The organism is Chitinophagales bacterium, from assembly GCA_020636535.1.
In the GTDB taxonomy this organism is placed as follows: Bacteria; Bacteroidota; Bacteroidia; order Chitinophagales; family JADIYW01; genus JADJSS01.
Genome location: JACJXT010000012.1, coordinates 519,042 through 567,995 on the forward strand (window position 1 = coordinate 519,042; position 48,954 = coordinate 567,995).

Consider the following 48,954-nt stretch of genomic DNA (forward strand, 5'->3'; position numbering starts at 1 on the left):
TACTTAGTACAATAATACAAGTACCATCATTCAACTTTCTATTAAACACACTATTAAAACTATGCCACCAACCATTATGATAAATTAGTCGAGTTCCATTGTCTTGCTCATTCATACGCCAACCAAGACCATAATTCTGATTGCCAGGTTTTTCAAAACTTTGTGGTGTATAAGCCATGCCTAAAATTTTGCTATCAACCAGCTTTCCACTATACAGTGCTAAATTCCATTTATATAAATCATCAACGGTAGAGTAAATGCCTTTGTCGCCAACAACACCATCAGTAGCTACAATTTTATCTTCTGTATAATTGCTGCCTTTATATCCAAGCACTGTTTTTGCAGGAACATTTAATGGATCATACACAAAAGTGTTTTTCATACCAAGTGGCTTAAAAAAGTAAGTGTCCATAAAATCTGCATACGATAAACCACTTATTTGCTCTATAATTGAAGCTAGCAAAACAAAATTACTATTGTTGTACTTAAAACAGGTATTCGGAACTGCTAGTCGAGCTGGTTTGTATTTAACCATTAAATCAATAACATCTTGGTTGCTCATAAACGATTTACTTTTCCAAAGTGTTTCTGTAAAATCTAAATAATCAGGCAAGCCAGAACGATGGCTCAATAACATTCTAATAGTAATGCCTTTATAAGGTAAATTTGGAAAAAAACGGTCGATGCTTTCATCAATATCTAAATATTTATACTGATGTAAAAGCAGAATTGCTGCAGATGTAAAAGTTTTACTAGTAGAAGCAATCTGAAAGCTACTACTATCTGTTAATGGTATTTTTTTATGATAATCTTGATAGCCAAATTTGTTTTTATAAATAATAGTGCCTTTGTAAGCAATTAGAACAGAGCCATTAAAACCATTTGTTTTTACATTGTTGTTAAAATAAGTATCTAACTGAGCTACTTTAGCAACAATATTAGTATCTGCAATGTTTATTTTTGGAAATAGGTTTTTAGTATAATACTCTTCAGTTTTTGAAATCTTAATATTAGACAATGCTATAGATTTACTATTAATATTGCTTTGCTTACACCAAGTCAATAAACAAAAACCACAAAAAAAGAATATTACTAGACTAAATTTTTTCATCACTTTTCTAATTTTAGAAACACAAATCATTCCAAATATTACAGAAAACGAAGTAAATAAAAATAAAACGATGTAAATGCTAAATTTATTAACAAAATGCTAAAACTTTTATTCGCAACTTTGTAATCAAATGGAAACAGAAAAACAAGGCGTTGTTGCTTGGCAAAGTCCTTCAAATATTGCACTAGTAAAATATTGGGGAAAACATGACAATCAGTTACCAAATAACACTAGTATTAGTTTTACTTTAAGTAGTGCTTTTACAGAAACCAGTATTGTTTATCAACCAAAAGCAAACGATGGTACTATTGCTTTTTCTTTTTTGTTTGAAGGAAAACCAAAACCTTCATTTAATGCTAAAATTCAAAAATTTTTAGAAAGCATTCAAACCAAACTTCCTTTTTTATCACAATATCATTTAGAGATAAATTCTACTAATTCATTTCCACATTCAACAGGAATTGCTTCTTCAGCAGCTTCAATGTCTGCTTTAGCTTTATGCTTGTTAGATATTGATTATCAAATTAAAGACCAAGAAATAGATGCAGACTTTTGGTTGAAAGCAAGCGAATTAGCTCGATTAGGTTCTGGTAGTGCTTGTCGTTCCGTTTTTCCAAATATGGCAATTTGGGGAAAACATCAAGCTATACCAAATAGTAGCAATGAATATGCTATACCATTTACAGCAATGCATAGCAATTTTAATGAGTATCAAGATGCTATTTTAATTATTTCGTCAGAAGAAAAATCGGTTTCAAGTAGAGCAGGTCATGCATTAATGGAAAACAATCCTTTTGCAAGTGTTCGTTATCAACAAGCACAAGAAAATATGCTTAAAATAATGGATGCGTTAGAGTCTGGAAATCAAGGATTTTTCACAGAAATTGTAGAAGCTGAAGCACTTACTTTACATGCATTGATGATGTGTTCTTCACCATCTTTCATCTTATTAAAACCAAATACACTAAAAATTATTGATTTAATAAAAACATTTAGACAAAAAAATAATGTATCTTTGTGTTATACTTTAGATGCAGGTCCAAATTTACATCTACTGTATCCAAAAAAAGAGGCACGCATTATTGAAGATTGGATTGAAAAAGAGGTAAAGCAATATTGCGAAGCTGGAAAAGTAATTTACGATAGTGTAGGGAGTGGACCAAAGAAAATAAAGTAAAACGAATGAGTCAAAAACAAGAACATAGTTTTAATTCAAAAATTCTACTTTTCGGAGAATATAGTATCATACAAGATTCTATGGGATTGTCTTTGCCTTATGAATACTTTAATGGCAAACTTAGTTTTGATAAATCAGAATTGAAAGCTGATTTTGAACACGAATCAAACGACCATCTTCAAAAATTTTCTAAGTATCTAGAAGAAAAGATTGCTAATAAACAATTGTCTGTTAGTTTTGATATTGCTGGATTTCAAAAAGACATACAAGACGGAATGTATTTTCAATCAAACATTCCACAAGGATTTGGTATTGGTAGTAGCGGAGCATTGGTAGCAGCTATTTATAAAAAATATGTTGCAACACAACTTTCTTTGAATGAAAAACCAAGTCAAACCGAAATTTTTCAACTCAAGGCAGATTTAGCACTCATGGAATCTTATTTTCATGGAAGCAGTTCTGGTGTAGATCCTTTAATTTGTTATCTCAATTTACCTTTACTCATAAAAGGAAAAGAAAGTATTGAGCCAGTAAAGGTTGCTTTAGATGAAAACGGTAAAGGAGCTATATTCTTAATAGATACAGGTATTTCAAGAAGTACAGAACCATTGGTAAAGTACTATATGCAAAAAATGGAAGAACCTTCGTTTAGAGAATTTGTTGACAAACAGCTAAAACCATTTGCCAACAACTGTATTCAAGCATTTTTAGATGGCGATAAAGAAACACTTTTTGCTTATATGAAGCTGTTGTCTAAGTTTCAATTCGACCATTTCAAACCAATGATTCCAAAATTGTTTAACAAGTTATGGAAACGAGGACTCGACTCAAACCAATATTATTTAAAATTATGTGGTGCTGGTGGAGGTGGTTTTATCTTAGGGTTTACACAAAACTTTGAGCAAACCAAAAAACAACTCAAAAACCAACCTATTGAGTTGTTGTGTAAAATTTGATAGAATAATCAAGAAGTGCGTAGTACTTCAATCTCATTAGAAAAAACAAAAACAAACAAAATTACAGCGTAGCTGTAAAACCTTTTTTAATATTATTGGTGATTTATCATTCGCTATTAATATTTTTGTTCTATGCAAAACTCAGAGCAAGAACAAATACAACAAATACATTCGTTGCTACAAAATATCAATCAAACTATAAACGAAAGCAATAGCCAAATAGTACATCAACAACTAAGCAATGCCATACAGTTTTTAGACCAAAAATATTATGTAGATGCAGCTCCAATCGTTACAGACTATCAATACGATTTGTTATTTAAGCAGTTAAAACAAATTGAAGCTCAGTTTCCAAATTTAGTGCATAGCAATTCGCCAACACAAAAAGTAGCTAACGATATAAGTAGCACATTTCAAACAGTGCAACATCTAGTACCAATGTTATCCTTAGAAAACTCTTATAATTTAGAAGATTTGATGGAGTTTGATAGAAGGGTTCATGATGCTTTGCCAAATGCTTTTGCAATTGATTATATAGTAGAACCAAAGTTTGATGGCTCAAGTATTGCTTTAGTTTATGAAAACGACCAATTAGTTCGTGCTGCAACAAGAGGAAATGGTACAGAAGGCGATGATATTACAGAGAATGCAAAAACCATAAAAAGCATTCCAAAACAAGTCAAATTCTCGCAATACGGAATTACAAAAATAGAATTGCGAGGCGAAGTATTACTAGAATTAAAAACATTAGAAAAACTCAATCAAGAGAGAACTTTATTAAATGAATCACTTAGAGAACAAGGCAAAAAAGAGCTAGAGTTATACAAAAATGCTAGAAATACAGCTGCTGGTTCTTTGCGATTAAAAAATCCACAAGAAGTTGCCGAAAGAAATTTAGATGCTTTTATGTATCAAATTGGAAAAATAGAAAACCAACAAGGTGAAGACATTACGCAATTATTTAAAACACATGAAAAGAGTTTAGCTACACTACAAGAATTAGGTTTTAAAACAGCAACCAATCATTTAAAAGTGTTTAGCAATATACAAGCAGTAGAAACATTTTGTAAAGAATGGGAAGCCAAAAGAGATTCCTTTCCTTTTGATATTGATGGAATGGTAATTAAAGTCAACGACTTACAACAACAACATTTAATTGGCAGAACATCACATCATCCAAAATGGGCAATTGCATTTAAGTTTAAAGCCAAACAAGCCATTTCAAAATTATTAAAAGTCGATTATCAAGTAGGAAGAACTGGAGCAGTAACGCCAGTAGCTAAAATAAATCCAGTACAATTAATGGGTGTAGAAATCAGTTCCATTTCGCTACACAATGAAGAGTTTATATCGAGCAAAGACATACAACTCAATGATATGGTTATTGTAGAAAGAGCTGGCGATGTAATTCCATATATTGTTGGCGTAGATTATAGCCAACGAAACAATACTCAAATACCAATTGTTTTTCCTACACATTGCCCATCTTGTAATGACATTTTAATTAAACCAATAGAAGAAAGTGTGTGGCGATGTCAAAATGTAGCATGTCCAGCACAACAAGAAGAACATTTAATACATTTTGTTTCTAAAGGAGCGATGAATATAGATGGCATGGGCGAAGAAATCATTAGAAAGTTCTTACAAGAAAATATTATTACAGATATTATTAGTATTTATAATATAGATTTTAATAAAGTAGCACTTTTAGATGGTTGGAAAGAAAAATCACTCAACAACTTACAACAAAGCATAGAGCAATCTAAGCAAAATGAATTATGGCGTTTAATCGTTGGATTAGGCATTCGACATGTAGGAACGGCTACTGCAAAAATGTTAGCTACACAAGTAGAAAGCTTAACGCTATTTAAAAATTGGACGATAGAGCAGTTTACGGAACTACAAGATGTTGGACCAAAGGTTGCAGAAGGATTGCATGCTTTTTTCCAAGACGAACACAATTTAAATTTGATTCTCAAATTAAAAGATATTGGAATTAATATCAATAAAACAGAAATCATATTAGACTCTAATAAACTTAATGGAAAATCATTTTTATTTACAGGGTCACTTTCGCAATTTTCTAGAGACGAAGCCAAAAATTTAGTAGAACAAAATGGAGGTAAAAATATAAGTGCCGTAAGTAGTAAATTAGATTATTTAGTTGCTGGAGAAAAAGCTGGAAGCAAACTCAAAAAAGCAGAAAAAATAGCAACAATTAAAGTCATTACGGAACAAGACTTTTTAGATATGATAAAATAAAAAAAATTTGCCAGTATACATAGGATAAATGAATTTTTCAAGAAAAGCGTTTTAACAAGATTAAGAATAAATTTGTAATTTAACACAATGTCTTTTCTATATAACGAGATAGAAATAATACCTTTTTGTCGTCATTCTATTCTTTCGCTCTTTCGTCATAATATAAAACCAACGCTTCTTTCATAAATTAGTTTTCATTTTCATTGGCATAGTCTTTCCAATAATTATATAATACTTGCTGACTTTGGTTCGGTGCTAAATTATTTTGTACTATTTCGTTCTGTTCGTTTTTGTCTAAAATTCTAGCTTTAATATTATCTTCCCATTGTTTGTCGAGCGTAATTTGTAGTTGCTGTTTAATCGTTTCATCATAAACAGGACAAATTACCTCCACTCTAAAATCTAAGTTTCTAGACATTAAATCTGCAGAACCAAAATAGTATTCTTTGTCACCAGCATTTTCAAAAATAAAAATTCTGCTATGTTCTAAAAATTTATCAATAATACTAATAGCTTGTATGTTTTCACTAAAATTTGGCAACTGCGGAATCAAAGAACAAATTCCTCGTACTATTAATTTAATTTGTACACCTGCTTTACTTGCCTGATACAGTTTTGTTATCATTTCTTCATCTACCAAACTATTCATCTTCATAAAAATTGTAGCAGGTTTACCATTTTTTGCATTTCTTATTTCTCTGTTGATGAGTTGAATGAGTCGATTTCTTAAATTAAAAGGAGCAACGAGCAGTCGATGAAACTTTGGAATGACATAATTGCGTTCAAAGAAATCGAATAACATTCTTGCTTCTCTAGTAAGCAACTGATTAGCAGTAAACATAGTACAATCGGTATAAATTCTAGCCGTTTTTTCGTGCATATTGCCAGTACCAATTGATGCATAATAAATTTTTTGTCCTTTTTCTCTTCTAGTAATCAAACACAACTTAGAGTGAACTTTCAAACCATTAATTCCAGTAATTACTTTTGCACCAGCATCTCTTAAAATATTTGCCCATTTGATGTTGGCTGCTTCATCAAATCGTGCTTTTAGTTCTATAAAAACAGTTACATCTTTTCCGTTTTGTAATGCAGTAATGAGCGATTTGATGACATTAGATTGCGATGCTAAACGATACAGCGTAATTCTTATGTGTGAAACTTTTGGATCTATGGCTGCTTCTCGCAATAAATCTAAAAAATAATCGAATGGGTGATATGGAAAATATAATAATATATCTTTTTGTTGAAGTGTGTCTAAAATGCTTTTAATATTTTCTAAGTCTGGCTGTTTTACTTGTGGTTCGTATTGATAAACTAAATCTGCTTTATCTAAATCTGGAAAACGCATAAAGTCTTTAAAGTTGTGATATCTTGCACCAGGAAATATTTCGGTTTTTTTATCCAAACTCATTTTTTTAATCAAAAACAACAATAAGTCTTTTGGCATTTGTTCATCGTACAAGAAACGAAGTGCTTCTGCAGAAACTCGTTTTTTTAAACTGCGTTTCATGGCATCTAAAATAGAAGTCGATACATCATTATCTATATCAAGTTCTGCATTTCTAGTGAACTTAAAAGTATATGCTTCTATTGTGTTAAAATCATATATTTTAAAAATATCTTTTAAGTTGTATCTTATTACATCATCTAAAAACATGACAAAAGTTTTACCATCTTCTTGCTTTGGCAAAACATAAAACCTAGACATACTATTTGCTGGAATTTCTAACAATGCGTGTTTTATATTGGTTTTTATTTTCTTTTTTTGATTAAAAAACCAAATAGCTAAGTAAATACTAGAATCATTTAGTATAGGAAATTTACTGTATTTATCTAGAATAATTGGAAATAAATCTAATTTAAGTTTAGAGTTGTAAAATAATTTTACGGCTTCTCCTTGTTCTTCTGTTAGATGTTTTTCATCTATAATAAATATATTTTCTTTTTCTAAATCTATTAAAATATTATTAAAACAAGCATTATATCTTTTTTGCAACTCTTTTATCTTGTTTTGAATTTGTTGCATAATTAATGCAGGATCTTCTGGTATTTTACGCTGACTGCTTTTACTTAACGACATTAAGTTTTTTATAGTAGCAACTCGAACTCTAAAAAACTCATCTAAATTATTAGAAAAAATACCTAAAAACTTTAATCTTTCTACAACAGGAACTGCTTTAGACTCTGCTTCTTGCAATACGCGTTCATTAAAAGACAACCAACTCAACTCTCGGTTTATAATAGGTATTTCGTTCTTCATTTGGTTAAAGATAGTACTTCGCTCTCTGAAATAAAATAGTGTTAAGTATATTTAAGTATGAACTTTTTTAAAAGAGATATTGTTACTACTAGTAAATATTAATTACCTTTAAAAAATAATGGCAACTGCTCTAAAATTTATAATCTTATTTTTAATTGCTTACAAAGTCTTTAGTTTATTGCTGAATAATAATCAGCAAAAAGTAAATACCAAAGAAAAACAACAGTTTAAACAAACAACCACTACCGAAAGTAAAACACATTACGAAGATGCCGAATTTATAGACTACGAAGAAGTAAAATAAGCAATCGTTAAATTTAAAACTTATATTTACCTTTGTACCAAATTATGAAGGTAACAGAAATATTAGCTGAAAACAAAAACAGCAATTTAGTTTCGTTTGAGATACTTCCGCCAATAAAAGGACGAAGCATTGAATCTATCACTAAAGTATTAGATCCATTAATGGAGTTTAAACCACCGTTTATTGATGTAACTTATCATAGAGAAGAGTTTGAATACAAACAAACAGCTAGTGGTTATTTTGAAAAAATTGCTGTAAGAAAACGACCAGGTACTGTTGGTATTTGTGCTGCTATTAAATACAGATATAATGTAGAAGCAGTTCCACATTTAATTTGTGGAGGATTTACCAAAGAAGAAACTGAAAATGCCTTGATAGATTTAGGTTTTTTAGGCATTCAAAATGTATTGGCTTTAAGAGGTGATGCTAGAAAATTGGAAAAAAAGTTTGTACCAGAAAAAGAAGGTCATGCTTATGCTGTTGATTTAGTAAAACAGTTGGCTAAAATGAACAATGGGAAATATCTAGACAACGATTTAATTAATGCGGTAAAAACAGATTTTTGTATTGGTGTAGCAGGATATCCAGAAAAACATTTTGAAGCAGCAAACTACGAGCAAGATTTACACTATTTAAAAGAAAAAATAGATGCTGGTGGCGATTATATTGTTACACAAATGTTTTTTGATAATGAACGCTATTTTGAGTTTGTAAAAGACTGTAGAGCTATTGGAATTAATGTACCAATTATTCCAGGAATAAAACCAATTACAAGAATGTCGCAACTCAATATGATACCTTCTACATTCTTTATTGATTTACCAGACGACCTTGTTGCCAACATAAAAAAAGCAAAAACAGACGAAGAAGTAAAACAAATAGGCATAGAGTGGTGTATAGCACAAAGTAAGTCATTAATAAAATTTGGCGTACCTTGTTTACATTATTATACTATGGGCGATGTTAAAACCATTAGCAAAATATGTAAATCTGTATTATAAAAATATATTTTATGAAAAAATTTGATAAAGACTTAGGACTATTAATCATTCGATTAGGAATTGGTATTGCATTTATGATTCATGGCTATCCAAAAATTACTGGTGGTACTGAAACATGGACACAAATTGGTGCAGCTATGGGAAACATAGGCATTAATTTTGCTCCAACATTTTGGGGATTTATGGCTGCTTTTGCTGAGTTTGCTGGTGGTTTATTGTTAATACTTGGTTTTTTATTTAGACCTGCTGCTGCTATGCTAGTATTTACTATGATTATAGCTATGATTATGCATATTAGTAAAGGCGATGGTTTTGGTGGATATTCGCACGCTTTAGAAAGTGGTATTGTGTTCTTAGGATTATTAGTAAGTGGTCCAGGAAAATATGCACTTAAAATAAGTAAAAGGTAGTAAGTACTTTTTCTATTCGTGAGTATAACAAAGAAAAGCAAAGTAGACCATTTTCTTTTATTAGTTTCTTGTTTTTTTATATTCTAATATTCCACTCATGACACATAAAGAAATAGCTGTTACTTTTTTACAATTGGTTGGCTTCGGTAAAGTAAAAGCAGCTTTCGACCAATTTGTTGCTGATGATTTCATACATCACAACCAATATTTTGAAGGCAATAGAAGTGCTTTGCAAAATGCTATGGAAGCAGCTCATTTACAACATCCAAACAATTTATTAGAAACCAAATATGTTTACGAAGACCAAAACACAGTAATTGCACATTCTCTAGTTAAAAAAGAAGATATGGATATTGCTGTAGTACATATCTTTCGTTTTGAAAATGATAAGATTGTAGAACTGTGGGATTTAGGTCAAGTCATTGAAAAAAACGCACCAAACAAAAATGGTTTGTTTTAATATATAAAAATTAAAACATCACGCTTTCCAAAATCACGCCAAACCTCTAATTGCATTCAGCACATTATCTTTTAATGTATCTGAACATCTTGTGCTTGACTTACATTTATGTAACTGTGTTTTGTATGCTGTTTGATTTTGATAATATTGTTTACAAACAGGACATTGTTCTATTTCGTTCAAAATTTCTTGATTGCTCTGTTCTGCTGTAACAACATGGTCTAATAATAAATCAATGGCTTGTTGCCATTCCTTACAACTATGTGCTTGCTCTTGTTTTCTCATAACTTTTCTGTTTTAAAACCTAAAGAATTGGCATAGTTTTTTAGTTTTATCTGTAGTTCTTTTCTTGCTCTGTGTAATCTCGAACGCACTGTTCCAATTGGTATATCTGCAATTGCAGCAATTTCTTCGTAACTAAAGTCTTCCATATCACACAATAAAATCACTTCTCTAAATTCTTCTTTCAACTCATCTAAAGCTACAGTCATTTCATCACCCAAAAACTGATGATAGTCTTCTAAATCTGTATCTAACCAAACAGTATCATTACTTTCTTTTATAATATAATCTTCGTAATCAACAATACTCGGACTCGCTTTTTGTTTTCTATATTGATTGATGAACGAGTTCTTTAAAATAGTAAACATCCACGCTTTTGCATTAGTGCCTTTATCAAATTGGTCTATTGATTTAAACACTTTTATCAAAGTTTCCTGTACTAAGTCTTCTGCATTGGCTTGTTGCAAAGTAAGATGATAAGCATAATTATATAAATCATCTGCAAGAGGCATAAATGTTTGTTCAAAATATTGAACTTTGTTTGTCATAATTGCAGGCATTTCCACTACAACCATAAAAGTAAATTAATTTTAATAGAATAAACCTTATTTTTATCAAAAAAGTTCCATTTAAAATTGACCTACAAGAAATTTCTAATGCGGAATCTAAATTTAACCAATATTTTTTTTGCAACAATACTCTGTTTTATTGTAGGATTATTTTTTGCACGATTTTTACTAAGTATTGCTTTAACTATTTTACCTGTTATAGGATTAGTTCAACTCATCAAAAATAAAAAAACAAATATTATAGTTTTAAATCATATATTTATTACAATTATTTTAGGTCTTTCTTTTTTTTGGTCAGATGATAAAACTACATTCTGGAACAACTATAAAAATATTTTAATTGTTCCTTTCGTTTTACTAAGTTTTGATAGTATTCAATTGCTTAGCGAAAAACAGAAACAAATTTTATTTATAGTCTTTAACATTGCTGTTAATTTAAGTATTATTTATAGTAGTTATTTTTTACTGTTGGATGCTACTGTTGTAGAAAATTATACAAAAGGACAAATTGTTCCTACACTTATACATCATGTTGGTTTTAGTGTGTTGATTGTTTTTAATATTCTGCTAAATTTATTTTGGTATTGGAAAGCAAATAGTAGCACTATCGTCATTCCAGAAAATTTTGTAGTAGAACGAAAAAATTTATCTGGAATCTATTTAATAAAAAGATTCCCAATCAAGTTGGGAATGACGATTGCTCTTACAATTATAAACATTCTGTTTTTGCATCTATTAGCTGTTCGAAGTGGTTTAGTGCTACTATATCTTAGTGCTTTTATACTTGGATTGTACTACATCTTCAAACAAAAATCTATTAAAAAAAGTGTAGTGGCTTTTTTATTGTTATTATTGTGCAGTATAAGTTGTTATTATTTATTTCCGAGTTTAAAAAATAAAATTGGCTATGCTTTATACGATTTTCAACAAAGCAAAAACACTACAGTTAATATAGACAATCTTTCTGATGGTAGACGATTGCTTTCCTACAAAACTGCTACAACTTTAATTAAAGAAAATATTTTTTTTGGCGTTGGATTAGGAGATGTACAGCAAACAATGAAACAAGCTTATCAAACAAAATTTGGAATTAGTAATACGAGTGTTTATGCATTGCCACACAATCAGTATTTATTTAATTTTTTAAGTGTTGGATTTGTTTTTGGCATTATTATATTATTTTTATATTTATTAAATTTATTTTATTTTATAAAACATTTTAAATTATATACCATTTTTTACTTTTTGGTCTTAGCAACCATGCTTTGGGAACCTTTTTTAGCTTATCAATTAGGAATAAGTATCTATATCTTGTCTATATTTTTAATAGACTTACTTTATTCTTCTCGTCTTTCCGTAATTTCGAGGAACGAGAAATATACGAAATATAAATAAATATAGATTTCTACAAAAACAGATATGACGAATAAAAAAAATGATTAAAGTACTACACATATCAACAGCAAAAAGTTTTAGAGGTGCAGAACACATCATTGCTAATTTGTGTAATACAATTACTACAAAATATGATAACTATTTATTTTGTCCTACAAATGCTGACTTGGTTAAAAAAGTGAATTCAAAAAAAGTATTTACATACAACAAACTAATGGGTTACGATTTATTAGCTGGAAAAAAGTTAAATTCTATCATAAAAAAAGAAAAAATAAATTTATTACATATACATGATAGTCATGGTTTAAACTTATTGCAAATCATCAATTTTTTAGGCAATAAAACAAAAGCTATTGTTCATCGTCATGTAGATTTTAAAATCAATCATCCAAAAAAATACCAACAAAAAAATATTGTAGCAATTATTGTAGTTAACAAAAACAGCTACGAAAAACTAAAACACATTAATAAAAATATATTTTTAATATATAATGGTATTGATGTTGTTTCTATAACTAATCAAACTAAAATAAAAAACTCCTTTGTATTTGTTGGTAATTTAAGCGAAGAGAAAAATCCATTAGCATTTATAGAAATTCTCAATAGATTACATGAACAAAATAATTTGGTTCAAGCTCATATTTTTGGTGATGGTTCTTTAAAAAGTGATGTAGTTAGTGCTATTCAAAACAGACCTTTTATCAAATATCATGGTTTTGTAGAGCATATTGTTGAAGCAATTCAAGAGTATGAGTTTCTAATTTCTACATCAAGCAAAGAAGGTTTTCCTTTAAATATTTTAGAAGCCATGTCGCAAAAATTATTGGTGGTTGCTCCAAACATTAATGGCATTAATGATATTTTAAATTCTGAAAATGCTATATTGTATAATGATAGAAATGAAGTCATCAATCAAATAGCTTCAATAATGAATAATGAAAATCAAAAAGAAAAAATTATTAAAAATGCTTTTCAAACTGTTCAAGAGTTTTCTACTACAAATATGATTCAACAAATTCATAATCTATATAACAGTTATATATGAAAATTGTATTATTATTTGGTTCATTTAATCCAATTCACATTGGTCACTTACTCATTGCTACTAAAGTAAAAGAAGCAATTAAAGCAGATGAAGTTTGGTTGATCGTTTCACCACACAATCCACATAAAAATAAAACCGATTTAGCTAATGAAACGCATCGTTTACAAATGGCACAACTCGCTACCGAAAATCATCCATTTATAAAAGTAAGCGATATTGAATTTCAGTTATCTCAACCATCTTATACTTATAATACATTAGTGGCTTTGCAAGCAAAATTTCCTAATAATGAATTTCACTTAATTATTGGTGGCGATAATGTTGCTAAATTTGACACTTGGAAAAACTACGAAGCTATTATAGAAAAAGTTCCTATTCATGTTTTTAAAAGAGGCAATGAAATAATCGAAAATAAATTAAATTTTAATATATTAGATTTAGGATTACTAGATATTTCTGCTACAGCAATCAGGCAAAGAATACAACAAAACTTAGTTATTCGTTATTTTGTAACCGAAAATGTGGAACAGTATATTGCGTTTCACAAGCTGTACCAATAACTTTTAACTTATACACACTATTGTTAGTTACTACCAAAAAAGCTCACAAATACTATACTGTTTATACACAATAGTACTAGTGGAAAAATTTACTATATCGTGTACAAAATATTTTTTAGCATAATCCTAAAGTATCACTTTAACACCCAAATAAAATAGCAAAACTAAAAATCGATTTATTCTATTTTTTACAACCAAAATACTTCACTTTCCACAATTTACTTTGCTTAATTTTTATAAACAACATCATGTGAATTTGATTACACACTATTGTGAATGAAATAAAATAAATGTTCAATATCAGTAGTTTAGCATAATTTTTGATGTTGATAATTGTAGTATAAAATAGACTTATCTAAAAATAAAAATTTTAGGACTTCTTTTTATAAACGATTTCCACAAGCTAATAAAAAACAATAAAATCTTTTTTTTAAAAAAATAAATTTATAATTTAATTAGGTTTTGAAAATTTTCATTGCTTGAATTTTTAATATCTTTGAAAAAAATTTCAATTATGGCTGATTTACTGTTGAGCGACATTCAAGACGAAATTAAGGCAATTTCACAAAAAGGATTTTTAGATGTAGCAATTGATCCAACACTTGATTTATTTGCTGAAATTGAAAAACTAAAAAAAGAAAAAAATGCTATTTTATTAGCACATTACTACCAAGATGCAGACATACAAGATATAGCAGATTTTATTGGCGATAGTTTAGGTTTAGCTCAAGAAGCAGTAAAAACCAATGCAGATATTATTTTATTTGCTGGTGTGCATTTTATGGCAGAAACAGCTAAAATTTTAAATCCAACTAAAAAAGTAATTTTACCAGATTTGAATGCAGGTTGTTCTTTAGCAGATGATTGTCCAGCTGATGAGTTTTCGAAGTTTAAAGCACAATTTCCAGATCATGTTGTAGTTTCTTATATTAATTGCAGTGCAGAAATAAAAGCATTGAGTGATTATATCTGTACTTCATCAAGTGCAGAAGCTATTATTAATGCTATACCAAAAGAGCAAGGAATTATTTTTGCTCCAGACAAAAACTTAGGTACTTATCTCATCAGAAAATTAAATAGAGATATGATTTTGTGGGATGGTTCTTGTATGGTACATGAAATTTTTAGTTTAGAAAAAATTATGACTTTAAAACACAAGCATCCAAATGCAAAATTAATAGCACATCCAGAGTGCGAAACACCAATTTTAGAAATAGCAGATTTTATTGGTTCTACAACTGCCTTGTTAAAATATACTATTGAAAACGATGCACAAGAATTTATTGTTGCAACAGAAACTGGTATTTTACACAAAATGCAAGAAGCATCTCCAAATAAAACATTTATACCAGCACCTCCAAATAATTCTTGTGCTTGTAATGATTGTCCGCACATGAAATTAAACACCTTAGAAAAAATATATTTGTGTTTAAAATATGAATTACCAGAATTAATTATGGACGAAGACTTACGCGTTAAAGCAAAAATTCCAATAGACAGAATGTTAGAAATTTCTGCAAAAGCTGGAATATAAGATGCTGAACCTGCTTGCAGTAGGCAGGTTTATTTCAGTATCTTATATATTTATCATTCTTGTTTTGACAATAATCTACTTTATTTATAATAACTGATTTTGAAACAAGTTCAGAAAGGAAAATCGTCATTGCCAATTTTTGAAGCACGAAAAAATTTGGCAATCTATTATAGCAAACTAAGATAGTTTTGTCATACTTTCTAACTATAACATTTTTTAAAATCTTGATTCTTATATCTAAAAATGTAATAATCTAAAATAAAAGTCTTAATACTCACTACTCAAATATCAATACTAAAAAAAAACTAATTCAAAGTTTCTTCTGGTAGTGTGCTGCTAATCCAAAAGTTATTATAACCTTCGCCAAGTATTAAAAACATTACTTGTTGTTGTATTAATTCTAACATTCCTAAAAAAGTAAAAATAGCATGTACTCTATTTTCTACAGTTTCAAACACTTCTTTAAACGAAGCTTTTCCTTTTTGTTGAATGAATGAAGTTAATCGAGTTCTTTCTTCTTCTAGTGTGTATTTATAAGGAACTACTTTGTGTAATATTTTTTCGTTTCGGTCTTTATATTTATCTAACGATTTTTGAAATGCTTTTAGCAATTTAAACAAAGTGACTTGTTGTAAGTCAGCTTCGTCAGCTAACAAATTAATCAATTCTTTTACTTCTTGTTTTTGATTGCCTCTTGTAAAACGCATCAATCTTTCTGTTTCCAATACTTTTAATACTTCAACAATTTCTTTGAAGCGTTTGTATTCTACCAACATTTGTATCAACTCTTCTCTCGGATCTATTTCATTGCCTTCTTCATCAACTTCTTTTCTTGGTAATAACATTTTAGCTTTAATACGCATTAAAGTAGCAGCAACTAACATAAACTCACTAGCCACTTCTATATTTAATCTTTCTAATTGATGTATATAATTTAAAAAATCATTAGTAATAGAATGTATAGGAATATCTCTTATATTTAACTCATCTCTTTCAATAAAAAAAAGCAGTAAGTCAAACGGACCTTCAAACTCTGGCAAATGTATAATAAACGGTGCACTCACAGTAGCTAAATTAATTCTTTTATATTTACAGAACCATGATACTTATCTACACACCAAAAGTTACTAACAGAATAAAATTTGTGCTAGATTTTGTTTTTTTCCAATATTTTGATATAGCTTATCAACTCACAACAACTTTACCAAATACCACAGCAAACTGTATTTTTTATACGAACGAAAATAAATTAGGTTTCAGTATTTTTCAGCATGCTTTATTACTAGAAGAAAATATAACAGCACAAGATTTAAGTATTCATATTTTTGAAAATTTACCTACTTTATTTTTTGATGCTTCCAATGAAAGTAATATTCCTTTTGATATTTTTTCAGCTATCTTTTTTTTAATTAGCAGATATGAAGAATATTTACCACATGAAAAAGATGAACACGGAAGATATTTAAGTAGCAATTCTATTTTAAATAATGAAGCTTTTCAATTTAGACCAATAGTAGAAGAGTGGTTGATTTTATTTAAGTCGAAGTTGCAAACACAATTTCCAAATTTACAGTTTAAAGAACATCAATTTAAAACAACTATTACATTTGATATTGATAATGCTTTTGCTTACAAAGCAAGAAGTTTTTTTGATTTCACTAAACTCGTTTTAAAACCAAACAATATTATAGAAAAGTACAGCGTTTTAAAAAACATTAAGCAAGATCCATTTTATACATTCGATTATTTTTTGCCATTGTTGAAGCAAACCAATTATGAAATATTGTTTTTCTTTTTATTGTCTAATCAACATCAAAATGATAGTGTAGTTAATCCAAAACATATTTTACTACAACAGTTAATTCAAAACATATCGCACGATTTTATATTAGGCATTCATCCATCGTATGCTTCATTAGAAAATAAAAGCATTGCTTCAGAAAAAAACTTATTAGAACAGTACACCAAAAAAGACATTACAAAAGTGCGTCAACATTTTTTGCGTATTCAATTTCCTATAACTTTCGAAGCATATATTGATGCAGGTTTAACCGAAGATTATTCCTTAGCTTATCCAAACATTAGTGGATGCAGAGCAGGAACAACTCAGCCATTTTATTTTTTTAATTTAAAAATTAATGAGCAACGACCACTTTTATTATTTCCATTTATTTGGATGGATGCATCGTATCAATATTACCAAAACAAAAAAGAAGCAGAAATTTGGCAAAGCTTTATGATATTATATGAAGAAGTTCGAAAATTAAATGCTAATTTTATAACTTTATTTCACAACGATTTATTGCAAGATAAATACATTGTATATAAAAATATTTTTAAATATTTAATTAAAAATGAAAATTAAACTTTTATCCATAGTTGTTGTATTATTTTTAAGTCAAAGTTTGTTGGCACAAGATTATAAATTTTCTCAATTTTATAATTCACCACAAAACTTAAATCCAGCATTGACAGGAAAATTAAAAAGTTTATATAGAGTAGTAGCTAATTACAGAACACAATATTTTACAGTACAAAGTCCAGCACCATATTCTACACTTAGTGCTTCAGCAGATTTTGGTTTATTAAGAGATCAATTAAACGATGATATTTTAGGTGTAGGTATTGTTTTTTCTCACGATAGACAGTCGGTTATTAAAACCAATACTATGGCTATTAGTGCTGCATATCATAAAGGAATTGGATATAAGAAAAATCATTATATAAGTGCAGGTTTTCAAGTTGGTTTCACACAAAGAAGTGTAGATCAAAACAATCTTTATTTTGAAGACCAATTTAACGCAACGGATTTCGCATTTAATAATCCAACGGCAGAAGTTTTTGATCAATACAAATTCATTAAACCAAACATCAACTTAGGTTTGTTTTGGTCGTCTAATTTTACTAAAACAGTAAGTGGATATATTGGTATGTCTATGTTTAATATTCTTTCACCAAGAGAAACTTTTTTAGCATCGAACAATGAAAGAAAGTTTAGATACAATGTACACTTAGGTTCTATTATTCAAGTAAAGAAACTAATGATTATTTCTCCAAATGCTATGTTTATGCAACAAGGTAAAAATATGCAGTGGATTGCTGGTTCGCAATTTGGTTTTAATTTATCTGGTAAAGGACAAGATGCGTTTAAAAATACAATTTTTACAGGTATTTGGTATGATGGGAATGGAGCTATTATTGCTAGTGTAGGAATGCAAGCATCAGGATTTCAAGTGGGCGTAAGCTATGATGCAACAATTGACAAGGATTTAAACCAAGCAGTTAATTCTGTAGGTGCTTTAGAATTATCATTAATTTATACAGGAAAACAATTACAACAGAAAAAAGTATATCAACCATTATTCTGTCCTAAGTTTTAATATTATCATCTTTCCAAACAACTTTCTAGTATCACGAAGAAATTTCTATTATTGCTGAACTTGTTTCAGCATCTTATCTATTAACGAAGCATCTCTTATTTTTGCTGAACTTGTTTCAGCATCTTATTTATTAGTAAAACATCTCTAATGTTTCATGTGAAACAATTCAAACCATCAAACCATCGTTTCAAAAAAACCAGTTTGCTTATTTTTTACTACATTATTCCAGTGGTAATATTTTCCGTTCATACAAACATATACACCATTAGCTAGCGTTTGAACAAAAGCAATAGATGCACCTAAATTAAAGAAACCATCAGAACTTCCAAATTTGTATGGAATCATTGCTCCAGTAAGTATTATCGTTTTTTCTATTTTGGCTTTAGCTAAATAAGTAGCAGTCTTTGCCATAGTATCTGTTCCGTGAGTAATTATAATTTGTTGTTCTGCTACATTTTTACAAGCATCTAAAATTGTTTTGCGATGATGATTTGTCATTTTTAAACTATCTATCATCATTAAAGTTTCTACAGCAATAGATAAACTACATCTTCCTAATTTCAACATTTCAGGAACATGAGTTTGTTCAAAATCTAAACGACCATTTATTTCGTCATATTCTTTATCAAAAGTTCCACCAGTTACTAAAATTCTAATTGCTTGCATAAATTCTTTTTTTGTAAAGTTATAATTTAGTCTTGATTCTATTATCTATTAATCTTGGTTCATAAAATTGTTTCATGTGAAACATTTTTATCACAAATATCGTAGAATATTAAAACCGACTTTATGAAAAACTTTTTAAGAAACTTATTAGCTATAATTATTGGTGTAGTAGTCGGTAGTCTAGTTAATCTATTAATCATAGTAATTGGAAAAACTATCATTCAACCACCAGAAGGAGTAGATGTAACCAATCTTGCAAGTCTTCAAGAAAATATTGACCTACTAGAAAATAAGCATTTTATTTTTCCTTTATTGGCTCATGCATTAGGAACTTTAGTAGGAGCTTTAATTGCAGTTTTTATTTCGGCTTCTAGTAGAATGTATGTTTGCTTAATAGTAGGTATTGTTTTTTTAGTTGGTGGATTTATTAGTTTAGCAAATATTCCTGCACCTTTATGGTTTACTTATAGCGATATTTTTGGTGCTTATATTCCAATGGCTTTTATAGCTTATGCAATTTTTAATTCTAGAAATACTACTACACAAGTTGCTTGATAGATTTATAGAGCCAAGATTTTAGACTTTATTATTAAAAGAAGCTAGTTCTTATTATAACTAGGAATGCTTAATCAATATCTTGATTCTAATATCTACTAATCTTTATTCTTTTACAATGTTCCACATGAAACATTCAGAGTATTGGTATAATAAGCAACTATGTATTGTTGATGTTTTTCTATGTAGTGTATATAAATAAGTCTTGTATCTAAAATCTAAAAGTCTTGAATCTATTTATAACTCACAAATTAATCAACATGTTTATAACACTACTGTTAATTACTGTTGATATATGCTATCTCACTCCGAACTTGTTCCGAAATTCGGAACGGAATCTATTTAAATATAAAAACTGAAATAAACTCAACATTTAACAAAGTTGATTTTACTTATTGCTAATTTACTATCTTTGCATCAATGTTTTCTCAATACGATGTAATTGTAGTTGGTGCAGGTCATGCTGGTTGCGAAGCTGCTGTGGCTGCAGCCAAAATGGGTAGTAAGGTACTACTCATTACTATGAATATGCAAACTATTGCACAAATGTCTTGTAATCCAGCAATGGGTGGTGTAGCTAAAGGTCAAATTCTTAGAGAAATTGATGCCATGGGTGGTTATTCTGGTATTGTATCAGATAAAACTATGATACAATTTAGAATGCTCAATAAGTCTAAAGGACCAGCTATGTGGAGTCCAAGAACACAAAATGATAGAATGCTGTTTCATTTAGAGTGGCGTAAAATGCTAGAAGAAACACCCAATATCGATTTTTGGCAAGAAATGGTAAATGGTATCATTGTAGAAGACAATAAAGTAGTTGGTATTACTACAGGAATGGGTTTAGAAATTAGAGCGAAAGCAGTAGTTTTAACGAATGGAACTTTTCTAAATGGCATCATTCATATTGGCGAAAAACAATTTGGTGGAGGTAGAGCAGGAGAGAAAGCAGCTAAAGGAATTACAGAACAACTACAAAACTTAGGTTTTGAAAGTGGTAGAATGAAAACAGGTACACCACCAAGAATTGATGGTAGAAGTTTGAATTACGATAAAATGGAAATTCAACAAGGCGATGAAGATATTGTTGGCTTTTCATTTAAGAATATAGAGAAACCAAAAGAACAAAGACATTGTTGGATTACTTATACTAATACAGAAGTTCATGAGCTGTTAAAAACAGGTTTTGACCAATCTCCGATGTTTCAAGGTAGAATACAAGGACTTGGACCAAGATATTGTCCTTCTATCGAAGATAAAATAAACCGTTTTGCAGATAAAGATAGACACCAAATTTTTGTTGAACCAGAAGGTTGGAATACGGTAGAAATTTATGTCAATGGTTTTTCTACTTCCTTACCAGAAGAAGTACAATACAAAGCACTTACTAAAATTCCTGGTTTTGAACAAGTAAAAATGTTTCGTCCAGGATATGCCATAGAATACGATTATTTTCCACCAACACAACTCAATCTAACACTAGAAACGAAACTCATTAAAAACCTATTTTTTGCTGGACAAATAAACGGAACTACTGGTTACGAAGAAGCTGCAAGTCAAGGTATGATTGCTGGAATGAATGCTCATTTAGCTATTCAAGAAAAAGAACCATTTGTGTTAAAACGCTCAGAAGCTTATATTGGTGTGTTGATAGATGATTTGGTAAACAAAGGTACTGATGAACCTTATAGAATGTTTACTTCTAGAGCTGAGTTTAGAATTCTATTAAGACAAGATAATGCAGATATTCGTTTAACAGAAATGTCTTATCGTTTAGGTTTTGCAGAAAAAGAAAGATTCGATAGAGTACAAGAAAAGCTAAAAGCAATAGACCAAATCAAATATACATTAGAAGATTTTAGTGTAGATGGCACTCAAATAGATGCTTATTTAGAATCTAAAGAAAGTGCACCGTTACAACAAAAACAAAAAATAGATAAGGTAATTGCCCGACCAAATGTTCACTTAAAAGAGTTGTTGCATCATTTACCTGAGCTACAAGAAGCATTTAATACTTTTGGTGACGAATGTTTAGAACAAGCAGAGTTAGCAATTAAGTACGATGGATATCTGAAAAAAGAACAAGAACAAGTTAAAAAAATGGATAAATTGGAAAATATCAAAATGCGTTCAGACTTTAATTATTTTGATTTACCATCTTTATCTATAGAAGCAAAACAAAAACTAAGCAAAATTAAACCAATTAATCTAGGTCAAGCTTCTAGAATTAGTGGTGTTTCTCCAGCAGATATTGCTGTTTTAATGGTATATTTAGGAAGATAAATGATAAATAGCGTCAAAAAACGACATACAAAAATTTTAATAAGCACATTATTAATAGTGTTCTTTTTTGCTAAATGTGCAGTTATTACTTCGCCAACTGGTGGAGAAAGAGACAAAACACCACCAGAGTTATTAACAGAAATACCAGCTAATAAAACAACCAACTTTAATACGCATCAAATACATTTACAATTTAACGAGTTTGTGCAAGTCAATAATCAACAAAATATCATTGTTTCTCCAAAATTGCAAAATAAACCAAAAATAGAAGTAAAGAAAAACGACATCTATATCTCATTTAAAGATACATTGATACCAAACACGACTTATTCTGTTTTTTTTGGAGATAATATTGTAGATGTAAATGAAAGCAATCCGTTTCCAAATTATACTTTCGTTTTTTCAACAGGCGATTTTATAGATTCATTAGAATTAAAAACCAAAATAGATTTTACAGAAACTAGTATTCCAGATAATTCGTATTTATTGTTGTATAAAGATTTAAACGATTCTGCTTTTTTAAAAGAAGCTCCTTTTTATTTATCAAAAATTGAAAAAGATGGAAGTGCTATCATTCAGCATTTAAAACAAGGTACTTATAAAGTATATGCATTAACCGATTTAAATAACAACTATTACTACGATTTACCTAACGAAAATATTGCTTTTTTAGATTCAGCAATTACAATAGATTCCAATGTAAGCAACATCAAATTAGAATTGTTTACACCAGAACCAAATCAACTTAAAGTATTGCAAACAGATAAAAGTATTGTCAACAATCAATTCAATATTTCGTGGAATAAAAATATATCACCAACAAAAGACCAAATAGCCATTCAGGTATTTCCAGATACGATGATTAATGCCATTGCTTTTCCAAATGGTGAAAAAACAAGTAAAGTCTATTTTCCAAATCTTAGTCAAGATACAGGTCGCATAGGTTTAAAAGTGTTTCACAACAAACAATTAATAGATTCAACTATAAATTTAAGTATCAATAACAAAAAAGAGTTGCTTACTATTTTTAATGATTCTACAATTTATAAAGTTTTTGAAGGATCTGCTTTAAAACTCAAAAGCAATTCTTTTTCTATTTTCAATATCGATTCATCAAAAGTACAATTGTTAGATTCTACTAAGACATCAATTCCTTTTACAATAGAAAAAGACAACGATTGGCAGTCATATCATATAAAAGCACAGTGGCAAGACAACATGAACTATCAATTAGTCTTAGCAGATTCATTTTTGGTAGATTTTGGTCAAAACTATACAAAAATGCAAAAAATTTCCATTTTAGGTCAATCAGTTAAAAAAGCAGGTAACTTATTGATTAACATTGAGTTACAAGAAGAATCACTATATTTAATCGCAAATTTAAAAGATAATCAAGGCAAAGTATTAGATCAACATTTTTTACGCGATTCTCAGACGCTTCAAATCAACTATAAAATGTTACCAGCAGGTCAATATTTTGTAGAAATTATAAAAGACGATAATGACAATGGAATTTGGAACAGCGGAAACTTTGAATTAAAAACATTACCAGAAAAAAAATATAAATCTCAAGCAATTATAATAAAAGAAAATTGGGATAGCGAAGAAACCATAAAAGTAGATTTTAATCAAAAAACAGAATCTACAAATATTAAAAATACAGATACAAAAATACAAAAAGGTTTAGAAGAAAATACGAACGAAATTTTAAATAAAACTACTTCACCAAAAACAAAAGGCGGTCTTCAAAAGTAAATTTCTTGCTTTGGGATTTTTTATTTGTCTAAAATAAAGTCTAAAAATCTAAACAAAAAAATTTTTAATACTTACTACAAACAATCTTACTACTAGAAAAATGACCGTTCACTCAAAATTTCGTCCGTTCACACATTTAATTGGCTTTTTTCAAAATACTGTAATACATTTACAGAAAATATAATATTATGAAAACAATAAAATTAACAACACTAAGCGTAATCTTGTTATTAGCTATTACGCTTATTTCATCATGTAAAAAAGACAAAACAATAGTAACAGAAAATCCATTTACTACTTTATTTAATGATGATGTATTAAGTGACTCAACTTTAAATTATGATTTTATTAATTATGGAGTTTTTGAATTTGGCTTTGAGTTTAGTGTTACTAAAAATGGAAAAGTAACTCAGTTGGGTGTTAAAAGTCCAGATGCTGGAGATATAAGAGCAACACTATGGGATTTAACCGATACTTCTATTATAGCACAAACAACAGTAACTGTTGTAGCAAATACTATGAAGTTTAATAATTTGGCTACAGCAGTAGAATTATCTACTTCAAAAAAATATGCCATTACTATGTTATCTAATGATTGGTTTCGAAAAAAGAGAACAAGCTCTGCAGATTATCCATATCCAATAACGAAAGGAAATGTAAAAATACAAAAATATGCATGGGTGGGTTCTTCATTTGGGACGGATGCAGTATATCCTACTATGTACGAAACAGATTATTTAGCAGGAATTGTTGATTTTACTTACGAAACAGAAGAATAAATAAAACATCTTCTTCATAAAACAATTAGTTTAAAATGTCCCAAAGTAGTTTTCTCTGCTTTGGGATTTTTTTATTTGTCTAAAAGTAAATGTCTAAAAATCTTGGCACTTGTTTCTAAAAATCTATGTATTTTTAAAAAATGGAAACCAAAGAAGAGCACATTATTAATAAGTTTAGAGAAATGGTAGCTAAACGATATAATTTCGATGGCTTACAAAAAAGGTTTACCTTACCTCCAAGTATTACACCAGAAATAGTTGAAGAAATTAAAAATTATTTTTTAACTACTATATATCCACCAGCAGACGAAAGAAAAAAACTAGAAGCTGCTTTTGCTAATCTAGCAGACTATGTTCGGTCGCCTAAAAAAATATGGAATCTCTTTGGAGATATGACTCGAGCTATTTTTAAATTTGGTAGTCAGTTTTTAAAAGCATTAAAAGCAGGTATGGACTCACTAAATTCTTTTGTTGGTGCTAAAAATTTTGAAAAATCAATGGTAGACATTGCGAATAAGCAAGCTATAACACCACCAATTTCCGATGAAGAATTTGAAGAATGCATGTATCGTTTACCAAGAGAAGAAATTGAAAAATTCATCAACGATGTGAAAAGTTTATTCGGTGCAATGGTAAATACTAAACTATTACAAAAAACACTCGATATATTAGATCATGTTATACAAACCATGGAGAAAAAACCACATGTTTTTCCAAAAGAAGATGTAGAAGGCATAAAATTAGGAAAGTCGCTATTAAAAAGTGGTTATAATATCTTTTCCAAGTACGATGAACCAACCAAAACAGCAATAGTCGATTTTATTTATAAAAACGAAATGTGGTTTGTTGACGATGTTTACAAACGAAAAGAAGGACAGTAATACTTCTCGTCATTGCGAAATTTTGAGAGGAACGAACAAAATTGTGGCAATCTCAAACTATAAACTGCTATAAAGTAGATTACCTGTCTACCGACAGGTAGATATTGCAGTCTTGATTTTTTGCTACTTTTGTATCAAGACAAAAGTAGATGATACTAAACTTAGAAGCAGTAATTCATCTAAAATTTCAATTAGTATTTTAAAGGTTTGGCAAAATCTATAATTTAGACTAATTAACAAATATTCATAAATATAGTTTGGCAACACAGCAAACAACGCAGTATATTTATACAATGGCTAAAAAAGTGATTTATACCGATGAAGCTCCAGAACCAATAGGACCATATTCTCAAGCTATTGTAGCAAATGGCATGTTATTTGTTTCTGGTCAAGTTGCAATTGATGCATTCTCTGGTGTAGTAGTAAGAGATAGTATTGAAGCAGAAACAAAACAAGTGATGCAAAACATTGGTCATATCTTACAAGCTAATGATATGGATTATAGTCATATTATAAAAACAACTATTTTTTTAAAGGATATGCATGATTTTCCTAAAATGAATGAAGTTTACGGAAGCTATTTTTCAAATCAACCACCAGCTAGAGAAACTGTAGAAGTAAGTTGTTTACCAAAAAATGTAAGCGTAGAAATATCTTGCATTGCTATAAAATAAATTATTATGAAATATATTTACATACTTGTTTTTTTGTTTGGATTTAACTTTGGAGCTTTAGCTCAAAAAAACAATCAATATTGTTCTCAAGCAAAAGATTCTGCAAAAGCAGATATGCTTAGTGACACCAATGCAATAAAATTTTATATTGATGGAAAATATAATGCAATGAATGCTTATTTGGAAGTCAAAATAGGAAACAATTTTTATGAAAAAAACTTAGTAAAAATAAACGAAAATAAAACCACACCAGAGTATAGAAAATGCTACAATGATGCTGTTCAAAAAAAACTAGACTCTTTATATGACACTAACTTTTTTGCTAATGCAGAAAAAATAATGAAAGAGTACGATCAACAAGGTAAAGGTTATAGAAGGGCAATGTTTCCAAATGGCGACCAAGCAATGAATGTTTTTGTTGCTAAAAATGTAAAGCTACCAAACAACTGTAAACCAGATGATGGCTCTGATAAAATCTCTGTTTATTATTATATAGAAGTTAGTGATATTGGAAAAGTATCTATAGTTCAATTGGTGAAATCTAATTGTAAAGCAGCAGAACAACCAGTTGCAGATGCTATTAGTAAACTACCAGAATTTATTAATGCAACAAAAGCAGGTCAGCCACAAACTACCAATTTAATTATTCCTTTTGTAAAATAATAATATAACTTATAATATATCGCTCGTCATTCCGTAATTTTGAGGAACGAAAAATATACGGAATCTGTTTTTGCAAAAAAACCATTTTGAATACGCAATGTTTAATTATTTATGCAATTTGATTTACAATTACCATTTCAACCAGCAGGCGACCAGCCAGCAGCAATCAATCAATTGTATAATGGTTTAATTAATAATGAAAAAGAACAAGTATTATTAGGTGTAACTGGCTCTGGAAAAACTTTTACTATTGCCAATGTAATTCAACAAATACAAAAACCAACATTGGTTTTAACACACAACAAAACACTAGTGGCTCAGTTATATGCAGAGTTCAAATCTTTTTTTCCAAACAACAAAGTAGAATATTTTGTGTCGTACTACGATTATTATCAACCAGAAGCATATGTACCAGCAACCAATACTTATATAGAAAAGGATTTATCTATCAACCAAGAAATTGAAAAACTTAGATTAAGTACTACTTCTTCACTAATGAGTGGACGAAGAGATGTTATTGTAGTGGCTTCGGTTTCTTGTATTTATGGCTTGGGAAATCCAGAAGCTTATAAAAATCAAATAATAAAACTACAAGTTGGGCAAACCATTTCTAGAAATACATTTTTATTTGATTTAGTTTCTATTTTATATGAAAGAACTACAGATGAATTCAACAGAGGTAACTTTAGAGTAATTGGTGATACGGTAGAAATATTTTTACCATATACCGATTTTGGTTATCGTATTACATTTTGGGGTGATGATATTGAAACCATAGAATCTTTTAATCCAGAGAATGGTTTAACTATCGAAAAAAGAGACAATGTATTAATATATCCAGCAAGTATATATTTAGCACCAAAAGATATGTTGCCAACCATCATCAACGAAATTCAAGATGAATTACAAGAACACATAAAATATTTTCAAAGCATAAATAGGTTTGAAGAAGCTGCTCGATTAGAAGAAAAAACCAACTTCGATTTAGAGATGATTAGAGAGTTAGGTTATTGTAGTGGTATAGAAAATTATTCGAGATTTTTTGATAGACGACATGCTGGTGATAGACCATTCTGTTTGCTAGATTATTTTCCAGACGATTTTTTATTAGTAGTAGATGAAAGCCATGTAAGCATTCCGCAAGTAGCAGGAATGAGTGGAGGCGATAAAAGTAGAAAGCAAAATTTGGTAGAATATGGTTTTCGTTTGCCATCAGCTTTAGATAATAGACCTTTAAATTTTCATGAGTTTGAATCATTAATTAACCAAGCAATTTTTGTAAGTGCTACGCCAGGCGATTATGAGCTGAGTAAAACAGAAGGCGAATTTGTAGAACAAGTCGTGCGTCCAACAGGTTTGTTAGATCCACCAATTGTTATTCGTCCAAGCATCAACCAAATTGATGATTTAATACATGAAATTCATGAACGCATAAAAAAAGAGGAAAGAGTTTTGGTTACAACACTTACCAAAAGAATGGCAGAAGAGTTATCTAAATATTTTAAAGAAATTAATATAAAAGCTAAATATATACATAGTGATGTTGATACTATGGAAAGAGTAGAAATTATTAAAGCACTACGAATTGGTGATTTTGATGTATTGATAGGTGTAAATTTACTACGAGAAGGTTTGGACATTCCTGAAGTAAGTTTGGTGGCAATTTTAGATGCAGACAAAGAAGGGTTTTTACGCAATACTAGATCGTTGACACAAACGGCTGGTAGAGCTGCAAGAAATGCTAATGGTATGGTTATTTTTTATGCAGATACCATTACCAAAAGTATGCAACAAACCATTGATGAAACCAACAGAAGAAGAGAAAAACAAATAGCATATAATATAGCACACAATATTACACCTAGAACAGTTTTTAAGAGTAAAGAAGAAATTATTAGTGGTGCTTCTATTTTAGACATTAGAGAAAAACCAATACAAGAAGAAAAAATAAAACAAACAGCTGCGGAACCTACGATAGAATATTTATCTAAACCAGAAATTGAAAAGAAGGTTGCCGAACTAAAAAGACAAATGCAAAAGGCAAGTAAGCAAATGGACTTCATGGAAGCTGCTCGACTTCGAGATGAAATGTTTGAATGGCAGAAGAAGATAGAATGAAAATAGAAACGACTTTTGAAATAAAAGAGAAAATTAGTTTTTTAAGAAGAACTAAAGAATATTTTTTACAATATAATTTTATAATATTAGATGAAGACACAATAAAAAACACAATTTCTTTTAAAAAAGGTAGTGTGTTTAAAAATGCATTTGTAACAAATCCATTAAACCTACAAAGTCAGATAGATATATCATTACAAAACATGACAGCAAATATAGTATACAACCTCAATACACAACAAGTCATTACTTCGCCAAAAGATATAGCTGTTTGGAATACTTTAATTGAAAATTATAAAACATATGTGCTTCACTATAAAAATGAAGCAGAAATATTAGAAGAGAAAATAAAAGACACAAAAAAACAAACCAATCAAATAATACTATATATTGTAATTATTAGTTTTATATGTAGTATTCCTATTTCTTTTATTGCTGTTAAAACAGGATTTATAATTATGCCAATTGAAATAATAATATTGTTTGCAGTTTTTTATTATGTAAAGAAAAATAAATAAAAAAGTCCTACAAAAAACTGTAGGACTTCATGAAAAAAACTAGTGTTTTGTTTTTAGTTCAAAACAATGTTTTTTGTTATGGTTTTAATGTTAATGGATTAATATAGTTTTCACTAGGTGTCCAGTCTTCGTTGGCTAATCTAAATGTATTGGTAGATACAGTTATTTTATCACTATCATAAATTACACGACCTTCTCCAACTTTTATAAACGCATTAGTTGTGTTTTTAATTTCTTTGGTAGATAGTAAAGAGTAATACAAGTCTTCAATATCATCGCTATTGCTAGATTTTTTACCAGAAAACATAAACAAAAATTGTTGAATATCTGTAGTGTCTCCATCAGTATTTATCTTAAAATTATTTACTATAGAATAAACAGTAAAATAATCGCCTTCGCCAGAAGTATAAGAGAGTTCATTGCTTGAAACACTAATGGTATTCTTTTTTTGAAAATATACTTCTCTTTTATTATTATCTTGACTTTCAAATTTTATTTTATCAGGCACAAAGACATGTCCAATTACATCTCCACTAATGTTCGAGTTTTTTAATTTGTTTGGAGAAATAATATATATACCATTTATTGTTGTTGGAGAATTGCCTTCGTAAATTGGCATTCCTAGGTCTTTTAATACTTGAAAAAGAGAATCTGGAATTTGACTAGTTACTTGTTCAGGAATTCCTGAAGTTGTAATGTTATCTTCTTTTTTACATTGAGTTGTAAATAGCATAAAGAGTGCTAATACAAAAAAAGAAATGCTAAGTTTTTTCATGATGTTTAATTTTAAAATGTGAAATAATTAATTATAACATCAAATTTATAGTAAGTAACAAGTACATAAAAAGACAAAAGAAGACTAAAAATATAGCTTTAGAGTAGAAAAGCATCAATATATTTATACTGATAATCAATCGTTTATATGTCAAAATAAGTATTGCTTTAGAAATAAAAAAGAGCAACTTTAAATATATAAAATTGCTCTTTAATATAAAGGTTGATTGTGTTTAATTTAATGTCCAAATATCATTAGTAATATTACCATTAGCCAATCCGCCAATAATTAATAATTGGTTATTAAATAGTACTGCTTGAAAATCTCTTCTAGCACCATAACTTGTAGTTATAACATTTTGTATCCAGTTTTTTCCATCGGTAGATTTATAAATTTCATCGGTTATACTTCCACCATCTTTTTGACCACCAATAACATAAATAGAGTTATTATATACTACGGATTCAAAACTATAACGACTAACAAAAGTGCTATCACTATTTTCGGTTTCGTTTGTCCAAAAATTTCCATCGGTTGTAGACCAAACATCATTATAATAGTTTCCATCAGAATATCCGCTAATTAAAAATAATTTATTATTATATACTACTAACTTATTATGTAGTCTGTTGCTAAAAGTATCACTACTTATTGTATGTTGCACCCAAGTAATACCATCAGTTGTAGACCAAACATCGTTTAAACCAGTAACAGAACTATTGTTTGTTCCTCCAACAACCCACATTTGGTTATTGTAAACAGTTGCTCCGAAAAAGTGTCTGGCAGAAAAAATACTAGATGTAGTTACTTCATTCCAAGTAATACCATCAGAAGAGTTCCAAATTTTATTTCTAGATCTTGCACCTTCTAAAAATCCACCAATCAACCACATTTTATTGTTAAAAGTTAATAAAGCACCACCAGCCACAGGTAAAAATTGAGTGTGACCATCGGCTAATACTTCATTCCAAGTAATGCCATCAGTAGAAGACCATACAGCATTATCATGCGTATAGCCATCGGCGAGTTCTCCACCAACTAACCAAATTTTGTTGTTAAAAACTGTCGTTCTGTGCCATCTTCTTGCAGAAAAAATATTACCAGAAGTTGTTGTTTGGGAAAAGCTAAGCGTATCTGGACTAAGCACTGTTGGTGTTGGTTCTGGCGTTGGAGTAGGCGTATTGTCTTCTTCTTTATTGCAAGAAATGATGCTTATCATAGCTAAAATAATAAGACTTACTACTAAATTCATTTTAAGATTTTTCATATACTATATTTTTATTGATATTAGTTATAATCAAAAATCTTAAAAAATAAAGTGTCTAATTTTCTATATAGGTAAGTGATTTACTTTTTTTAATAAATGTCCTTGGTTTATTGATAAGTGCTTTTTCTATAATGTAATACTAGAAGAAGAGACTATTGTTTTTTCTTATTAAAATATTGATAAATGGTTTTATTGTGTAGTTTGGCAGTCATCCACCAATCAATTTGAAAATATTTTAAGAAGTTTTTTTGTAGTGGATTTTTTAGCATTTCTAGTATTTCTGCTTGATAATTGGCTATTACTTTAGCTTTTTCTTTAGATGTTTCTACTAATGAATATTCTTCTAGCATATCTAAAACTTTATTTTCTATTTGATATAATTTATTATCTCTATACAATTTTTTCTTAATGTTGTAATATTCATTTTCATTGAAAATAGATTGTTTTAATTCTATCAAAATAATTTGTCTAATAATAAAACCATAGCTTTCTAAATCTTTAGAGTGTTTTAGATACTTGTCGTTTAAAAGTAAATTGATATAAGTCAATGCATTTTCAAAATCATCTAAATAAATATAAGTTAAAACAATATCATTGCAAATAGTAAGTAGCGTATCTCTTCTATCTTTAAAATAATTATTATATACAAATATAAATTCTGGAAGTATATTTTTTATTTCATCAAAATGAAATAAATCTATGCTCAGATTTCTATCTACATACATTAATTCAAATCGCTTAACGCGAACAAAAGTATCATCGTTAATTTTTGAAAGCGTTTTTTGCAAAGTTGTTTTTACTTCGTCAAACTTTTCAAATTGATTGGTATTCTGCATTCTTCGTATTAGGTTTGCCATTATTTTAACAAAGTCTTTCAAATTATATGTAGCATAATCTTTATTCTGTTTTAATAGTTCATATTGAATAAGTGTTTCTTTGTATGCTTTTTCAACATCTGAAGACATTAGCCAAACTTGATTTCTTATAAAGTAAAATAGTAATTTGGAACGAATAGTTATGGCTGCTTCTTCTTTAGATAGCCAATCTTTTTCTAATACAAAATTTTTTATTTCTTTATTTTCTTCTTTTCGTATATATAATATTTCTTTATTTCTTTTTAAATCAAAAGATAAATTTTTTAGATGCTCATATATTCTAATATTTTCTAATTGTTCTAGTACTTTTTTATACTCATTATTTAAATTGACTCTTTCTTGTTCGTCGTCTTTATTGTAAGAAAGGATACCATTATATAATTGGAAGTATTGACTATAAAATTCAAGAGCTTCATATTTTAAAATATTATCTTTAAGTTTTGAAAGTCGTTTGCTTGCTGTATTAATAATTTTTCTATCGATTAAAAATCGTATTTGATTAATTTCTATATCAAAAGATGCAGCAAGACTATCTCCTGTTTGGTTTGTAGTAAAAGTATTTATAATTAAATCGAAAAGATATTTTTTAGCTTGTGGCAGTCTATCTATAATAGATGAATTTTTTAATTTTCTTTTTAAGTCGGTTTCACTAAATGTTTCCTGTTTGGTTAGAATATCAAAAACTAAAAAGTAGTCGTTGTCTTTCTCATTTTTTCTTTTGTAAGCAAATTTTTTAAAATAGGCCTTTTCTGTAGACGATAAACTTTGAATTAATAAATGTAACTCGTTCTTTGTTTTTTCCATGTTTTTTTATTCTAAATCAAAGAAAGTATTAATATAGTATAAAAAAAATAAAGTTTATAAAATTAATAAAACAAACTAAAGTGTAGATTTCCTATCTTTACACTATTATGAGTATAGATGCAAATATTAATAATGAGATAAAACAAGCGATGTTGGCTAAAGAAGAAGCTAAACTAAGAACGCTTAGAGCTATAAAATCTGCATTTTTGTTAGCTAAAACAGAAAAAGGTAGCGATGGAACAATTTCTGAAGACAAAGAAATTAAAGTAATTCAAAAATTATTCAATCAAAGAAAAGAGTCGTTTGATATTTTTACTAAAGAAGGAAGAGCAGAGTTAGCCGTGAAAGAAAAAGAAGAAATGGATATTTTAGAGTCGTATTTGCCAAAACAATTAAGCGATGAAGAACTTGAAACATCTGTTAAAAATATTATAGCACAAGTTGGAGCAACCTCTATGCAAGACATGGGAAAAGTAATGGGAATTGCAAGTAAACAACTAGCAGGAAAAGCAGATGGTGGTAGAATTTCTGCTATTGTAAAATCTGTTTTAGGTTAGAATAAGCATCAAATCTTAGAGTAGCGAAGAGTCTTTCAGTTTTTTATATTAAATATAATAATATATTATTTATTAATTTTAATTGCTTTTTGTATTACTACATTATTTGGAATGGTAATAGTATTGCCTTGTATAGTTTTAATATGCATAAAGAAAAAAGAAATATCTATAATAATACCTTCTATAGGAAAATCTTTGTCTTCAATTAAAATATTATCGCCAATACCTAACGGATGATTAAAATACATTATAATTCCAGAAGTAATATTTGATAAAACGGACCATTGTGCAAAAAAAGCAACACCAAGTACAGTTAAAGCAGAAGAGATAAATAAACCAATTTGATTTTTTTCGATTCCCCAAATGGCTGCTAAAAAAATAATGCCAACAACACCAGAAATCAAAGAGAATAACTTGATGGTTAGTTGTCTTCTTTCTAAGCTAAAGTGAAACTTTTTTAGTGTTTTATATATAAAATCTTTTATGTATAAATTGGAGATAATATAAAATCCAATAATTGATAAAGTAATAACAATCTTTATTTCTAACTCATTCATAGTGCAAAAGTATAACAAAATTTTACTACAAAAGGTTTCTATATCATCTAATTTAAATGTTAACTATTGTTCAAGACAAAAATTATGAAACTTGATGCTTTGTCTATATATTTCTAATTCGTAATTTGAGATAAATATGCTATACAAAACCATAGAAGTACAAAGCTTACCTGTTCCAATTAAAGTTTATGTAGAACAGAGAAATAACTCAAGAGTTGCTTTAACTCAAAAAAATATTATCATTCGATTGCCAACTCATATTAGTAATGACGAAAAAAACAAAGCCATTAAAGAACATATTGCTTGGGCAAAAGAAAAAATTGCTTCAAAAAATGTATATAAACATCAAAGCAAATCTTTAGATTTTTATCAAAATCGTACATTTACGATATACGATAAAGTATTTACTATTACACATCAATTCCATGCTAAGAAAAATCAATTAAGTTATCTTGGAGATGGTAAAATTCTTATTTATCTTCAACTTACAAACAATGAAAATCAATCAGTAAAAATTATACAGAAACTATTAATTCGTTTTGCTCAAAAATATTTCTTGCAAAAAATCATCAATAAAACACTACAATTCAATCAACAATATTTTCAAGAAGACATTCGCTCTGTAAAACTCAATTATACTATTTCAAAATGGGGAAGTTGTTCTTCCAAAAAAGACATTATGTTCTCTACAAAACTATTGTTGTTGCCAATACATATTATTGATTATGTAATTATTCATGAATTAGCACATCTAAAAGAAATGAATCACTCTGATAAATTTTGGATTTTAGTTGCTAAAGCCATGCCAGATTATCAAACCAAAGATAAATGGTTGAGCAAACATGGTAGCGAATTTGATTTTTAGCATTAATATATATAACATATCAAAAATCTAAAAAAACAGACCTAAAAGGTTTAAGTCCGAAATATTTTCAGCAATAGATGTAAATGTCTCGAAATTGCATTGCGAGGAACGAGCAATAGGCATGAAGAGACAAATTTATCATCGGTTTGCTTCACCAAAATAAAAACGAAGAAAAGCAAAATTGCCTTAAATGTTTCTTGACTCTTGCCTGCTGGCAAGCAGGTTTTGGTTCGTTTTGCATCAAGACAAAATGAACAAAACAATTTTTTAGATTTTACCTCTTGTCATAAAAACTATCAACTGTTTATTAACGAAAATAACCAGTAAGTAAAAATTAACTTTTAGTTGGTATCTTTGTCTCATGTTCCGATTTTTAGCATTCGCAATCATTCTTTTTACATTTTCTGCTTGTAAGTACAGCGATGAACCTAAAGTGTTTGACAATGAAAACATTCATTTAGAATATCCATCGTATCTCAATAAAAACAAGCAAGTATATCCACAAGAAAACAATGTAATTAGTGCTCAAAACGATTATAGAGATGTGTATTTCTTCGTAGCAGATTTAGGACAAAAACCAGGTTCAAATGGTTTTAATATTACCTTTGACAATATAACAAAACAACTATTAACTAATGTAAGAGATGCTTTGTTAGAACAAGATACTTCGTATACGCTTTCTAATGGTTTAACTACAAGACGAGCAATTATTTCTGGAATTGTAGCATCAAAAAATCAAGAAAAAAGAATGTTGTTTTTTGTAAATCTTTATGAAGACAAGCAACACAATTTGTATCAACTAACTTCTTGGATTTTTAGACATAAAAGGTCGGTTTGGGAAAATGACTTAAACAGTATTGCCAATTCCTTTTCAGTTAAATAACATGTTAGTTGTGATGATAAAACTAGTAATATTTGAAAAAGGTGCGTCATTCCGTAATTTTGAGGAACGAAAAATGTACGGAATCTATCATAGTAAAGTTTGCTGTAAAAACAGAAATAACAACAAATAATAAAATTAATTTCAAAATGTTATATAATTCTTTTCATCTTTACAAAAAAACAAATTGAGCGTAGTTAAAAAATTAGCTTCCGACACAGTTGTCTATGGTCTGAGTAGCATCATAGCAAGAGTCATTAATTTTTTGTTTGGTTTTCTAATCATCAAATTTGTAACGCAAGAAGAATTTGGTATTTATACTAATTTTTACGCTTACGCTGGATTTATTTTAATCGTACTAACGCATGGAATGGAAACCGCTTTTTTTCGTTTCATCAACAAAGAAGGAGAAAACAAACAAGTTTTTGCAACTGCTTTTTATAGTGTACTTATTGCTGTTGTGTTGTTTATATTGTTTGCTTTCGGATTTCAAAATAGCATTTCAAATTTTGTAAAAGAATCGCATTTATTTATACAGCTATTTGCTTTAATTATGTCTTTCGATGCATTGGCAGCTATTCCTTTTGCTAAGTTAAGAGCAGACAATCGACCATTACAATTTGCCTTTTTAAAAATATTAAATATTGTATTTTTTATTGGATTGTGTTTAGTTTTCTTCTATAATGTTATTAATGTTTCTACAATTACATTTGGTTGGATTGACAATACAGTATCTACAGTAAGTTATATTTTTATTGCTAATTTATTTGCAAGTTTATTAACTTTAGTTTGTTTAATACCAAAACTCAGTGCTATTAAATTTGGATTTAATCTATCACTACACAAAAAAATGTTTGTTTATGCTTTGCCAATTATGCTTATTGGTTTAGCAGGAATGGTTAATCAAATGTTAGACAGAGTGATTATGGTACATCTTTTACCTTATGATGATGTAACGAACAAAGTTCAATTAGGTATTTATGGTTTCAACTACAAATTTGCTATGATTATCAGTATGTTTTTACAAGCATATCGATATGCAGCAGAACCAATATTTTTTAAAGCAGCACAACAAGCAGATAATAAACAAGTGTATGCCAGAACGATGTTGTTTTTTGTTATTTGTGCTTGTGTTATTTTCTTGTTGATTAATCTGTTTATGCCAATTATACAACAACTGTTTTTATGGTATTCACCAAATGCCAAAGCATATTTCGTTGGAGCTAAAATTATTCCAATACTATTAGCAGCATATTTATGTTTTGGTATGTATTTTCAAATATCTACTTGGTACAAAATAAAAGACAAAACTTATATTGGTGCAATCATTGCTATAGCTGGAGCTGTAATTACTATTGTTTTAAATATTATTCTAGTACCAAAATTAGGATATATTGGAGCATCAATCACTACTTTTGTTTGTGCATTTTCTATGCTGTTAATTGGATATATTACAGAGCAAAAATATTATCCAATTCCATATAATTTAAAACGAATTGCATTGTATATTTTCACTTCATTTGCATTATATGGTTTATTTTTATTGCTCAATCAATCTTCATCACTTATAATAAGTACAGCAATTGGTTTCGTTTTATTTACTATTTATTTGTTAATGATTTATTTCTTAGAAGTAAAAACCAAATCCTCTACTTCTCTTAAAAAATCCTAACACCATACAAAAACAAGCATTATCCAATTATTTTGCTACTAAAATCATATCTTTGTTTTAACTACTGGCTGATGATTACATCAACTAGTAAAAATCAATAACGATTAGTATATGAAAGTAAAAATTGTCAATAACTCAGAAAACGATTTACCAGAATACGAAACTGATGGTTCTGCTGGCTTAGATTTAAGAGCACATCTTCAAGAACCAGTAGTATTAAAACCATTGCAAAGAGCTTTAATTCCAACAGGTTTATATTTAGAACTGCCAAACGGTTACGAAGCTCAAGTACGACCAAGAAGTGGTTTGGCTTTGAAAAAAGGACTTACTGTTTTAAATACACCAGGCACTATTGATTCTGATTATAGAGGCGAAATAAAAATCATAATGATTAATTTGTCTAACGAAACAACAATTATTAATACTGGCGAACGCATTGCTCAAATGGTAATTGCTAAATACGAAAAAATAAAATTACAAGAAGTAGACGAACTCAACGAAACAAAAAGAGGCGAAGGTGGTTTCGGACATACAGGAGTAATCTAAAAAAACAATACAATGAACATTATTATACCTATGGCAGGAAGAGGTACTCGATTAAGACCTCACACTTTAGTTACGCCAAAACCTTTAGTCAATATTGCAGGCAAACCAATTGTAGAATGGTTGGTAAAAGATTTAATTGCTATTTGTCCTGAAAAAGTAGAAAACATTGGTTTTATTATTGGCGATTTTGGCACAGCAGTAGAACAACAATTATTAGCAATTGCAGATAGTCTTGGAGCAAAAGGACATATCTTTCATCAAGAAGTAGCATTAGGAACAGCTCATGCTATTTTGTGTGCTAAAGATTTATTGCAAGGCAAAACAATAGTGGCTTTTGCAGATACTTTGTTTAGGTGCAATCAAACCATAGATACGACAAAAGATGGCGTTATCTTTGTACAAAAAGTAGCAGATCCAAAAGCATTTGGCGTAGTAAAATTAAGTAGCGATGGCTATATCACCGATTTTGTAGAAAAACCACAAACCTTTGTATCTGATTTAGCAATTATTGGTATCTATTATTTTAAAGACGGAGCATATTTAAATAGCGAATTACAATATTTAATTGATAACGAGATTAAAGAAAAAGGCGAATATCAACTAACCAATGCTATGGAAAATATGAAAAACAAAGGCAGTCAGTTTTTTCCAGGTGAAATGCAAGAGTGGCTCGATTGTGGTAACAAACAAGCAACAGTTTATACCAATCAACGAATGTTAAACATTAAAAAAGATGAATTACAAATTCCTGCTACTATAAATAATGTTAATTCTATTATAATACAACCTTGTTTTATTGGCGAAAGCGTTATTTTAGAGAATGCTGTAATTGGACCTAATGTTAGCATTGGCAATAATTCAGTAATTAAAAATAGTATTATAAATAATTCTTTGATTCAAAATAACACACATATTACCAATAAAGTTTTAAATGAAGCCATGGTTGGTATGTTTGTTAAATTAAATGCAGATGCAGAATCGTGGAGTTTAGGTGATTATTCAAGTTCTAACTAAATGACAATAATAAAAAACATAACACTTTTGATGCTTGCCATTGTTTTGGCAGTACCAAGTTTTGCGAAAGATAAAAAGAGCAAAAAAAATAAAACTACTACAACTACTGTAGAAAAAACAAAAACGCTTACAGCAAAAGAAACACTACAACAAGAAACCTTGCTTATAGACGCAATGCAAGACATGATTCTAGGTAATTATGAAGATGCTGTAGTTGGTTTTAATAGAATTTTGCAGAAAGATCCAACCAATCATACAGCAATGTACCAGTTGGCTAGAATTTATTACTTAAACCAAAATTACGATTTGGCAATTGTGTATGCAAAGCAATCAATAAAGTACGATAATAAAAACGAAAACTATTATTTATACTTAGCAGAAGCGTATAGTCAAAAAGGCAATTTTGAAGAAGCAGCTAATGTATACAAATCACTTATTGACATCAATCCAAGAGAGTATAATTACTACTACGATTTAGCTTATTTCTATGCAAAATCTGGCGATATAAAAAAAGCACTAGAAACCTACAATTTACTAGAACAAAAAATTGGTATTGATGAAGAATTGGTTTATATCAAACAGAATTTATGGCTTAAAGAAAACAAGTTAGAAGAAGCAGTAAACGATATAGAAAAACTCATCAAACAAAATCCAGATAATGAAAATTATTATTTGATGATGGGTGAATTGTACGAATCTAAAGAGTTGTACAATCAAGCATTAAGCACTTATCAAAGACTGTTAGATAGAAGTCCAGATAATGCCATGGCAATTACTTATATAGCAGAAGTATATAGAAAACAAGGCGACGAAACCAAGTATAACAATTACATTAAAAAATTATTTGAAAACAAAAACATAGACATCGATACTAAAATCATCACCTTATTGCCTTTGTTTGAAAAGTTAGATGTTGGTACAGATGAAGACAAAAAAGAAATCCAACAAATCTTGTTAGATATGTCAGAAACGCTGCTACAACTTTATCCAAATAATGTAAAAACAATTGCAACAAGAGCAGATGTATTATACAATATCGATAAAAAAGAAGAAGCACTTGCATTATACGAAAAAGCAATTAGCTACGATTCTGTTCCTAGTACCATTTGGTTGCAAACTTATATTTTATGTTCTGAATTAAATGACACACTTGGATTAGAAAAGAATTCGGCTTTAGGTATGGAAAAAAATCCAGAGAATCCATTTGGTTATTTTTACAATGCCATTGCCAATCAACAATTAAAAAATTATAGCAAAGCATACCATGCCATTCAAGCTGGTTTAAATACAGAAAAAGAAAGCAATCCATTAAACTATCAGTTAAAATTGCAAATGCTTACTACGCTTGGCGACATTGCTTACGAAGCAAAAAAGTACAACACGATGGACAGTGCTTACGAAGCAGCTTTAGAAATTGATGCTAATAATGCAACTACACTCAACAACTATGCTTATTATTTGTCTTTAAGATATGAACAACTAGAAAAAGCAGAAAAAATGAGTAGAAAAGCAAACTTACTAGAAGTAAACAATTCTGCTTTTATAGATACTTATGCTTGGATAATGTATCAGCAAAAAAATTATAAAGAAGCTTTAATTTGGATTGAAGACGCACTAGCACTTCCAAACGCTCAAAACAGAGCAGAATTGCTAGAACATTATGGCGATATTTTATTCAAATTAGGCAAAGTAGATGATGCTGTGAAACAATGGAATTCAGCTATTGACAAAGGTGGTGACAAAGCAGCACTTGAAAAGAAAATCAAAGAGAAAGACTTACCGTAGGAGCGAAGAATCGTCATCCTATGTTTGTATAAATAATTAAATTAGTAGAAATTATTAACAGGAAAAGTAAAGGGTAAAGAGTAAGATTTTAGTTTGTCATTAGTCAAAAAGACCGTTCGCAATGTTAATCCCTTTACCCATCCTATGTTTGTATAAATAATTAAATTAGTAGAAATTATTAACAGGAAAAGTAAAGGGTAAAGAGTAAGATTTTAGTTTGTCATTAGTCAAAAAGACCGTTCGCAATGTTAATCCCTTTACCCATCCTATGTTTGTATAAATAATTAAATTAGTAGAAATTATTAACAGGAAAAGTAAAGGGTAAAGAGTAAGATTTTAGTTTGTCATTAGTCAAAAAGACCGTTCGCAATGTTAATCCCTTTACCCATTACTACAAAAACTTGAACAGAACATTAAGCATAAAGCTTGTATTAAGGATAGATAAGTTAGTGTAGTATTACTTTTCACAAAAAACAATATTATGAGTAAAGTTATAGGAATTGACATTAGTAAACAAACATTTGATGTAGCATTATTAGACAGCAAAACTAGTAAATGGCAACATCATGTATTAGAAAACAACAAACTTGGATTTAAAAAGTTATGTAAGTTTATTTCAGAACAGAGTCATGTTGTAATGGAAGCAAGTGGCAGTTATTATCTACAATTAGCTTTGTATTTAGAAATGAATAATATAAAAGTAAGTGTAGTAAATCCTTTGGTTATAAGAAGATACAGTCAAATGAAACTTCAAAGAGCAAAGACAGATAAGAAAGACGCACAAACCATAGCAATGTATGGTATAGAACAAAATCCAGAGTTATGGCAATCTCAAGATAAAGAAGTAATGGAGTTAAAACAACTATATTCCACAATAGAGTTATTAAGTAAACAAGTAAGTCAGACACAACATCAGTTAGAAGCACATACGAGCAGTGGTATACTAAGTTCATCATTAAAGCAAGAACTAAATCAACATATAAAAACCCTAAAAAGAAGAAAAGAAAAATTAGAAACAAGATTTAGATTATTATCAGAACAAACATACGGAGACACTCTAGAGCGTTTAGCAACAATACCAGGTATAGGTAAAAAAACAGCCGTCATGTTAACTGTAATTACCAATAATTTTAAAAAATTTGATAATTATAGACAGTTAATTGCATATGTAGGACTAAGTCCGAGAAAGTATGAATCAGGAACAAGTGTGCGAGGCAGAGGACATATTTGTAAAATGGGACAATCGCAAATAAGGAAGTTATTGTATATGTGTAGTTGGTCAGCCAAGAAACTAAATAAAGCATGTATAGCAATGTATGAAAGATTAATTGCCAAAGGCAAAGCAGAAAGAGTAGTAAAAATAGCAATAGCTAATAAGTTATTAAAACAAGCCTTTGCAATAGCAAAAAATAAAGAAGTATATAATGAAAATTTTATGCAAAAAGTTTGTTTTTAAGCACAGAACATTGCGAATTTTTTGATGTACGAAAAAAATGTGGCAATCTCACACCATATCAGGTGTTTTCACTTGATATACAATTTAAATAAAGCTATAACCAATGAAAAACTATTTTTCTATATTACTATTTAGTTGCGTATTGCTTTTTTCATCATGCAATAAAGCCAAAAAAGAATGTCCAGGAGCCAAAAAAGCAACATTAAAAGATTTTACAGGATTTGATGGTTGCACTTGGATAATACAATTAGAAGATGGCACTTATTTAGAACCGAAAAACTTAGACAAATTCAACATTACACTAGAAGACAACAAAAAAGTTTGGATAAGGTACGAAACACAAATGGGAGCATCAATTTGTATGGTCGGCGACATAGTTAACTTGCTTTGCATAACAGAGCGATAGATTTATTTTTTAAAATTGAACTTATAACCTAAACCAAATTTTATACCCGAAATCTCTGTTTTACCAAACTCACCAAAGAAATATAGTTTTTCGTTTTTTGTAAACTTTTTATATCCAATAGCAAAACCCCAATTTACTTTAGTCCTATTAGTAATAATAGTTTCATTTAAAAATGCATCGTAATCAGTTGCTTTAAAATGATAAAAACCAATAAAAACTGGAAAGTATAATTCTCTATTATTTCCTTTACTTGATTTATTTCTTACATCATAAATCATTTGTAAAAACTGATATTTAGCTGTAAGGTTAAAAGAAGTTTCAAAATAGTTTTTTATACCTCCAACCGCAAAAGAACTTCCTATGCAAAAAGTATTGTGTAAATAATAATCTCCGTTTACTACTATAGATGGATAGGAAAATAAGGTTAAGAATTCTGCAAAAAAGTTATAATTATTTGGATTATAGTCTATATATCTAAATCCTACAGGATTAAAAAAACTTACTTGTACTGTTGCATCTTTTTTTTCTGATGAAAAGCTATTTTGAAAAATAACAAATAGTAAAATTAATAATGATTTTTTCATAAAAAATATAACTCCTTTGTTGTGCTTTCTAAAATTAAACCATCTTGAAAATAGAACCAAATTGTAAACCTCTGAGAGCTATTAGGTAATGGTCTTTCTTTTAATATTAATTCAAAAAATAATTGGTCAAAACCTGAAGAATTATGATAATAATCTCTATCTGAATTTGCAAATGTGTTGAGGTTTAAAGTCTTTGTTATGTTTATAATAGAGGTATCTGTTATACTATATGATTCTCCACGCTGATTAATAGTACTTAATACTTTAAATTTATTATTTAGATTATTTTCTGCTAATATGTTATTAAAATCATTATTACTTACTATTACAATACTATCTATTAAGTTTGTGTTTTTGTAATGTGTATAGTTAAAACACTTTTCAAAGGAATAGGCATAACAAGTATTGCCAAAAGAAAAGCTGTTGTTGTTTCTTGCAATTTTTGTGGCAGCAATATTTAAAATAACTGAAAAACTTAAATAGTCATTTTCATGAATAGTATCGATAGCTACAAAAGTATCATAATAATAATAATTTGATGAGTTAAAGAAATTTATAGAATCAATTTTAAACTCATAAGTGCCTAAATATTTACTTTCACAAGGATTACAAGCACTTAGTACTAATTGTATAAAAAAGTACATGGCAATAATCATTATTTTCTTAATTTCCATAGTATAGTTTTTATACTTAAATATACTATAAATATTTAAGACTAATATTGTCTAACTTTAAAATACCAAAGATTAATTATTTTAGCACAATATTTGATTCTACTTACAAATGAAAAGAACAATTTACCTTTCAATTATAGTTTTTACACTATTAACAGTTGCTTGTAATAGACCAAAAGACAAAACAACGCAACCGATAGTTGACAATAATCAAACAACTACCGATAGTATTTATAACAGCAATCCAAAGGTAATGGCATTGCTACAAAATATTTACAATAACGAATTGCCATTTGAGTTTCTCTCTGCTAAAATGAAAACCAAAGCACAAATGGGAAACATCAACCAAAGTTTTAATACACAATTGCGTTGGCACAAAAACAATAAAATTTGGATGTCTATGTCGCTCTTTGGATTTGAAGGTGCAAGAGTTTTAATTGAACCTGATAGTGTTTTTATTGTAGATAGATTAAATAAAAGGAACATTGTTCAACCACTTTCTTTCATCAAAGAAAAAACACAAGCCAATTTATCTTTTAGAGATATAGAAAAAATACTATTAGGATTGCCTTTCTTAATTGATGCAAGTAAATTACAGTTAGATGAAACGCAAGCCAACACAACACTCAAAGCAATAGACAATAGGTTTACTACAATAATAGTATTAAACAAACAAAACTTAATTCAAAGCATACAAATCAACGATAAAATGATGCAGCAAAATATATATTCATCTTATGACGATTATCAAACAATAAATAATAAACATTTTGCGTATAAAAGGAGTTTGAAAATTGTAAGTCAAAACAATACCTTTGCAATGGATGTTGAGTTCCAAAATATTGACATATTAAAAGCACTTGATTTTCCGTTTTCTTTAAATGAAAAGTATTCGTTTGAGTAATAGTCGCAACATAGCTGTTTTTGTAATTATTAGTATAATAACTGGTTTTGCTTTTGCTCAAAATAGTAAAACACAATTACAAAAAAAACGCGACCAAATTTTAAATGAAATTGCTCAGACAAAAAAATTACTCAATCAAACTAAAGCGAATAAAGATGCTTCTTTGGCAGATTTAAATTCGGTAAACAAACAAATATCACTACAACGAAATTTGGTAAACAACACACAAAAGCAAGTCAACGAGTATCAAACCCAAATCAACCAAAAACAAAATTTAATTGAAGAAAAGCAAAAAGACTTATCTAAACTCAAAGATGAATATGCTCAAGCAATTGTATTAACCTATAAACAAAGTAAGTTTGCCAATAAATTATTATTTATTATTAGTGCCGATTCTTTTTCCGAAGCATTAAGAAGAGTAAATTACTTAAGACGATATGCCGTTTTTAGAAATCAACAAGCAGAAGAAATACAAGTAGCACAAAAAGAAATTACGAGTACAATACAAATCATCGAACAAAAAAAGAAAGATAAAGTAGCACTTCTAACAACTCAAGTAGGCGAAAAAGATGAACTAAATAAAACCTTAGAAACCAAAAACAAAATAGTTCAAGATTTAAAAGGCAAAGAAAAAGAACTTCAAACAGACATTAAGAAAAAACAAGCAGCAGCACAAAAACTCGACAATCAAATTGCTGCAATTATTAAAAAAGAAATAGAAGAAGCTAAGAAAAAAGCGGAGCTAGAAGCCAAAAAGAAAGCCGAAGAAGAAGCTAAGAAAAATGCAGCAAAAAACACCAACGAAAAAACAACCACAGGCAAGACAGAAGAAAAAACAACCACTACTACAACTCCAATTACCAAAACACCAGAAGCTGTTGCACTAAGTAATAATTTTTATGGGAATAAAGGCAAGCTACCTTGGCCAGTAACTTCTGGATTTATTGCTAAACAATTTGGGAAATACGAACATCCAGATTTACCAGGCGTTACCATAGAAAATAATGGCATTGATATTAGAACCAATAATGGTGCTAGTGTCAGAACTTTGTTTGAAGGTACTGTTATTGGAATAATTAACAATCCTACATTTAAAAATGCAGTTATTGTAAATCATGGCGATTACTTTTCTGTATATTCTAAACTAGATGCAGTTAATGTTGCAAAAGGCGACAAAGTAAGTACCAAACAAGTAATAGGTACAGCTTACACCGATGATGATAATATTACAGAAGTACATTTAGAAATTTGGAAAGGCACCGAAAAGCTAAATCCTTCTTCTTGGATTGTTAATAAGTAAAGCTTTTTTTAAATTTAAATTGACTTAATTTTATTGAATCATTCAGTTTTGCACATCTAACCAATAACAGTGATTTCTTTGAAATGCATTATTGTTAAATTTGTAAGCTGAAAAAAACGAACACTAGATGAAGCGATTAAACATTATTATAAGTTTTTTATTTATAATTTTCATTTTTGCGTTTTGTACTAAAATCAAAATTGAAAAACCTGTTTTAAAAGACAATTCTCTAAATTGTAATGATTTAAAAGAAGGGACACCTTATTATCAAGAAATTCCTAACTTAGACTTTGAAGCTTGGACAACATCGCCGTCTGGTAGATATCAAGAGCCAACACCTACTTGTTTTTGGGCTACACCAAGTAAAGCCAATGATATTATTGGTGCTATTCCTATTACTGTTACAGCAGTAACTGGCGATAGTGCTCGCTCTGGAAAATATGGCTGTATGATGAAAACACAAAAATGGGGAGCTTTATTAACGGCTGGTACTGTAGCTTCTGGTACATTTGCACCTAACTTTCAAAATCCACTACAATCGATTAGCTTTGGAAAACCGTTTAATAAAAAAGTAAAAGAAGTAAGAGGTTGGTACAAGTTTTGGTCAGTTCAGCAAGATTCTTGTAGTTTCTACTGCTATCAAACAAGAAAACTAAGCAACGGACAAACAGAAACCGTTTGTTTTGATAGAATTATTACACATGAAACTAAAACAGAATGGACAGAATTCGTTTTAACACCACAATATTATTCTAATGCCACACCAGAAAGTTTAGTTTTATACTTTGCCTCTAGCGAAGAAGGCGATGAATTAAAAGGACAAGTAGGTAACACGCTTATTGTTGATGATGTCTCGGTCACCTATTACTAAAAGAAAAGAAGATGAAGCACAATATTATACTAATTATCTTAGTTTGTTTAATGAGCAATGGTTTTGCAAAGTACAAAACCTTTAAATCTAAAAAAGAAAGAGAAAAAGTTGCTGTAGAGAAAATGAGCAAATTCGACTTTGGTATTAGAATGGGAATGAATTTAGCATTTCCACTAGGACCACTAGTAGAAAAAGCAGAAGGCGTTCCATTTCCTAGTCCAGTTTTAGGTTTAGATACTCGATATTATTTTTCAAACAGATGGTCTATTCAATTAGGTGCGATGTATTATTGGAATAGAACAAGATTTCAAACACCATATGCTAACTTTACTTTTATAGGACCAATAGATATTGCACTTCCTGATGGTTCTACAACACAAGTTTCCGATACGGTAAATATCTATTATGCTGTTGTAAGAGATGGCTTATTCGATAATAAGTTTTTCGGTTTTCCTATACATGCCAACTTTCATATCAACAAAGTTTGGAGCATTAGTTTAGGTGGTTATTTTTCTATTTTATTAAAAGGAGGAATGACTGGTCAAGCTACTGAAGTAGTACTTGGAGATGGTTCTAGTAGCGATTTTAAAGTTGGTGATGATGTGCCTTTTGACCAAAGTGACCAATTTAATAAATTTGATTATGGCTTTAATGTTGGTGCTAATGCTCAATTACCCAATGGCTTTAATTTCGATTTAAAAGTAAATACTGGCATTGCGTCTATGTTTAAGAAAAGCTTTACCGCACCACCAGGAACTTATCACCATGTGTTTTTACAAGGCACTTTAGGTTATCGTTTAGGTGCTAGAGAAAGATTTAAACCAGAGAAGAAGATATAATCAACTTACTTCATTAAACCTTTGCTTTTTAACTCTTCCAATGATTGCTGATAGTTTTGATTGCTGTTTGCATCAATGTTTTGTTCATTTACCCATTGTGTGAATAAGGCAATACCATCATTAAAAGTATATTTTGGTTGATAATTTAATAATTGCTTTGCTTTGCTAATATCTGCTACATTATGTCTGATGTCGCCTTTTCTAAAGTTGCCACTAATCGTAAAATCTACTTCATTGTTGTAGTGTTTCATTAGTGTTTTAGCAACAGTTAATACATCTGTCGATACACCAAATCCAATATTAAAAATTTCGTTGTTCGCTTTTTCTTTCTCAATTCCAGCTATTGTAGCACTCACTACATCATCTACATATACAAAATCTCTGCTTTCTTTGCCATCTTCAAATATATTAATGCTTTTATTTTGTTTAATAAGATTAGAAAACACTGCCAAAATTCCAGTATATGGATTGCTTAATGATTGTCCTGCTCCATATACATTCTGATATCTAAATGCAACAAAAGGAACATTAATTGCACTACACGAAATGGTAATGGCTTGTTCTTGCTGATATTTGCTTAAACCATAAATAGAATTAGGTTGAATGGCAGAATTTTCATCTGTTGCTAACAAATCAACGGCATTACCAGAAATTGGACAGGTACATTCAAAATTTCCATTCAATAAATCTTGTTCTTTTCTTTGCTTTGGATAAACTACTTG

At 29.1% G+C, this 48,954-nt stretch carries 48 protein-coding genes (1 of these 48 cut by a window edge); 35 read left to right on the forward strand and 13 right to left on the reverse strand.

The features are described 5' to 3' along the window. Positions 1 to 1,063, reverse strand: the 5' portion of a protein-coding gene (locus tag H6553_11890) for a beta-lactamase family protein (GenBank protein ID MCB9034531.1). 80 nt of this gene lie to the left of the window's left edge; only the first 1,063 of its 1,143 coding nucleotides appear in the window; its start codon is at positions 1,061 to 1,063; its stop codon lies beyond the left edge, outside the window. Between the two features lie 178 nt (positions 1,064 to 1,241). On the opposite strand from H6553_11890, the gene mvaD reads away from it, so the two are divergent. From mvaD to ligA, 3 genes are all read left to right on the forward strand, one after another. Then, positions 1,242 to 2,288, forward strand: a complete 1,047-nt coding sequence (gene mvaD, locus H6553_11895; protein MCB9034532.1) for a diphosphomevalonate decarboxylase — start codon at positions 1,242 to 1,244, stop codon at positions 2,286 to 2,288. Between the two features lie 5 nt (positions 2,289 to 2,293). Beyond that, positions 2,294 to 3,244: a mevalonate kinase gene (locus H6553_11900; GenBank protein ID MCB9034533.1), complete on the forward strand. Its 951-nt coding sequence runs from the start codon at positions 2,294 to 2,296 to the stop codon at positions 3,242 to 3,244. Between the two features lie 132 nt (positions 3,245 to 3,376). Then, complete coding sequence (ligA, locus tag H6553_11905) at positions 3,377 to 5,506, forward strand: NAD-dependent DNA ligase LigA (GenBank protein MCB9034534.1); 2,130 nt, start codon at positions 3,377 to 3,379, stop codon at positions 5,504 to 5,506. 187 nt (positions 5,507 to 5,693) lie between these two features. Here ligA and ppk1 read toward each other — a convergent pair whose 3' ends face one another. Further along, on the reverse strand, positions 5,694 to 7,769 hold the full coding sequence (gene ppk1 / locus H6553_11910) for a polyphosphate kinase 1 (protein ID MCB9034535.1): 2,076 nt from the start codon (positions 7,767 to 7,769) through the stop codon (positions 5,694 to 5,696). 118 nt (positions 7,770 to 7,887) lie between these two features. Between ppk1 and H6553_11915 the strand changes: the two genes are divergently transcribed. From H6553_11915 to H6553_11930, 4 genes are all read left to right on the forward strand, one after another. Continuing rightward, entirely contained in the window at positions 7,888 to 8,073 is a 186-nt protein-coding gene (locus H6553_11915; protein ID MCB9034536.1) for a hypothetical protein, read from the forward strand. 44 nt (positions 8,074 to 8,117) lie between these two features. Further along, a complete protein-coding gene (metF, locus tag H6553_11920; GenBank protein MCB9034537.1) occupies positions 8,118 to 9,074 on the forward strand; it encodes a methylenetetrahydrofolate reductase [NAD(P)H] in 957 nt (318 codons plus the stop codon). 11 nt (positions 9,075 to 9,085) lie between these two features. Beyond that, a complete protein-coding gene (locus tag H6553_11925) occupies positions 9,086 to 9,484 on the forward strand; it encodes a DoxX family protein (protein ID MCB9034538.1) in 399 nt (132 codons plus the stop codon). A 97-nt stretch (positions 9,485 to 9,581) separates the two neighbouring features. Further along, entirely contained in the window at positions 9,582 to 9,944 is a 363-nt protein-coding gene (locus H6553_11930) for a nuclear transport factor 2 family protein (GenBank protein MCB9034539.1), read from the forward strand. 33 nt (positions 9,945 to 9,977) lie between these two features. On the opposite strand, the gene H6553_11935 is transcribed toward H6553_11930, so the two are convergent. Further along, positions 9,978 to 10,229 carry a hypothetical protein gene (locus tag H6553_11935; GenBank protein MCB9034540.1) on the reverse strand — a complete coding sequence of 84 codons (252 nt, stop codon included), beginning with the start codon at positions 10,227 to 10,229 and terminating at the stop codon, positions 9,978 to 9,980. After that, complete coding sequence (locus tag H6553_11940; GenBank protein MCB9034541.1) at positions 10,226 to 10,801, reverse strand: sigma-70 family RNA polymerase sigma factor; 576 nt, start codon at positions 10,799 to 10,801, stop codon at positions 10,226 to 10,228. Before H6553_11940 ends, H6553_11935 begins: the two co-directional genes overlap by 4 nt. A gap of 81 nt (positions 10,802 to 10,882) precedes the next feature. Here H6553_11940 and H6553_11945 point away from each other — a divergent pair, with 81 nt between their 5' ends. The 4 genes from H6553_11945 (at position 10,883) to nadA (ending at position 15,329) form a co-directional block, all read left to right on the forward strand. After that, positions 10,883 to 12,190, forward strand: coding sequence for an O-antigen ligase family protein (locus H6553_11945; GenBank protein MCB9034542.1), 1,308 nt, complete (start codon positions 10,883 to 10,885; stop codon positions 12,188 to 12,190). 40 nt (positions 12,191 to 12,230) lie between these two features. Next, entirely contained in the window at positions 12,231 to 13,235 is a 1,005-nt protein-coding gene (locus H6553_11950) for a glycosyltransferase family 4 protein (protein MCB9034543.1), read from the forward strand. After that, entirely contained in the window at positions 13,232 to 13,795 is a 564-nt protein-coding gene (locus tag H6553_11955) for a nicotinate-nucleotide adenylyltransferase (protein ID MCB9034544.1), read from the forward strand. The genes H6553_11950 and H6553_11955 overlap by 4 nt, the downstream gene beginning before the upstream one ends. Positions 13,796 to 14,309: 514 nt before the next feature. Beyond that, positions 14,310 to 15,329 (forward strand): quinolinate synthase NadA, encoded by a 1,020-nt coding sequence (gene nadA / locus H6553_11960; protein ID MCB9034545.1) that lies wholly within the window; start codon positions 14,310 to 14,312, stop codon positions 15,327 to 15,329. 305 nt (positions 15,330 to 15,634) lie between these two features. Here nadA and H6553_11965 read toward each other — a convergent pair whose 3' ends face one another. After that, the gene (locus tag H6553_11965) at positions 15,635 to 16,393 is read right to left on the reverse strand and encodes a segregation/condensation protein A (protein ID MCB9034546.1); all 759 of its coding nucleotides are present in this window, start codon (positions 16,391 to 16,393) and stop codon (positions 15,635 to 15,637) included. Between the two features lie 35 nt (positions 16,394 to 16,428). Here H6553_11965 and H6553_11970 point away from each other — a divergent pair, with 35 nt between their 5' ends. Together H6553_11970 and H6553_11975 are read left to right on the forward strand one after the other, a co-directional pair. Then, positions 16,429 to 17,694, forward strand: coding sequence for a hypothetical protein (locus H6553_11970; GenBank protein ID MCB9034547.1), 1,266 nt, complete (start codon positions 16,429 to 16,431; stop codon positions 17,692 to 17,694). Further along, positions 17,684 to 18,709: a PorP/SprF family type IX secretion system membrane protein gene (locus H6553_11975; GenBank protein ID MCB9034548.1), complete on the forward strand. Its 1,026-nt coding sequence runs from the start codon at positions 17,684 to 17,686 to the stop codon at positions 18,707 to 18,709. Before H6553_11970 ends, H6553_11975 begins: the two co-directional genes overlap by 11 nt. 174 nt (positions 18,710 to 18,883) lie before the next feature. Here the strand turns inward: H6553_11975 and H6553_11980 are convergent, their stop codons facing one another. Beyond that, entirely contained in the window at positions 18,884 to 19,375 is a 492-nt protein-coding gene (locus tag H6553_11980; protein MCB9034549.1) for an asparaginase, read from the reverse strand. A 123-nt stretch (positions 19,376 to 19,498) separates the two neighbouring features. Between H6553_11980 and H6553_11985 the strand changes: the two genes are divergently transcribed. The 9 genes from H6553_11985 to H6553_12025 all read left to right on the forward strand — a co-directional run bounded on the left by H6553_11985 (position 19,499) and on the right by H6553_12025 (position 29,601). Then, entirely contained in the window at positions 19,499 to 19,930 is a 432-nt protein-coding gene (locus H6553_11985) for a hypothetical protein (GenBank protein ID MCB9034550.1), read from the forward strand. Between the two features lie 420 nt (positions 19,931 to 20,350). Continuing rightward, positions 20,351 to 22,213, forward strand: coding sequence for a tRNA uridine-5-carboxymethylaminomethyl(34) synthesis enzyme MnmG (gene mnmG / locus H6553_11990; GenBank protein MCB9034551.1), 1,863 nt, complete (start codon positions 20,351 to 20,353; stop codon positions 22,211 to 22,213). After that, positions 22,214 to 23,968 (forward strand): Ig-like domain-containing protein, encoded by a 1,755-nt coding sequence (locus tag H6553_11995; GenBank protein MCB9034552.1) that lies wholly within the window; start codon positions 22,214 to 22,216, stop codon positions 23,966 to 23,968. 188 nt (positions 23,969 to 24,156) lie between these two features. Then, positions 24,157 to 24,747: a DUF4082 domain-containing protein gene (locus tag H6553_12000; GenBank protein ID MCB9034553.1), complete on the forward strand. Its 591-nt coding sequence runs from the start codon at positions 24,157 to 24,159 to the stop codon at positions 24,745 to 24,747. Positions 24,748 to 24,887: 140 nt separating this feature from the next. Further along, positions 24,888 to 25,628, forward strand: a complete 741-nt coding sequence (locus H6553_12005; GenBank protein ID MCB9034554.1) for a hypothetical protein — start codon at positions 24,888 to 24,890, stop codon at positions 25,626 to 25,628. Between the two features lie 293 nt (positions 25,629 to 25,921). Continuing rightward, complete coding sequence (locus tag H6553_12010) at positions 25,922 to 26,302, forward strand: RidA family protein (protein MCB9034555.1); 381 nt, start codon at positions 25,922 to 25,924, stop codon at positions 26,300 to 26,302. A 6-nt stretch (positions 26,303 to 26,308) separates the two neighbouring features. Beyond that, positions 26,309 to 26,965 (forward strand): hypothetical protein, encoded by a 657-nt coding sequence (locus H6553_12015; protein ID MCB9034556.1) that lies wholly within the window; start codon positions 26,309 to 26,311, stop codon positions 26,963 to 26,965. 111 nt (positions 26,966 to 27,076) lie between these two features. Next, a complete protein-coding gene (gene uvrB, locus H6553_12020; GenBank protein MCB9034557.1) occupies positions 27,077 to 29,083 on the forward strand; it encodes an excinuclease ABC subunit UvrB in 2,007 nt (668 codons plus the stop codon). Beyond that, entirely contained in the window at positions 29,062 to 29,601 is a 540-nt protein-coding gene (locus H6553_12025; protein ID MCB9034558.1) for a hypothetical protein, read from the forward strand. Before uvrB ends, H6553_12025 begins: the two co-directional genes overlap by 22 nt. A 76-nt stretch (positions 29,602 to 29,677) precedes the next feature. Here the strand turns inward: H6553_12025 and H6553_12030 are convergent, their stop codons facing one another. From H6553_12030 to H6553_12040, 3 genes are all read right to left on the reverse strand, one after another. Then, on the reverse strand, positions 29,678 to 30,376 hold the full coding sequence (locus H6553_12030) for a hypothetical protein (GenBank protein MCB9034559.1): 699 nt from the start codon (positions 30,374 to 30,376) through the stop codon (positions 29,678 to 29,680). Between the two features lie 232 nt (positions 30,377 to 30,608). Further along, positions 30,609 to 31,643, reverse strand: a complete 1,035-nt coding sequence (locus H6553_12035) for a hypothetical protein (protein MCB9034560.1) — start codon at positions 31,641 to 31,643, stop codon at positions 30,609 to 30,611. A gap of 152 nt (positions 31,644 to 31,795) precedes the next feature. Then, entirely contained in the window at positions 31,796 to 33,322 is a 1,527-nt protein-coding gene (locus H6553_12040) for a hypothetical protein (GenBank protein ID MCB9034561.1), read from the reverse strand. 107 nt (positions 33,323 to 33,429) lie between these two features. Between H6553_12040 and H6553_12045 the strand changes: the two genes are divergently transcribed. Continuing rightward, positions 33,430 to 33,879 (forward strand): GatB/YqeY domain-containing protein, encoded by a 450-nt coding sequence (locus H6553_12045; protein MCB9034562.1) that lies wholly within the window; start codon positions 33,430 to 33,432, stop codon positions 33,877 to 33,879. Positions 33,880 to 33,944: 65 nt separating this feature from the next. Here the strand turns inward: H6553_12045 and H6553_12050 are convergent, their stop codons facing one another. Continuing rightward, positions 33,945 to 34,436 carry a mechanosensitive ion channel gene (locus H6553_12050; protein MCB9034563.1) on the reverse strand — a complete coding sequence of 164 codons (492 nt, stop codon included), beginning with the start codon at positions 34,434 to 34,436 and terminating at the stop codon, positions 33,945 to 33,947. 136 nt (positions 34,437 to 34,572) lie between these two features. Here H6553_12050 and H6553_12055 point away from each other — a divergent pair, with 136 nt between their 5' ends. The 8 genes from H6553_12055 to H6553_12090 all read left to right on the forward strand — a co-directional run bounded on the left by H6553_12055 (position 34,573) and on the right by H6553_12090 (position 43,060). Beyond that, positions 34,573 to 35,301, forward strand: a complete 729-nt coding sequence (locus H6553_12055) for a M48 family metallopeptidase (GenBank protein ID MCB9034564.1) — start codon at positions 34,573 to 34,575, stop codon at positions 35,299 to 35,301. Between the two features lie 361 nt (positions 35,302 to 35,662). Continuing rightward, positions 35,663 to 36,184: a hypothetical protein gene (locus H6553_12060; GenBank protein MCB9034565.1), complete on the forward strand. Its 522-nt coding sequence runs from the start codon at positions 35,663 to 35,665 to the stop codon at positions 36,182 to 36,184. 184 nt (positions 36,185 to 36,368) lie between these two features. Continuing rightward, positions 36,369 to 37,853 (forward strand): oligosaccharide flippase family protein, encoded by a 1,485-nt coding sequence (locus H6553_12065; GenBank protein MCB9034566.1) that lies wholly within the window; start codon positions 36,369 to 36,371, stop codon positions 37,851 to 37,853. 111 nt (positions 37,854 to 37,964) lie between these two features. Beyond that, on the forward strand, positions 37,965 to 38,399 hold the full coding sequence (gene dut, locus H6553_12070; protein MCB9034567.1) for a dUTP diphosphatase: 435 nt from the start codon (positions 37,965 to 37,967) through the stop codon (positions 38,397 to 38,399). Between the two features lie 12 nt (positions 38,400 to 38,411). Further along, positions 38,412 to 39,413, forward strand: coding sequence for a nucleotidyltransferase (locus H6553_12075; GenBank protein MCB9034568.1), 1,002 nt, complete (start codon positions 38,412 to 38,414; stop codon positions 39,411 to 39,413). After that, positions 39,414 to 41,198 (forward strand): tetratricopeptide repeat protein, encoded by a 1,785-nt coding sequence (locus H6553_12080; GenBank protein ID MCB9034569.1) that lies wholly within the window; start codon positions 39,414 to 39,416, stop codon positions 41,196 to 41,198. 481 nt (positions 41,199 to 41,679) lie between these two features. After that, on the forward strand, positions 41,680 to 42,654 hold the full coding sequence (locus H6553_12085; GenBank protein ID MCB9034570.1) for an IS110 family transposase: 975 nt from the start codon (positions 41,680 to 41,682) through the stop codon (positions 42,652 to 42,654). Positions 42,655 to 42,757: 103 nt separating this feature from the next. Next, positions 42,758 to 43,060, forward strand: a complete 303-nt coding sequence (locus H6553_12090; GenBank protein ID MCB9034571.1) for a hypothetical protein — start codon at positions 42,758 to 42,760, stop codon at positions 43,058 to 43,060. Positions 43,061 to 43,062: 2 nt separating this feature from the next. Here the strand turns inward: H6553_12090 and H6553_12095 are convergent, their stop codons facing one another. Together H6553_12095 and H6553_12100 are read right to left on the reverse strand one after the other, a co-directional pair. Continuing rightward, positions 43,063 to 43,644 (reverse strand): hypothetical protein, encoded by a 582-nt coding sequence (locus H6553_12095; protein MCB9034572.1) that lies wholly within the window; start codon positions 43,642 to 43,644, stop codon positions 43,063 to 43,065. Next, positions 43,641 to 44,318 carry a hypothetical protein gene (locus H6553_12100; GenBank protein ID MCB9034573.1) on the reverse strand — a complete coding sequence of 226 codons (678 nt, stop codon included), beginning with the start codon at positions 44,316 to 44,318 and terminating at the stop codon, positions 43,641 to 43,643. The genes H6553_12095 and H6553_12100 overlap by 4 nt, the downstream gene beginning before the upstream one ends. A gap of 109 nt (positions 44,319 to 44,427) precedes the next feature. On the opposite strand from H6553_12100, the gene H6553_12105 reads away from it, so the two are divergent. The 4 genes from H6553_12105 (at position 44,428) to H6553_12120 (ending at position 48,232) form a co-directional block, all read left to right on the forward strand. Next, positions 44,428 to 45,222, forward strand: a complete 795-nt coding sequence (locus tag H6553_12105; protein ID MCB9034574.1) for a DUF4292 domain-containing protein — start codon at positions 44,428 to 44,430, stop codon at positions 45,220 to 45,222. Then, on the forward strand, positions 45,215 to 46,522 hold the full coding sequence (locus H6553_12110) for a peptidoglycan DD-metalloendopeptidase family protein (protein ID MCB9034575.1): 1,308 nt from the start codon (positions 45,215 to 45,217) through the stop codon (positions 46,520 to 46,522). The genes H6553_12105 and H6553_12110 overlap by 8 nt, the downstream gene beginning before the upstream one ends. A 127-nt stretch (positions 46,523 to 46,649) precedes the next feature. Next, positions 46,650 to 47,393 (forward strand): PCMD domain-containing protein, encoded by a 744-nt coding sequence (locus H6553_12115; protein ID MCB9034576.1) that lies wholly within the window; start codon positions 46,650 to 46,652, stop codon positions 47,391 to 47,393. A gap of 11 nt (positions 47,394 to 47,404) precedes the next feature. Beyond that, on the forward strand, positions 47,405 to 48,232 hold the full coding sequence (locus tag H6553_12120; GenBank protein ID MCB9034577.1) for an outer membrane beta-barrel protein: 828 nt from the start codon (positions 47,405 to 47,407) through the stop codon (positions 48,230 to 48,232). Positions 48,233 to 48,237: 5 nt separating this feature from the next. Here the strand turns inward: H6553_12120 and H6553_12125 are convergent. Then, on the reverse strand, positions 48,238 to 48,954 hold a 717-nt coding region (locus tag H6553_12125), incomplete at its 5' end, for an NAD-dependent epimerase/dehydratase family protein (protein MCB9034578.1).

Bases quoted from the DNA above. Each gene is read 5' to 3' on its own strand.
- mvaD (MCB9034532.1), top strand. From the start codon at position 1,242: ATGGAAACAGAAAAACAAGGCGTTGTTGCTTGGCAAAGTCCTTCAAAT.
- H6553_11900 (MCB9034533.1), top strand. From the start codon at position 2,294: ATGAGTCAAAAACAAGAACATAGTTTTAATTCAAAAATTCTACTTTTC.
- ligA (MCB9034534.1), top strand. From the start codon at position 3,377: ATGCAAAACTCAGAGCAAGAACAAATACAACAAATACATTCGTTGCTA.
- ppk1 (MCB9034535.1), bottom strand. From the start codon at position 7,769: ATGAAGAACGAAATACCTATTATAAACCGAGAGTTGAGTTGGTTGTCT.
- H6553_11915 (MCB9034536.1), top strand. From the start codon at position 7,888: ATGGCAACTGCTCTAAAATTTATAATCTTATTTTTAATTGCTTACAAA.
- metF (MCB9034537.1), top strand. From the start codon at position 8,118: ATGAAGGTAACAGAAATATTAGCTGAAAACAAAAACAGCAATTTAGTT.
- H6553_11925 (MCB9034538.1), top strand. From the start codon at position 9,086: ATGAAAAAATTTGATAAAGACTTAGGACTATTAATCATTCGATTAGGA.
- H6553_11930 (MCB9034539.1), top strand. From the start codon at position 9,582: ATGACACATAAAGAAATAGCTGTTACTTTTTTACAATTGGTTGGCTTC.
- H6553_11935 (MCB9034540.1), bottom strand. From the start codon at position 10,229: ATGAGAAAACAAGAGCAAGCACATAGTTGTAAGGAATGGCAACAAGCC.
- H6553_11940 (MCB9034541.1), bottom strand. From the start codon at position 10,801: ATGGTTGTAGTGGAAATGCCTGCAATTATGACAAACAAAGTTCAATAT.
- H6553_11945 (MCB9034542.1), top strand. From the start codon at position 10,883: ATGCGGAATCTAAATTTAACCAATATTTTTTTTGCAACAATACTCTGT.
- H6553_11950 (MCB9034543.1), top strand. From the start codon at position 12,231: ATGATTAAAGTACTACACATATCAACAGCAAAAAGTTTTAGAGGTGCA.
- H6553_11955 (MCB9034544.1), top strand. From the start codon at position 13,232: ATGAAAATTGTATTATTATTTGGTTCATTTAATCCAATTCACATTGGT.
- nadA (MCB9034545.1), top strand. From the start codon at position 14,310: ATGGCTGATTTACTGTTGAGCGACATTCAAGACGAAATTAAGGCAATT.
- H6553_11970 (MCB9034547.1), top strand. From the start codon at position 16,429: ATGATACTTATCTACACACCAAAAGTTACTAACAGAATAAAATTTGTG.
- H6553_11975 (MCB9034548.1), top strand. From the start codon at position 17,684: ATGAAAATTAAACTTTTATCCATAGTTGTTGTATTATTTTTAAGTCAA.
- H6553_11980 (MCB9034549.1), bottom strand. From the start codon at position 19,375: ATGCAAGCAATTAGAATTTTAGTAACTGGTGGAACTTTTGATAAAGAA.
- H6553_11985 (MCB9034550.1), top strand. From the start codon at position 19,499: ATGAAAAACTTTTTAAGAAACTTATTAGCTATAATTATTGGTGTAGTA.
- mnmG (MCB9034551.1), top strand. From the start codon at position 20,351: ATGTTTTCTCAATACGATGTAATTGTAGTTGGTGCAGGTCATGCTGGT.
- H6553_11995 (MCB9034552.1), top strand. From the start codon at position 22,214: ATGATAAATAGCGTCAAAAAACGACATACAAAAATTTTAATAAGCACA.
- H6553_12000 (MCB9034553.1), top strand. From the start codon at position 24,157: ATGAAAACAATAAAATTAACAACACTAAGCGTAATCTTGTTATTAGCT.
- H6553_12005 (MCB9034554.1), top strand. From the start codon at position 24,888: ATGGAAACCAAAGAAGAGCACATTATTAATAAGTTTAGAGAAATGGTA.
- H6553_12010 (MCB9034555.1), top strand. From the start codon at position 25,922: ATGGCTAAAAAAGTGATTTATACCGATGAAGCTCCAGAACCAATAGGA.
- H6553_12015 (MCB9034556.1), top strand. From the start codon at position 26,309: ATGAAATATATTTACATACTTGTTTTTTTGTTTGGATTTAACTTTGGA.
- uvrB (MCB9034557.1), top strand. From the start codon at position 27,077: ATGCAATTTGATTTACAATTACCATTTCAACCAGCAGGCGACCAGCCA.
- H6553_12025 (MCB9034558.1), top strand. From the start codon at position 29,062: ATGGCAGAAGAAGATAGAATGAAAATAGAAACGACTTTTGAAATAAAA.
- H6553_12030 (MCB9034559.1), bottom strand. From the start codon at position 30,376: ATGAAAAAACTTAGCATTTCTTTTTTTGTATTAGCACTCTTTATGCTA.
- H6553_12035 (MCB9034560.1), bottom strand. From the start codon at position 31,643: ATGAAAAATCTTAAAATGAATTTAGTAGTAAGTCTTATTATTTTAGCT.
- H6553_12040 (MCB9034561.1), bottom strand. From the start codon at position 33,322: ATGGAAAAAACAAAGAACGAGTTACATTTATTAATTCAAAGTTTATCG.
- H6553_12045 (MCB9034562.1), top strand. From the start codon at position 33,430: ATGAGTATAGATGCAAATATTAATAATGAGATAAAACAAGCGATGTTG.
- H6553_12050 (MCB9034563.1), bottom strand. From the start codon at position 34,436: ATGAATGAGTTAGAAATAAAGATTGTTATTACTTTATCAATTATTGGA.
- H6553_12055 (MCB9034564.1), top strand. From the start codon at position 34,573: ATGCTATACAAAACCATAGAAGTACAAAGCTTACCTGTTCCAATTAAA.
- H6553_12060 (MCB9034565.1), top strand. From the start codon at position 35,663: ATGTTCCGATTTTTAGCATTCGCAATCATTCTTTTTACATTTTCTGCT.
- dut (MCB9034567.1), top strand. From the start codon at position 37,965: ATGAAAGTAAAAATTGTCAATAACTCAGAAAACGATTTACCAGAATAC.
- H6553_12075 (MCB9034568.1), top strand. From the start codon at position 38,412: ATGAACATTATTATACCTATGGCAGGAAGAGGTACTCGATTAAGACCT.
- H6553_12080 (MCB9034569.1), top strand. From the start codon at position 39,414: ATGACAATAATAAAAAACATAACACTTTTGATGCTTGCCATTGTTTTG.
- H6553_12085 (MCB9034570.1), top strand. From the start codon at position 41,680: ATGAGTAAAGTTATAGGAATTGACATTAGTAAACAAACATTTGATGTA.
- H6553_12090 (MCB9034571.1), top strand. From the start codon at position 42,758: ATGAAAAACTATTTTTCTATATTACTATTTAGTTGCGTATTGCTTTTT.
- H6553_12095 (MCB9034572.1), bottom strand. From the start codon at position 43,644: ATGAAAAAATCATTATTAATTTTACTATTTGTTATTTTTCAAAATAGC.
- H6553_12100 (MCB9034573.1), bottom strand. From the start codon at position 44,318: ATGGAAATTAAGAAAATAATGATTATTGCCATGTACTTTTTTATACAA.
- H6553_12105 (MCB9034574.1), top strand. From the start codon at position 44,428: ATGAAAAGAACAATTTACCTTTCAATTATAGTTTTTACACTATTAACA.
- H6553_12115 (MCB9034576.1), top strand. From the start codon at position 46,650: ATGAAGCGATTAAACATTATTATAAGTTTTTTATTTATAATTTTCATT.
- H6553_12120 (MCB9034577.1), top strand. From the start codon at position 47,405: ATGAAGCACAATATTATACTAATTATCTTAGTTTGTTTAATGAGCAAT.